This window comes from Pseudomonas sp. 1 R 17 (assembly GCF_900067035.1).
Taxonomy (GTDB): Bacteria; Pseudomonadota; Gammaproteobacteria; order Pseudomonadales; family Pseudomonadaceae; genus Aquipseudomonas; species Aquipseudomonas marginalis.
The window spans coordinates 283654-327125 of sequence record NZ_FKLB01000053.1 but is presented as its reverse complement, the minus strand read 5'-3'; the positions used below and the strand labels follow the sequence as shown (position 1 = coordinate 327125).

The 43472-nt window shown below is 55.9% G+C and carries 36 protein-coding genes, 1 tRNA gene and 2 rRNA genes; 27 read left to right on the top strand and 12 right to left on the bottom strand.

Annotated elements, in window-relative coordinates:
- Positions 1–28: 28 nt before the first annotated feature.
- Positions 29–2920, top strand: a 23S ribosomal RNA gene (locus BFP99_RS19565).
- Between the two features lie 152 nt (positions 2921–3072).
- Positions 3073–3188 (top strand): 5S ribosomal RNA (rrf, locus tag BFP99_RS19560).
- A gap of 475 nt (positions 3189–3663) precedes the next feature.
- On the opposite strand, the gene BFP99_RS19555 is transcribed toward rrf, so the two are convergent.
- The gene (locus BFP99_RS19555) at positions 3664–4629 is read right to left on the bottom strand and encodes a type I restriction enzyme HsdR N-terminal domain-containing protein (protein ID WP_065947938.1); all 966 of its coding nucleotides are present in this window, start codon (positions 4627–4629) and stop codon (positions 3664–3666) included.
- A gap of 1007 nt (positions 4630–5636) precedes the next feature.
- Here BFP99_RS19555 and BFP99_RS32280 point away from each other — a divergent pair.
- Positions 5637–12059, top strand: a complete 6423-nt coding sequence (locus tag BFP99_RS32280) for a hypothetical protein (protein WP_083221221.1) — start codon at positions 5637–5639, stop codon at positions 12057–12059.
- 326 nt (positions 12060–12385) lie between these two features.
- On the opposite strand, the gene BFP99_RS19540 is transcribed toward BFP99_RS32280, so the two are convergent.
- The 10 genes from BFP99_RS19540 to BFP99_RS19500 all read right to left on the bottom strand — a co-directional run bounded on the left by BFP99_RS19540 (position 12386) and on the right by BFP99_RS19500 (position 20892).
- The gene (locus BFP99_RS19540) at positions 12386–12595 is read right to left on the bottom strand and encodes a hypothetical protein (RefSeq protein ID WP_065947935.1); all 210 of its coding nucleotides are present in this window, start codon (positions 12593–12595) and stop codon (positions 12386–12388) included.
- A gap of 63 nt (positions 12596–12658) precedes the next feature.
- Complete coding sequence (locus tag BFP99_RS19535; protein ID WP_065947934.1) at positions 12659–13501, bottom strand: chromosome segregation protein SMC; 843 nt, start codon at positions 13499–13501, stop codon at positions 12659–12661.
- A gap of 97 nt (positions 13502–13598) precedes the next feature.
- Complete coding sequence (locus BFP99_RS19530; RefSeq protein ID WP_065947933.1) at positions 13599–16487, bottom strand: DUF927 domain-containing protein; 2889 nt, start codon at positions 16485–16487, stop codon at positions 13599–13601.
- The gene (locus BFP99_RS19525) at positions 16484–16756 is read right to left on the bottom strand and encodes a DUF3077 domain-containing protein (protein ID WP_065947932.1); all 273 of its coding nucleotides are present in this window, start codon (positions 16754–16756) and stop codon (positions 16484–16486) included. The genes BFP99_RS19530 and BFP99_RS19525 overlap by 4 nt, the downstream gene beginning before the upstream one ends.
- Positions 16753–17037: a hypothetical protein gene (locus BFP99_RS19520; RefSeq protein ID WP_003175982.1), complete on the bottom strand. Its 285-nt coding sequence runs from the start codon at positions 17035–17037 to the stop codon at positions 16753–16755. Before BFP99_RS19520 ends, BFP99_RS19525 begins: the two co-directional genes overlap by 4 nt.
- Before the next feature lie 533 nt (positions 17038–17570).
- Positions 17571–17876, bottom strand: coding sequence for a hypothetical protein (locus BFP99_RS19515; RefSeq protein ID WP_065947931.1), 306 nt, complete (start codon positions 17874–17876; stop codon positions 17571–17573).
- The gene (locus BFP99_RS32275; protein ID WP_026078127.1) at positions 17873–18127 is read right to left on the bottom strand and encodes a helix-turn-helix transcriptional regulator; all 255 of its coding nucleotides are present in this window, start codon (positions 18125–18127) and stop codon (positions 17873–17875) included. The genes BFP99_RS19515 and BFP99_RS32275 overlap by 4 nt, the downstream gene beginning before the upstream one ends.
- Positions 18128–18209: 82 nt before the next feature.
- Positions 18210–19154, bottom strand: a complete 945-nt coding sequence (locus tag BFP99_RS19510) for a hypothetical protein (RefSeq protein WP_065947930.1) — start codon at positions 19152–19154, stop codon at positions 18210–18212.
- A 246-nt stretch (positions 19155–19400) separates the two neighbouring features.
- Positions 19401–20642, bottom strand: a complete 1242-nt coding sequence (locus BFP99_RS19505; RefSeq protein ID WP_065947929.1) for a tyrosine-type recombinase/integrase — start codon at positions 20640–20642, stop codon at positions 19401–19403.
- 165 nt (positions 20643–20807) lie between these two features.
- Positions 20808–20892: transfer RNA gene (locus BFP99_RS19500), tRNA-Leu, on the bottom strand.
- Between the two features lie 108 nt (positions 20893–21000).
- Here BFP99_RS19500 and queA point away from each other — a divergent pair.
- The 6 genes from queA to BFP99_RS19470 all read left to right on the top strand — a co-directional run bounded on the left by queA (position 21001) and on the right by BFP99_RS19470 (position 27075).
- Positions 21001–22050 carry a tRNA preQ1(34) S-adenosylmethionine ribosyltransferase-isomerase QueA gene (gene queA, locus BFP99_RS19495; protein ID WP_065924873.1) on the top strand — a complete coding sequence of 350 codons (1050 nt, stop codon included), beginning with the start codon at positions 21001–21003 and terminating at the stop codon, positions 22048–22050.
- A 5-nt stretch (positions 22051–22055) separates the two neighbouring features.
- Positions 22056–23171 (top strand): tRNA guanosine(34) transglycosylase Tgt, encoded by a 1116-nt coding sequence (gene tgt / locus BFP99_RS19490; protein WP_161985738.1) that lies wholly within the window; start codon positions 22056–22058, stop codon positions 23169–23171.
- A gap of 43 nt (positions 23172–23214) precedes the next feature.
- Positions 23215–23553 carry a preprotein translocase subunit YajC gene (gene yajC, locus BFP99_RS19485; RefSeq protein WP_003175975.1) on the top strand — a complete coding sequence of 113 codons (339 nt, stop codon included), beginning with the start codon at positions 23215–23217 and terminating at the stop codon, positions 23551–23553.
- Between the two features lie 62 nt (positions 23554–23615).
- Positions 23616–25484 (top strand): protein translocase subunit SecD, encoded by a 1869-nt coding sequence (gene secD, locus BFP99_RS19480; RefSeq protein ID WP_027605408.1) that lies wholly within the window; start codon positions 23616–23618, stop codon positions 25482–25484.
- Positions 25485–25493: 9 nt separating this feature from the next.
- Positions 25494–26408: a protein translocase subunit SecF gene (gene secF / locus BFP99_RS19475; protein WP_065924872.1), complete on the top strand. Its 915-nt coding sequence runs from the start codon at positions 25494–25496 to the stop codon at positions 26406–26408.
- A 124-nt stretch (positions 26409–26532) separates the two neighbouring features.
- Complete coding sequence (locus BFP99_RS19470; protein ID WP_015885750.1) at positions 26533–27075, top strand: glycine zipper 2TM domain-containing protein; 543 nt, start codon at positions 26533–26535, stop codon at positions 27073–27075.
- A gap of 108 nt (positions 27076–27183) precedes the next feature.
- Here the strand turns inward: BFP99_RS19470 and suhB are convergent, their stop codons facing one another.
- The gene (suhB, locus tag BFP99_RS19465; RefSeq protein WP_003175971.1) at positions 27184–27999 is read right to left on the bottom strand and encodes a type III secretion system regulator SuhB; all 816 of its coding nucleotides are present in this window, start codon (positions 27997–27999) and stop codon (positions 27184–27186) included.
- Between the two features lie 145 nt (positions 28000–28144).
- On the opposite strand from suhB, the gene trmJ reads away from it, so the two are divergent.
- From trmJ to bamB, 18 genes are all read left to right on the top strand, one after another.
- Positions 28145–28915 carry a tRNA (cytosine(32)/uridine(32)-2'-O)-methyltransferase TrmJ gene (trmJ, locus tag BFP99_RS19460; protein WP_027605410.1) on the top strand — a complete coding sequence of 257 codons (771 nt, stop codon included), beginning with the start codon at positions 28145–28147 and terminating at the stop codon, positions 28913–28915.
- A 2-nt stretch (positions 28916–28917) separates the two neighbouring features.
- Entirely contained in the window at positions 28918–29700 is a 783-nt protein-coding gene (cysE, locus tag BFP99_RS19455; RefSeq protein ID WP_065924871.1) for a serine O-acetyltransferase, read from the top strand.
- Between the two features lie 307 nt (positions 29701–30007).
- On the top strand, positions 30008–30499 hold the full coding sequence (iscR, locus tag BFP99_RS19450) for a Fe-S cluster assembly transcriptional regulator IscR (RefSeq protein WP_003194020.1): 492 nt from the start codon (positions 30008–30010) through the stop codon (positions 30497–30499).
- A gap of 50 nt (positions 30500–30549) precedes the next feature.
- A complete protein-coding gene (locus BFP99_RS19445) occupies positions 30550–31764 on the top strand; it encodes an IscS subfamily cysteine desulfurase (protein ID WP_017530022.1) in 1215 nt (404 codons plus the stop codon).
- A gap of 99 nt (positions 31765–31863) precedes the next feature.
- The gene (iscU, locus tag BFP99_RS19440) at positions 31864–32250 is read left to right on the top strand and encodes a Fe-S cluster assembly scaffold IscU (RefSeq protein WP_028617851.1); all 387 of its coding nucleotides are present in this window, start codon (positions 31864–31866) and stop codon (positions 32248–32250) included.
- Between the two features lie 28 nt (positions 32251–32278).
- On the top strand, positions 32279–32602 hold the full coding sequence (gene iscA / locus BFP99_RS19435; RefSeq protein ID WP_024077295.1) for an iron-sulfur cluster assembly protein IscA: 324 nt from the start codon (positions 32279–32281) through the stop codon (positions 32600–32602).
- Between the two features lie 8 nt (positions 32603–32610).
- Positions 32611–33132, top strand: coding sequence for a co-chaperone HscB (gene hscB, locus BFP99_RS19430; RefSeq protein ID WP_027605413.1), 522 nt, complete (start codon positions 32611–32613; stop codon positions 33130–33132).
- 53 nt (positions 33133–33185) lie between these two features.
- Positions 33186–35048 carry a Fe-S protein assembly chaperone HscA gene (hscA, locus tag BFP99_RS19425; protein ID WP_065947927.1) on the top strand — a complete coding sequence of 621 codons (1863 nt, stop codon included), beginning with the start codon at positions 33186–33188 and terminating at the stop codon, positions 35046–35048.
- Positions 35049–35051: 3 nt separating this feature from the next.
- Complete coding sequence (gene fdx, locus BFP99_RS19420; RefSeq protein ID WP_065924869.1) at positions 35052–35393, top strand: ISC system 2Fe-2S type ferredoxin; 342 nt, start codon at positions 35052–35054, stop codon at positions 35391–35393.
- A gap of 14 nt (positions 35394–35407) precedes the next feature.
- A complete protein-coding gene (iscX, locus tag BFP99_RS19415) occupies positions 35408–35608 on the top strand; it encodes a Fe-S cluster assembly protein IscX (protein ID WP_065924868.1) in 201 nt (66 codons plus the stop codon).
- A 91-nt stretch (positions 35609–35699) separates the two neighbouring features.
- Positions 35700–36125, top strand: a complete 426-nt coding sequence (gene ndk, locus BFP99_RS19410; protein WP_017846179.1) for a nucleoside-diphosphate kinase — start codon at positions 35700–35702, stop codon at positions 36123–36125.
- A gap of 29 nt (positions 36126–36154) precedes the next feature.
- The gene (gene rlmN / locus BFP99_RS19405) at positions 36155–37303 is read left to right on the top strand and encodes a 23S rRNA (adenine(2503)-C(2))-methyltransferase RlmN (RefSeq protein WP_027605416.1); all 1149 of its coding nucleotides are present in this window, start codon (positions 36155–36157) and stop codon (positions 37301–37303) included.
- 12 nt (positions 37304–37315) lie between these two features.
- A complete protein-coding gene (gene pilW / locus BFP99_RS19400; RefSeq protein WP_065947926.1) occupies positions 37316–38074 on the top strand; it encodes a type IV pilus biogenesis/stability protein PilW in 759 nt (252 codons plus the stop codon).
- On the top strand, positions 38074–39075 hold the full coding sequence (locus BFP99_RS19395) for a RodZ domain-containing protein (protein WP_065924866.1): 1002 nt from the start codon (positions 38074–38076) through the stop codon (positions 39073–39075). The genes pilW and BFP99_RS19395 overlap by 1 nt, the downstream gene beginning before the upstream one ends.
- Before the next feature lie 2 nt (positions 39076–39077).
- Positions 39078–40187, top strand: coding sequence for a flavodoxin-dependent (E)-4-hydroxy-3-methylbut-2-enyl-diphosphate synthase (ispG, locus tag BFP99_RS19390; RefSeq protein WP_003175952.1), 1110 nt, complete (start codon positions 39078–39080; stop codon positions 40185–40187).
- Between the two features lie 23 nt (positions 40188–40210).
- Positions 40211–41500, top strand: a complete 1290-nt coding sequence (hisS, locus tag BFP99_RS19385; RefSeq protein ID WP_065924865.1) for a histidine--tRNA ligase — start codon at positions 40211–40213, stop codon at positions 41498–41500.
- Positions 41501–41541: 41 nt separating this feature from the next.
- On the top strand, positions 41542–42183 hold the full coding sequence (locus BFP99_RS19380; protein WP_027605420.1) for a YfgM family protein: 642 nt from the start codon (positions 41542–41544) through the stop codon (positions 42181–42183).
- On the top strand, positions 42176–43327 hold the full coding sequence (gene bamB, locus BFP99_RS19375) for an outer membrane protein assembly factor BamB (RefSeq protein WP_065924864.1): 1152 nt from the start codon (positions 42176–42178) through the stop codon (positions 43325–43327). Before BFP99_RS19380 ends, bamB begins: the two co-directional genes overlap by 8 nt.
- Positions 43328–43472: the final 145 nt, after the last annotated feature.

The following is a 43472-nucleotide window of genomic DNA, read 5'->3' as shown; positions in this document are numbered from 1 at the left end:
AGTATAACCAGATTGCTTGGGGTTATATGGTCAAGTGAAGAAGCGCATACGGTGGATGCCTTGGCAGTCAGAGGCGATGAAAGACGTGGTAGCCTGCGAAAAGCTTCGGGGAGTCGGCAAACAGACTTTGATCCGGAGATGTCTGAATGGGGGAACCCAGCCATCATAAGATGGTTATCTTGTACTGAATACATAGGTGCAAGAGGCGAACCAGGGGAACTGAAACATCTAAGTACCCTGAGGAAAAGAAATCAACCGAGATTCCCTTAGTAGTGGCGAGCGAACGGGGACTAGCCCTTAAGTGGCTTTGAGATTAGCGGAACGCTCTGGAAAGTGCGGCCATAGTGGGTGATAGCCCTGTACGCGAAAATCTCTTAGTCATGAAATCGAGTAGGACGGAGCACGAGAAACTTTGTCTGAATATGGGGGGACCATCCTCCAAGGCTAAATACTACTGACTGACCGATAGTGAACTAGTACCGTGAGGGAAAGGCGAAAAGAACCCCGGAGAGGGGAGTGAAATAGATCCTGAAACCGTATGCGTACAAGCAGTGGGAGCCCACTTTGTTGGGTGACTGCGTACCTTTTGTATAATGGGTCAGCGACTTATTTTCAGTGGCGAGCTTAACCGAATAGGGGAGGCGTAGCGAAAGCGAGTCTTAATAGGGCGTCTAGTCGCTGGGAATAGACCCGAAACCGGGCGATCTATCCATGGGCAGGTTGAAGGTTGGGTAACACTAACTGGAGGACCGAACCGACTACCGTTGAAAAGTTAGCGGATGACCTGTGGATCGGAGTGAAAGGCTAATCAAGCTCGGAGATAGCTGGTTCTCCTCGAAAGCTATTTAGGTAGCGCCTCATGTATCACTGTAGGGGGTAGAGCACTGTTTCGGCTAGGGGGTCATCCCGACTTACCAAACCGATGCAAACTCCGAATACCTACAAGTGCCGAGCATGGGAGACACACGGCGGGTGCTAACGTCCGTCGTGAAAAGGGAAACAACCCAGACCGTCAGCTAAGGTCCCAAAGTTATGGTTAAGTGGGAAACGATGTGGGAAGGCTTAGACAGCTAGGAGGTTGGCTTAGAAGCAGCCACCCTTTAAAGAAAGCGTAATAGCTCACTAGTCGAGTCGGCCTGCGCGGAAGATGTAACGGGGCTCAAACCATACACCGAAGCTACGGGTATCACGTAAGTGATGCGGTAGAGGAGCGTTCTGTAAGCCTGTGAAGGTGAGTTGAGAAGCTTGCTGGAGGTATCAGAAGTGCGAATGCTGACATGAGTAACGATAATGGGTGTGAAAAACACCCACGCCGAAAGACCAAGGTTTCCTGCGCAACGTTAATCGACGCAGGGTTAGTCGGTCCCTAAGGCGAGGCTGAAAAGCGTAGTCGATGGAAAACAGGTTAATATTCCTGTACTTCTGGTTATTGCGATGGAGGGACGGAGAAGGCTAGGCCAGCTTGGCGTTGGTTGTCCAAGTTTAAGGTGGTAGGCTGGAATCTTAGGTAAATCCGGGATTCTAAGGCCGAGAGCTGATGACGAGTTAACTTTTAGTTAACGAAGTGGTTGATGCCATGCTTCCAAGAAAAGCTTCTAAGCTTCAGGTAACCAGGAACCGTACCCCAAACCGACACAGGTGGTTGGGTAGAGAATACCAAGGCGCTTGAGAGAACTCGGGTGAAGGAACTAGGCAAAATGGCACCGTAACTTCGGGAGAAGGTGCGCCGGTGAGGGTGAAGGACTTGCTCCGTAAGCTCATGCCGGTCGAAGATACCAGGCCGCTGCGACTGTTTATTAAAAACACAGCACTCTGCAAACACGAAAGTGGACGTATAGGGTGTGACGCCTGCCCGGTGCCGGAAGGTTAATTGATGGGGTTAGCTAACGCGAAGCTCTTGATCGAAGCCCCGGTAAACGGCGGCCGTAACTATAACGGTCCTAAGGTAGCGAAATTCCTTGTCGGGTAAGTTCCGACCTGCACGAATGGCGTAACGATGGCGGCGCTGTCTCCACCCGAGACTCAGTGAAATTGAAATCGCTGTGAAGATGCAGTGTATCCGCGGCTAGACGGAAAGACCCCGTGAACCTTTACTATAGCTTTGCACTGGACTTTGAATTTGCTTGTGTAGGATAGGTGGGAGGCTTTGAAGCGTGGACGCCAGTCTGCGTGGAGCCAACCTTGAAATACCACCCTGGCAACTTTGAGGTTCTAACTCAGGTCCGTTATCCGGATCGAGGACAGTGTATGGTGGGTAGTTTGACTGGGGCGGTCTCCTCCTAAAGAGTAACGGAGGAGTACGAAGGTGCGCTCAGACCGGTCGGAAATCGGTCGTAGAGTATAAAGGCAAAAGCGCGCTTGACTGCGAGACAGACACGTCGAGCAGGTACGAAAGTAGGTCTTAGTGATCCGGTGGTTCTGTATGGAAGGGCCATCGCTCAACGGATAAAAGGTACTCCGGGGATAACAGGCTGATACCGCCCAAGAGTTCATATCGACGGCGGTGTTTGGCACCTCGATGTCGGCTCATCACATCCTGGGGCTGAAGCCGGTCCCAAGGGTATGGCTGTTCGCCATTTAAAGTGGTACGCGAGCTGGGTTTAGAACGTCGTGAGACAGTTCGGTCCCTATCTGCCGTGGACGTTTGAGATTTGAGAGGGGCTGCTCCTAGTACGAGAGGACCGGAGTGGACGAACCTCTGGTGTTCCGGTTGTCACGCCAGTGGCATTGCCGGGTAGCTATGTTCGGAATAGATAACCGCTGAAAGCATCTAAGCGGGAAACTAGCCTCAAGATGAGATCTCACTGGGACCTTGAGTCCCCTGAAGGGCCGTCGAAGACTACGACGTTGATAGGTTGGGTGTGTAAGCGCTGTGAGGCGTTGAGCTAACCAATACTAATTGCCCGTGAGGCTTGACCATATAACACCCAAGCAATTTGCGTCGAAAGGCCAGATTGCGGTGTGTGAAGACGCAATGAACCGAAAGTTCGAGATTTCACAAAACACCGACAGCTGTCACATACCCAATTTGCTGAAGCGAGGCCAGCCGGCCACGACTCAGTACCCGAATTTCTTGACGACCATAGAGCATTGGAACCACCTGATCCCATCCCGAACTCAGCAGTGAAACGATGCATCGCCGATGGTAGTGTGGGGTTTCCCCATGTGAGAGTAGGTCATCGTCAAGATTAAATTCCGAAACCCCATTTGCGAAAGCAGGTGGGGTTTTGTTTTGGGCGGTCGGAAAGTGCGAAGAGGCGCCTCGGGAGGGGCTTCAGTGCTAAAGTCCATGCCCATTAAAGGAAACAGGATCTCCGCTCGAAGCGCTAGCAGTACTTTGGGTGGGTCCAGGGAACCAAGGGTCGTTTTAGCGTCCTCGCAAAGGCCTGTGAGTGGGCCTGCTGGACTTTATGATGATATGAAGGGGAGTCGCGCTATCTCGCTCTCTGGGAGCTGTCGCGGCCTCAGGGCGCTTTTCTGCAGACGAAAAAAAAAGACCTTGAAATTCAAGGTCTTTCTTTAAGATGGTGCCCGAGGGAGACTAGAGGGTTCCATATAACACTTGGCTTGCAGGCGAATTATCCAGCTGGGGATACACGCTGGGATACACGGTCATAGCTGTTAGCTACATCCAGATGCTTCAACCTCGCGCCTGACGTAATCTCATGCAGGGTCTTGATCGGTCGTGCCGATTTTGATGACTTTACTTAATCGAAAGATGTAAGGCGGGATATCCGTGGCTGCCGATTTCGGAGGAGTCGGATTGAAGCGAGCGCCAAGAACATCGTCGATTATGAGAGGAACGAACGTTTCATTTTCCACTTCAATCGGGTCACCCAGGTGTGTCCTAAGATCTACCTCAACGCAAAGGTCAGCTCCGGCTTTAAATGGGGCATGAGACAGAGCCGTCAAGAACTGGTCTCGGAGGCCGCCCGGAAGACCTGCAACCAAGTGTGTTAATAGCTCGGGTTTAAAGTCGAAGCTAACGCAATGATTTATACCAGCAAACTCAGTGTTTACTGTCACGGTATAGAGGTCTGCAGATTGCTTAGCGAACATCCCGAGACGGACGCCGATCATGATGAGTTCCGAGTTTGCCGCCAGCCCCAGGCGAGAAACCGCAAAACCAAAGTCAGGTGCAAAATTTCGTAGTTCCGGCCGCAAAAGGTATTTGGGGGCAAGATGTTTTTCAATGTCTTCCCAGCGTGATTCAAAATCCTCGAAGGGAATATCAAGGATTGGCTTAGGACTTTCTACGGTGTAAACCGCAAGCCTTTTCCCGTTACAGAGTGCAAAGTGGTTGACTCGGACCTCTGGATGGATGGCGTAACTGTAGGCTTGCTGTATGTGAGCGGTCGACGTGACATTTTCAGTAGGGCTTTTCGCATCAAGTACTAAGATTGGTCGTTCTTGATGGTAGAGGGTGTAGTCCGGGATGATTGTCACCGAATGCTTTCGAGTTCCCACATAGATAAAAGGCTGAGTTAAGGTCTTACTTCTTACGACCGTTTGGGTACCGATTGGGTGGTAGCCCAATCGAGAAAGCATCGGCGCGATGATCACCTCGCGAACAGAGTCTTCCTTGAAATTTGGATCTGAAAAGAGTTTTGGATCGAAATGATTAAACATAGGCTTCCTATCCTTCTTACGCGCTACGACAGTTCGCAGACATTGATCCCACGCTAAGGCCTAGGAGTCTACCTGTCCAGTGACAGTACTGGATGCTGGCTACGATCGATCACTTCGGTATCGCTTCTCAGGCTGAAAGACCGGGGGCCCCTGGCAATAAGCATCCAACACGGGGCATGAAACCCGCGGGATCGAGTTAGTGGGAGGCGTTGGAAGTTACTGAAATTTCAATCGTTGAAATTGAAAGGATCTTGAAGAAAAAGGGCCATCGTTACAGCTTCTGTAAAGGTGGCGGTATCTGTTGCTGATAGTGAACACCTGCATGGCGTCAACCACGTCAACCTGTCAACCGACGTAGGAAAGACTGCCGCTCGCACGATCCTGCGGGTTTCCTACCCCGTGCCAAACCCATACGTGCAGGGGTTCCGATGCCTCTTAAAACCCGAAGCTTTATCGATCAGCCCCTCGCTGGTGGACGATTCACAAACGGGGTTCGGGGTATCCCCTTAAAAACTGTGTTACGCCTGTTACGTGCGTTACGCTACCTCATAAGTATATGATTTTAATTGGTTTATAGGGTGTTACACATCGGCTCGCAATTCGTCGATAGCCGTGTTACATGAAAAAAGGTGTTACATCAATAACTGCTTGCAAGGAGCCGTTTAAGATAATTAAGAAGACCGCCATCGGACCAGAGCTCTCGCTTGGATGGTCCGCTGATGCAGAAGCAGTGGATTAGTCTTGGCATCACTGAAAGGCGGACGTTGAGTTTTGTCTGTACAACCAGCAGGGACTTGGGTGTTGAATGCGATCCCACCTATGCTGGCTCTGCAGTTGAAAATGCACCTGGTAGACCTTAGTGATTGAAGCGCCTTCTTTATCAGTGTTGAATGGCTAAAAATAGGCAGAGCACGAGCCTTGCTGCTTTACTCCGACGCCAAGTTCGCCCTTGGTTTCTGGGAAATCAAAGAACTCAATGCTGTTGGGAAAAGGACGAAACAACCCCAATGTCGAATATCGCAACAGAGGTCGATTCAGTCCGCGCTTCCCGCGCGGGTCACACCTTTCATGAGCGTTGGGCTGCGAGGAAAGCTCTCCAATTGGTCTTTCCCGATGATTGTTTGTTTGCGATCGCCGTGGAAGGCATTTCTTCTACGGAGACCGCGAGCCCAGGAGCAAAAGCGGAAGAGGTAGCTGATCTCGTTTTATATTACGGTGGTGGAGATAACTTTAGAACATGTGATCGGCTGGAGACGGTTCAATTTAAATACAAATTGCGAGCGGAAGCTGTTACAGCAGTTTATCTTCGCAAAACAATCGAGAAATTCAGCGATACGATTCTAGGTTATGATAAAGAGTTTCCAACAACTAAAGTCGACAAAAAGCTATCTTTCATCTTCGTGACAAATTCAGACTTTACGGAGACTCTTTGGCAAGCAATTATCTCCCTAGTTAACGGATCTAAACCTAAGTCCGCAGGGGCATCCACCCAGGCTAAAAACCTCAGGCTATGGTGCGCCAATCGTGGCTTATCTGACGTAAGTCGTCTTTTTTCTAGAATAGTTTTTCGAGCGGGGGAAAAAAGTCTTGCGGGTCAAGAGAACTTACTCAAAAGAACACTCACTGACTGGTCACCAGGCTCAGATACAGAAGCTCGTCTTCGGCTCTACGACCTGCAGGATTTAGTTTTAAAGAAAGCCGGGCCAACTGGTCAAGGTAAGAATTTGATTCGACGGGAGGATGTACTGGATGCGATGGATTGCGAACCAGAGGATCTTTTTCCGGCGGAATCTCGTTTTATCGACGTCGGAGCAGTTGTAGAGAGAGCAGAGCTTACTATAACAAGCAATTTGATAAAGACTTCAAATTTACCTGTCTTTGCCCACGCAGAGGGCGGGGTGGGCAAAACCGTCTTTGTCCAGAGCCTTGCTGAGAAAATGGCTCCAGAGTTTGAGGTTGTTATTTTTGATTGCTTCGGCGGTGGGGCTTATCGATCAGAAAATCAAGCGCGACATTTACCTAAAATTGGACTAGTACAAATCGTCAACGAGCTGGCTTCGCGAGCACTATGTGATCCTATGCTTCCGGGTGGGGATGATAGTCGAAAAATAATTAAGGCAGCGTGCAGACGTTTTGCACAAGCAGCAGTGGCAATCCGAACCCAATCAAAAAAGCTTGGTTTGCTTATTATAATAGATGCTTCGGACAATGCTCAATTAGAGGCCGAATTTCGTCACGAGGAGTCTTTTCCCAAACGTCTATTGTCGGCAATAGATGAAGATCCTATCGACGGTGTAAAAATTTTATACACGGCACGCACCCACCGTAAAAACTCCGTGATTGGACGAGCGCAAGTAAATGAAGTGGAGCTCGGCCCCTTTAATGATTTGGAGGCTAGAGAGTTTCTAGCCGCTCGTAAGCCAAATGCCACCAGCGTGGAAATATCTACCGCTCTAGCGAGGTCTGGGCGGAACGCACGGGTTCTCGACTATCTCGTACAAACGTGGGGTAAGAATGTTGTCGCTGATGTTACGGCAGATCCAATTTCCGTACCCGAAATCATTGCTCAGCGCTGCGCTAAGATTGTTTCTGACCTCCATATAGCCGGTTGGTGTGTTACAGATATAACTGAATTTTTCGTCGCACTATCACTTCTCCCTCCACCAATTCCACTCGAAGAACTGGCAGATGCGCTCGGATGGTCTGTGACTCAAGTAAATACGGCTGCTTCTGATCTGGCTCCGATGCTAGAGATTTCATCGCACGGCGCAATCTTTAGGGATGAGCCAACGGAGACATTCGTAAGGGAGAGTTACTCAGAACAAACGAAAGCTCAAACAGTTATTGCAGATCGGCTCCTTTCTTCACAATCCACATCGAGCTACGCGGCTGAAGCACTGCCACACTTTCTAGTCGTTATAAATGACAGCGACAGAGCATTTGCCCTTGCTGAATCGAACAGCTTTCCGACAGCTGTGCAGTCTGAATTCGGACGCCGAAGACTTTCACTCGAGAGACTGCGTGCAGCTTTCAGACTGGCGGTCGCACAAGATGACCTGGATCGAGTGCTCGGCTTAAGCATGAGGCTTGGACAAGTTGAAACGGCCAACATGAGGGGTGATGGTTTTATTCTTAAATCGCCAGCACTTGCGATAGTGCTTGGCGACTCCGACTCCTACCGCCGACTTTTTGCAAATCGCTCAGGCTGGCGTGGAGCGAGAAGTGCTCGATTAACGATTGCGCACCGATTTGCGGGTAACCCCGATGAGGCGCAGATACAATGTGAAAGTACAGTCCGCTGGATAAATTGGTATATGGAGCAGCGACGCGACGAGAAAAATCGAGACCTAGAAGCTCCAAATTTGGATGATTATGTAGCCGTATTATTTCAGCATAGCGTCGAAGGAGCGTTTTCTAGAATTGATCGTAATTTGTCTAGTTGGTCCTCTCATTTATCGCTGGATGTAAGTGAAAGACTTCTGCAGTTGTTGGAATTATTCGATCAAGTAAATGACACGAAAATATTTGCTTCTTTTTCTTCGTTTGCGGCTTCAGATGTTAGTAAGTCTCGAGAACTCAAATTGTCATTTCTATCGAGGCCTTACTTATTAAATGGGTCGCAATTAAAGGAGTTGATAAAAAAAGTTGCTGTCCTCGAAATTCCTAAGGTCGACAGGGTTGAGCGTTTTTCTAACAAAGACGAATCAAGTTATTTTGAAACTAATGCCGCCTTAATCGCATTGCTCTACAGTTCCCGAAAATTTGCAAAAGCTATCATAAGTAGCGCTTCTATTTCTCGCCCGTTAAGTTACGATTACGGTGAGCGTTTTGGTCACTCCAACATCTGGCCTTCTATTTTCCGAGCATGCATTCGCGTATGGTCCTCAGGGAAACGGGTGGCATTCCATGATCTGCTTCCGCAAAACGTCAAGATAACTAAGCTTGCTAAGGCTGCGACCAATCGAACTGATTTGCGGGGATTTTTGCAGGGGCTTCGAGAACCAGTAGCCAACGTTGGTAGTGACAGGCGTGATCGCAAGAATAAAGCAAAATTTAGTGATCGTGAGTGTGAGGATATTAGCCAAGGTATATTCCTTGCACATGAGTTGATTGCTCCGATCGAAAACGCGATCTTCGAGCACAAAAGCCTATCAGGTAATGCCTTCACCGATTTCCTGAGTGTATGGAGTAAAAATACTAGGTCAGGCATCAACTTTCGATCTGAAACAGCCGCCGACGCACTTGTCCGCGCGGTTGGATTTGGCTGCGTAAGTATATTGTTGCAACATTCCTCCGCCCCATCGGTTGAAGACGTTAAAACACTGCTCGGCCTAGTCTCCACAACAGGATTTACGATTCAGCAGAAAATGAGTTTGCTGCGTCAGATCACTCAATGGGCACCCCTCCATAATCTCGCAGGTGCTTTTGCTCAGCATATTGCAGCACAATTACGCCAGGATGATGATATAGGGCGGCGTGGAGAAACATATGTCGATCTCGCTGCTTCAATATTGTCGATAAGCATTGACGAAGCGCGTAGTTATTATCGCCAGGGTCTGTCTGAATTAGATCAAATAGGAGGGGAGAGTTATGAGCAAATATACTCACTACTTAACTTTGCGAGTGAGCAACAAGGTGGATTTTTAAAGCCCGAACTAGCCCAGCGGCTTATGAACTTGTGCCAGAATATTATAAACAATGAACCTAAGAAATTCGGTTGGAAATTGTTTGCACGAGCAGCTGCAAAGACTATTGGGTTCCCTGCTCTAGCTAAGTTAGTACGTTGGCACGACCAAGATGTCGCCGGTTTTTCCTATGGATTACCACAGCTTGCTTGTTATTTTGCAATGCACGGGCATTTAGATCCGCGAAGAGCCGCTTTTATTCTCGCTATTTGTGAGGATCATGGCTGGTGGGATTGGCGAACTGGAGAAGGTATCGCTGACCTCCTAGAAAAAGCTGAAATATCAGATCATAGGAAAATTTTCCATACGATTATCTGTAAGTTGCGTGAGGATAATCCTTTTGGTGGGTGGGCTTCGCTTTGGAAGAGTTTGCTTGAGGCTGGTAAGAAATACCCAAATGCAATCACAAGCGAAGAGTTCAACGAGATTGACCAACTCTGGAAGGAAGCAAAGCTAAAGCAGGATGAATTCAATAGCCGCAATAGCTCTTCACCAAACGTTGTACACGCTAAAATTGACACTCCTAGTGAAAACTATATTGAGAATTTCATCACAGCTCTCATTGCAGAATGCGATTCTTCCTCCTCTACTGCAATTGACAAAGCTCTCAAGGCTATTTCGGCTGACGGAGAACTTTCCTATGATGTTCGTCAGCGCTTTATAGTTAAGTTGCGTCTAGCATGCCCTTATTCCAAGCGTTTGGGTTTTTTGTTTGCAGTTTGTGATGCTGCTGAGCTTCGATTTGATCAGTCGATAGAGATATTAAACGAGAGTTTGTCATTTTGGAGTGGTTCATCTTCGCATCTTGCCTTGGAAGCCAAGAGGCTTGTCGAAAGACTTTTTACGGCCAGGAGTACTGAGCTTTTTGAAGATCAATTTCCTAATGTTTCCCGCGATATACACAAGCTCACCAGCCTGTGCGGAGATAAACGATTTGTAATCCAGCTCGTTCTACGGAAGATTACAGCAGATGGAGTTGATCTCGATGGGGACCATTGGTTGCAGCTGGCCACCTCGCTATGCGAGGTTACAACCGGAAAAACCGCTTTAGATGCGCTGGAACATTTATTGTCTGGTCCTACAGCTCGCATGGCTGACGAAATTGGAGAGGGCGCATTTTGCCCTGAGGAGGCAACTTTTGGTACCGAGGAAGAGGTGATTTCTGGTCTCATTTGGCACCTCTTAGGTAACGACGATGGTTACATTCGCTGGAAAGTTGCGCGACATTTAAACTCCCTTCATGAGCTTGGGCTGACTCATGATCTCAGTCTACTGCTTGATCGCTTCGATCATAGATCAGTAGCGGCAATGGCAACGGCTGAGAAAAATCTATCGTTCCAAAATTCTCAGCAATGGTTGCTAATGGGATTGGCGCGTACAACCTCGCGCCATGGGCAATCATTACAGTTGTTAAGGCCAAAGCTGACTGCTTTAGCAAAGCGATCTGATATGCACGTTATACATAAGCTTCATATTGCGAGATGCTTAACTCATATAATTGGTCCAGATAAGCAAGACTCATTTGTAGGTGAGTTGTTTAATGAAATAAACAACCCTAAGCACGGTATCGTTGTTTCCGATAGCTATCCCGTCGCAGCAAAGCCTGCATCAGACTTTAGCTTTGATTATGAATTTAAAAAGCATGAGATCAGATCACTTGCAGAACTGTTCGGTGTGGCGGAGGCAGTTGTTGAGGATGCTCTTTCTTCCGAAATCAAACGTCTGTGGCCGGAAGCTACTTCTATGGATTATTTTCCCGGCCCTGAGCGATACGATTTGGCCCAAAATGATAGATTTCAGTTTTTTAGAGAACATATTCAAAAGCATGCGCTCTTAACTGTCGCCACTAATTTTTCTAATTTTTTGCCCGTGGTGGTCCGTAGTTATGAGGTTGAAGAAGAGTCTCCTTGGCTAAGGTGGCGCAGATCCTACGATGTAACGTTCGACGATGGCTCGTGGTTGTCTGATCACAAGGATCCACTCCCGCAGCAAGCCAAAGAAGATTTATTAGGTAATCAAATCAGTCGACAAGAAGCGTTATTAGATCAAGAGACGTTGTTGCAGAAATTAGGTCTCGTATCTGGTTCTAGCGCAGAAATGTTTCCAGTGTACGGTCGTTGGTCATCGCCTGATGGAGTATCTGTAACGATCTCAACTGCGCTAGTCGAGCAAAAGGGTGCATCGCCCAAATGCGCTGCTTTCTCGAAAAGAGCCAGTCATGACATTTGGCTGCCACAGTTTTGGGATGACGGATACTATGACGGTCGATCTCGGCGTAAGAATCCATTTGATCCATTTGTGTGGGCACCCGACATGCAAAATCTCGGTATTGATGAGGGCGAGGAAATTGCTGCTACGGGCCCGGGAGGACGGCCACGTCTTGGGATAGAGCTTACGAGATATTTGGGGTTGATGAATGAGCCACTAAGTGGAGAATGGCGCGTAGGGGATGGAAGCATCGCGTTGAGAAGCCAAGTTTGGGGCCGCTGGGCGCCTGATCCTGATCATCGACAATTGCATCACCATGAAGATGGTGAGATTTTATGGGCTTCAAATGATTGGCTTGATGGAGCTTTGGCCCGCCTAAACAAACAACTTATTTTTGTCGTGACACTTCATAAATATAAGTCTTCAAGAAGTTATAACCCCTCTAAAGGTGCCAAGTCTGTTCTTGTCGGCCTCAGGCTGAATGACCGGTCGCTGAGACTGTGGCCAGCAAAAAAGGCTTCTAAGGTAGATTATTAGTCATTAAAAAATCGGTACGATCTTTGCCGGAAGCAATATAGTGAAAGATCAGCTGTTGGTGATCTTTCATTAGGTTCATCGGGCTTCTTATTTTTTTTGTAATGACAATCTTAAGTCTCTTATTGCTTGAGTTGTTTGACCGTATGTTTATTGAAGTTGCGGGCTGTAGACATAAGTGACGCGGCTCACTGATGCGAAGCACCGCCTTCGGAGCATAGTGCTCATAAGTCTAGGCCGCTGTAGACCGCGAACCGAAAAGGTGTGAGTCCTTATTTGCAAGGGGTGGATCTAGCGAGACGGAGGTTTTTCAGGCTTCCACTTCGTCATTATCCGCCCCTTCTTTTGAGCTGAAGGTCGATGAAATTGAGCTCTGTTTTGATTGCATCAATCGTGAGCATTTCGACTTTACTGGCGGTGTTTGCTCTTGAATTGAGCTTTTTTGTATTGGCCATGGTGAGAATAATCCCGTTCAAATGGAGCTTTCGGGCCTTTAGATAATCAGGCGTTTGTACGCTGTTCTGTGGTGGTTTGTTCATGTTTGGACCGATGGTAGGCCCGAAACAGCCGACCCTTGCCGGTTGCTTCGGGGAGGATTCAGGTTAGGCCGCCAGTAGGTCAATAAGGCTGTGTTGGCGCGAGCGATCTATGAGTTCTCGCCAAGTCCAGCTTCCAAAGTGCTCCCCCTGTTCAGGGATATCCAGTTTCATCAGTGCAACAGGGTCACGGCTTATCAGGTTGCGTGCTGCCCACAGCTTGCCGCCGGTTTCCAGCAGCGCTTTCGCAGCCTCGTTCCACTTTTCTTCTAGTACTGTGTTCGCCAGATGTGCCGCTTGGTTCTCGATCTTGGCGCGTTCTTTTTTTGCCTCTGTGATATGCAGATCAATCGTCACCAGCTCCTGCTCCAGGGCGGTGATGAGCAGTTGTTGGCGGCGGTGATGCTCAGCCGCAGCCGTGAGGTTTTTTGCGGCCTTTTGAGCTTCTGCGTTAGCCGATTTCTCGCCCTCTACATCGCCCCAGGCGACAGCCTGCGCATAAGCGGTGGCGGCGTCCGTTTCAGCTTGTCGAGCTTTTGCCATGTCTTCCTGATCGCTTTGGCGGACCTGCTGCAACCGGGTCTCGATGCTGGTGCGCTTCTCGTTGAGTTCCTTCTCGTCGGCTTTCCAGTTCGCCATATCGCTGAGATATCCCGCAGCCAAGCTCTCATGGTTTGCCAATCTCTCAAGGCGAAGAATCTTTTGATTCAGGTTGCTGATCTCCAGATTTCGCGAGTCGATACGTCTTTTGTGATCGTTGATTTCATCCTGCACGACTCGTTGACGCCCCTGCTGGATAACCTCCGGGCTTTCCAGCGCCTCTTCGAAGGGAGCCAGGTCCCCCTGAATGCTCTCCACTTCGAGGGTCAGTTGGTCGCGGCGGTCTTTCAATTCTTGGATAGTGTTCATCTGTATTGTCTCTGGGTACTGCGGTTAATAGGGATGGTGTCGAATGGCTGGCGAGGCCGGTAATGAGCCGGCGCTACCTCAATCAGCAGGCTCGCCGTCAGGCGGCCTTGGCCTCGCCTTCGTCCGTTCCTGGAACGGTCTTCACCACGTAGCAGCGCTGGGGCCCTAACCCTGGCAGACGGATCAAGCTGTAGGCCTTGCCGTCACTACCCGGCTCAAGCACGCCCCGTTGCAGCAGCTCCTTGTTCACCGCACTGATGTTCATGCCCTTGAAGATTTCGGCCCTCCAGGCTTCAGGCAGCACGTAGTAGGTGTTGGTGGTGTGCAGAGCATCGCCCATGCCGTGTTCCATCGTCTTGCGAAAGCCCAGCCGATCAATCGTACGTGGGCCGTGTTCATCGATCTTGGCGGCGGCAGATTCCCAGCGGGTAAAACGGCTTTCTCCAAAGCGCTCGATGACCTGTCTCAGCCGCGCCAAAATCGCATCGCCCTCGAAGTTTCCGGCGCCGCCACGCTCAGCCAGCCATGCATGCAGGCAAACCCGTGCAGCAGTCGTGGCCGTACCGTCAGGCCAACCGGTGACGCCAAAGGCGGTGGCCAACTCTCCGGCCGCTGCTGCGAGGCCAAAGCGAAGGGCTGCACGTTGGGCTTGCCCACTGGCCGATGCAGGTAGGTTTTGGGTGATGAACTGCTCCACCGTGCGGCGAATGATCACCGTCCATCTGAGCATTTCTGCTGGCGCGCACAGTGCGTGCAGGAAGGCGGTGAGGGGCGTGCCGTAGTATTTGGCTACACGGGCCTTGAGCGCATCGGAGAGGGCGGCTGCGTCTTCAAAACCATTCAGCACATCGAACATGCCGAGGCCTTTGCTGGCATCCGCGGGCACCGCAAGCATGCGCACCTCCATGCCGGCTTTCAGCTCCTTGTTTGCATCCGCCATGTGCTGCGCCAATGTCTTTTCTCCGGTCGAGAGAAACAGTAAGCGCCACTCCTGCACCTGTCGGCCCGCTTGTCCTCGATCATTCGCCCGGGCCTTGCCGGTGCCATTGCCGAGCATGTACACCGTTTCGCCAATGATGCGTGGGTCACACATCCCGATTTCATCCAGCACCAGGAGGCCGTCTGAGTGTGCGGCGGCGATGGACTCCAGGGCGTTATCCGTGGAGCGCCACGAACGCACCAGCCGTGGCCCGCCATAGACCGAGGCAGCGACCTGCAAGTGGGTGGTCTTGCCGCCGGAGCTGTCGCCGTAGAGGTGGAAGCCGCCCGACTCATGCCCAAGCAGGTTCAGGAGAGGCCCCGCAAAGGCCACAGAGACGACAAACGCCAAGCGGTGATTACCAACGCACAGCGCGCCGATTTGCTGCTGCCATTGCTCCAGAGAACCCGCCTCGCTGATCGGTGGCAGCTGGGCACCGGCTTCATAAAAATGCAGATGTTCGGCATGCGAGCCGATCTGTTGTTCGGGCAGAAGGAAGGCGTTGTCGTGCCAGCCCAGGCGCGTCACCAATCTTGCGCGCTGGGCGCTGTCGAAGCCGCCGAGATAACTCTGCAGGTCATTGCGTGCGTTGCGTCCTGATCGGCTCCCGGCAAGGCGCAGACCCATGTCTACCAGCGGGCCAAGCACATCCTTGCCGAAGTCGCCGGTCATGGTTCGGGCTGGAATGTTCCAGCGTTTTTTGGCGCCGTCCGGGTCGTCGAATTCGACCAACAAACCCCAGTTGTGGCCCTTGTCGTCGCGAGTGCGAGCGATGATTTCGAGAGGCGAACACACGGGACGCGCCTCGCCATCATCGCCGGAATAAAACACCCCCTCAGGCGTCAGGCGAAAGCCGCCCGGCAACAGGTCATTTTTTGATTTCGCAGGACGTTTGGCGGGCGCCTTGCCCTTCGGTTGTTGAGGCTCAGTGGGCTCAGCAACATTGCCGAAAAACTCGCCGCTGCGCACCAGCTCGGCGACGTGGTCAGCGGTCCAGCCTTTGGATAACGCATCCGCTGCATCGTCGCCGTCTGCCCATTTTCCACCTTTGACGAGTGTCGGCTGGCCGCCTTTGCTGCTGGGCTTGAGCTTGAACACGTCGAGCGAGATTCGTGGTACTGACGCCGCGCCCAGCTCAACCAGCTTGAGCTCGATGGCGTCCATGCAGCTCTTGCCGCTGGCATCGTTATCCGGCCACAGCACCACCGTGCGCCCTTTGAGTGGCGTCAGGTCGGCTTTATGCCAAGAATTAGAGCCGTTCGACCAGCAGGTGGCGACGTAGTCGGGCATCAGTTCAGCGGCAGCGTCAGCGGCCTTTTCACCCTCACACAACACCACAGGCGCGTCGGCGCGCTGTGCGAGCTCATCCAGGCGCAGCAAGGGCCGAGGTTCCGGCAACCCTTGCCAGCGCCATTGTGTGGTTTGCCCATCAGAGCGTTTGCACCAGGTCAACGGCGCAAAGACCTTTCGCGGTTTGCCGTCTTCATCTGGGCCCAAGTCGAAGCGATACAGCGCCATGACCGGTTGGCTATGTGCATCGCGATAGATCCACACCTTGGACGGAACACCGTGTTGCCGGTGCTTGGCAGGACACTTGTTCATGGCCTCGGCCGGGATCGGCTGAATCGCGATCCACTCCGGCGTTGCGTTCTTGGTTGGTGCGCTTTTGGTTGTCGCTGCACCTGCGGAAACGCTGAGCAGATCCGCCAGCTTTTTGCAGGCTTCCACATCGGTGCCGCCGTCGATGTAGCGCACCAGGTCAATCAGGTCGCCGCCCTTATCGCCGGTGGCAAAATCCGCCCAGGTGCCTTTGCTAAAATTGACCTTGAGTGAGCCTGCGCGTTTGTCCGTACGCGTCGGGTTCGGTGCGGTGTATTCCTTGCCGCCATCGACGCGTTTGCCGTTTGGCAGCCAGTGGGCAAGCACGCGGTCGATGTTCTTCAGGGCAGCGCTTTTCACATCGGCAAAGCTGGGACGTTTTGAGTTGTTGCCGGTGCGCTGAGTCATGGGGCTGTCCTCGTTGCATACAGCGCATCGTTGACGTCATCGATCAGTGCTTTTGCCATCTCGCCCAGGTAGAACGCCGGCCAACTGAAACGCTCGCCCTCGTTACTCATGGCAGCATCGAGGGTCAGTTGATTGGCGTAGTGCTGAAACAGTGAAATTGCTTCAAGCGCATCCTCAAGCGGCACGCCTGCATTCACGCGAAATAGTTTCTGGTGGGTGTCGTTGGCACACGAGAACTCGACACGCCCGAGAGTAGTGGCAGTGTTCACAAGGCACCGCCTTTCTGGCCCATTGGCACAGAGGAGGCATCACCGTACAAGGCGAGTGTTTTGATCAAGCCCAGGGTGCCGCGAACGTCCCAAATGACGGATGACAGCACGCGGTTGGAGAGCACGGGTTTATCGCCGTCTAAATGATCCTCCAGCAGCATCAGGACTGAATCGGCGCGGTCCAGGGCGCAGGTGATGGCGTCGATGGGAATACCGGCTTCAGCATCCTGGCTGACGCAGAGCAGATCCTCGGGAAGTGAGAAGCCTGGGAGCATGCTCATTGGGCACCCCCTGCGGCTTCCAGGGCGCGAGCCTTTGACATATGGGCGTTGTAACGGGAGAGGCGTGTAGCGAGGCTGGAGTTGGCGTGTAAAGCGGCGAGAGCCATTGCTCGATGAGCGGCGGCGCGAATTTTGGACGGATTGAGGGCGTGTTTCATTTGTGAAAGCTCCTTTTGCTGAGGAGCTGCCACCGCTTGCGGCCAAGCAAGTAGGGGTGACAGCTGTACGCGGGTTGGCCGACCGGGGCAAAAGGGACCCGGCACACCCGAAGGTGTCCCACGCACAGCCGCCATAACACGATACGACGGGCACAAAAAAAGCGCCTGCTATCGGATGGAGGGCGCTTGTGCGCCTTTTGCAATTCGGACGGCCAAGTCCGGTCACTGATTTTGCAGCGACAGTCAGAGAGTAACGTCCGTTTTTTGAAAGCGCAACTGTGCGGATCACTTGCAGATTTTTTCGATGCGGCATAAATTGATCAGACATGAAGATTTACCTCAACGCCTCCGGTTGCCGCCGGGGGCGTTTTCGTTTCAGGCATGGATATCCCAGCGCAGGGAGACAAAGGGCAAGAAGTCGCCTTCGAGGCAGGCGCGCGCGTCCTCGTAGGCGTCGATTTGTTGGCCTTCGTCGACGATGATTGCTTGCGGGGCTTGGCAGGGAACTGATAGTGCGCACCAGATGCCATCTCTCCATCGCATCACCATCACGTCCCGGTTCAGGCGTTTTTGCTCTGTGCGGTAACGTTCAAAACGCTGCATACCGCGTGATGAGAATCCGACTGTTCTGAGTACAGAAAAGGGCTGCAAAATGGCCTTGTTGGCGACACGATTTTTCATGCTGCCACCTGATCACGGGCAGCGATGCGTGCGCGTGTCCATGCCTGAACTTCCCCCAATACCCACGCAACCGGAGCGCTTCGAGCATTGCTGTTACTCAGCTTTACCGGCAACGGGAATCCGCTTTCAGGTTGACGCATCAGCTTGTAGATAGTCGGGCGTGCGAGCCCTACGATTGAAATGACCTCTGGCATGCGGATGAGGGTCATTGAGGGATCATGCGAGGGAATTGCTTTTAATACGGTAGTCATAGCGAGCTAACCCTTTGTTAATTGAGACAACGGGTCATACGCTACGCAGGGGGACGGGAGTGGACTGTGTCCGCTCCCTTTTTTATTTCAGAGGTCGAAGCTTCAAAGCTTCCAAATGGCGTCGGATGGTCTTTTCCGTACCGTGAACCTTTTGGTTGAAAAGAATATTGGTGAGTTCAGAGTCGGACAGACTTCGCATTTCAATTTTTCGGCCGTTAATGATTTGCTCGGCAGCAACCTTGATTTTTGCTCGTCTATCCATTGTGTCGGTCTGTATTTTTGAGTTGGGATCTCGGTTCCCCTTGCCGGCTTCCTGACCCCTTCTCGTCGCCTTTGTAGACAAGGCGTCGTCGAGAATTCGATGCATCAAGCTTGATGTGTTGAAGCCTTTTTTAAACACATCCATTTGCTCCACCTGGCGATAAAGACTCGCCATCAGCAGCGCCTGATTCGCCTCGCCTAGCAACGTCGCGAATTCTTCTCGTGCCCTGATCTCGTTTCCACTGCTGCGGTCCCGCTCTTTTTCGATCAGGGCAAGGTACTGGCGGGGAGAGTCGTGTTTCAGCTGCTCTATCAGGTCTGCATCAATGTCGTAAGTGGTGAGCTCAAGGTCGAACAGCCAATTTGCAAGCGTCTCCACAGCCTGCGTTCCCATGACCAGGGCAAAGGTAGCCGTAAGCTGTGAATCTGCTGCGGAATGACTCACCCCAAGAAACCGTCGAATGACACTGGGCAATGAGCCTGCCTCTGCATAACTGGCATGCTCGCTAATGGGATCGCGAAGTCGATAAAGGGTTTTTGTTACCGACTCTGCACACGGAGCGTATGAGCCCCCCTCAAGCCAGAACGAGGTGGCTGTGTTGATCAGATCGAAGGCGTCTTTGAAGTGTTCGTTGAACTGCGGAAACAGCACAAGACTGCGAACGGCTGCCTCGACGTCGTCCTGATCCCACATCAGGCACGTTATATCGAAGCCTGCGATTTCGAGTTCAAGCTCTTCTGCATTGATGCCCCGTTCAAAGTCCATTTAGATCTCCCCGCTGCCCCGAAGCCGATAGGCTGTTACAGCGATTTGCAGCTGAAAGCGTCAATGCCAGCAGGGTTGAGGGCGTGACCTTTCTGTAACACGACTGCTCGATGTAACACGTGGTGCTCAGAAGCTTTGCAACGCGTGTAACGCTCAATATATTCAATAAAAACAATGACTTGAAGGTAGGCGTAACACGCGTAACACCCGTAACACCATTTTTTAAAGGGACGGGGGTTAACGACTTCACACAGCCTTCCCAAATTGACCTTGCACTACATTTCCGGCCTCTAGGGAATCAAGGTGATCGGCGTACCATTGCATCATTTTTACGCGTTGCTCAAAGTATTGGGCCTTGTTGTATACCCCCGAGATGCCTTCCTCTTTGTGAGCCAACTGCGCTTCAACATGTTCCTTCGGCCAGCCATGTTCTCGAAGTAACGTGCTCGCGGTGTGTCGAGTACCGTGTCCTACTAGACGCCCTTTGTAGCCGATGGTAGCGAAGACTTTGTTGATTGTATTTTCGCTGATGGTTGGGTTCTTTGCTCCTACGCCGGGGAAAAGCCAGCGACTCCGTCCCGTTAAACAGTGCAGATCCCTCAGTGCTGTAACGGCTTGGTGGGGAAGGGGGCATACAAAATCCCGGCGCATCTTCATCTTGGCAGCAGGTGTCGTCCAAATGGCCTTCTCAAGGTCGAACTCTTTCCATTCAGCTAAGCGGACCATGCCTGGGCGGGACGCCGTCCAGATACAAAGCCATGCGGCGGTGCGTGCCGTCAGTCTGCTCGGAGTGTTATTGAGTGCTTGGAGGAATTCAGCCAGTTCAGGCTCCAGCAAGTGTGGATGCTGCTGAGTCTTGGGTGCCTGGGCAGCAATGTCGCGAAGGCGGCTGCCCGGATCGTTTTCGGTGAGCCCTAAACCAATTGCTCGACCGAAGATTTGGTTGATCCAGGTGCGGCACTTTTCCGCCACGTTGTGAGCGTCTCTAGCTTCTAGGGATGCCTGGAGATCTGCACAGTCGGTGCGGGTGATTTCGTCGAGGGGCTTATCTCCCAATGCCGGGAGTATGTCCTTGTCGAGGTAGGTGCGGATTTTGTGAAGGGTAGAGGGTGCGAGGCCCTTTTCTTCTTTTGCCTTGAGCCAAGCTTCAGCGGCAGCTCGAAACGTTCGGGCCTTGGCCGCATCGATTGCAGCTTTAGCGGATCGTTTCTGCTCAAGAGGATCGGCGCCGCTACTCACTACTTTGCGTAGATTGGCAGCTTTGTCTCTTGCCAGCGCACCACTGACCTCTGGGTAACCCCCGAGCCCCATCCAAGCCCAATTACCCGCCGGACGTTTGTAGCGTAGCTGCCAGGATTTACCACCATCAGGTTTGACCCTGAAGTAGAGGCCGTTTCCGTCTAGCTCCCGGTATTCCTTTGACTCCGGCTCCAGCCCTGCAAGCGTTGTGTCTGCGAGAGGGCGGCGCTTGATATCTGCGCGCTTCATCCTTGTATCCCAAAGTTCGGTATTTTTCTCAGGATACAAGCAGGGATACAGGGATACAACGGATAAGGGGATACAGAGGTAGATAGCCAGATACAAAAAAACCGGCTCAAGTGGCCGGTTTCTTTGGTGCTGAGAGTCTGGTAGAGACTTTCAGATACTGCTATATGGTGCCCCGAGGGAGACTCGAACTCCCACTCCTTTCGAAAACGGATTTTGAATCCGCCGCGTCTACCAATTCCGCCATCAGGGCTCAATGGCGGCGAAGTATAGAGATGAGATTACCGTTGGTCAATCACGTTTCATGGTCTATTTTCACTATTTCCGCTAGACTTCCCGGCCCTGCTAGACGAACCCCATCATGCGCGTTGCTGACTTTACTTTTGAACTCCCGGATTCGCTGATTGCTCGCCACCCTTTGGCCGAGCGTCGCGCCAGTCGACTGCTGACCCTGGACGGGGCCAGCGGCACCCTCGCACACCGTCAATTCACTGATTTGCTTGAGCATTTGCGTCCGGGCGATCTGATGGTGTTCAACAATACCCGGGTCATCCCGGCACGGCTGTTTGGCCAGAAAGCATCCGGCGGCAAGTTGGAAATTCTGGTGGAACGGGTGTTGGACAGCCATCGTGTGCTGGCCCATGTACGCTCCAGCAAGTCGCCGAAACCGGGTTCGAGCATCCTCGTCGAGGGTGGCGGTGAAGCCGAGATGGTAGCGCGTCATGATGCGCTGTTCGAACTCCGGTTCGCCGAAGAGGTTTTGCCGTTGCTGGAGCGCGTCGGTCATATGCCATTGCCTCCTTATATCGACCGCCCCGACGAAGACTCGGACCGTGAGCGCTATCAAACGGTCTATTCCCAGCGCCTCGGTGCCGTGGCCGCGCCGACTGCCGGGCTGCATTTTGACCAACTGCTGCTGGATGCGATTGCCGCCAAGGGCGTCGAGACCGCCTATGTGACCCTGCACGTGGGGGCCGGCACGTTTCAGCCGGTGCGTGTGGATAACATCGAAGACCACCATATGCATAGCGAATGGCTGGAAGTCAGCCAGGACGTCGTGGACGCAGTTAGCGCCTGCAAGGCGCGCGGCGGGCGGGTGGTTGCGGTGGGCACCACCAGCGTGCGCTCCCTTGAGAGCGCGGCGCGTGATGGCGTGCTCAAACCGTTCAGTGGCGACACCGATATCTTTATTTACCCAGGCCGGCCGTTCCATGTGGTCGACTGCCTGGTGACCAACTTCCATTTGCCGGAATCCACGCTATTGATGCTGGTGTCGGCCTTCGCGGGTTATCCCGAAACAATGGCGGCGTACAAAGCAGCCATCGACAATGGATACCGTTTTTTCAGCTACGGTGATGCGATGTTTATCACCCGTAATCCGGCGCCGCGCGGCCCAGAGGAACAACTATGAGTCGTATGTCGTTTGAATTGCTCGCCACCGACGGCAAAGCCCGTCGCGGTCGCCTGACGTTTCCGCGCGGTACGGTAGAGACCCCGGCATTCATGCCCGTGGGCACCTACGGCACCGTTAAAGGCATGCTGCCGCGTGACATCGTCGCCACCGGCGCCGAGATCATCCTCGGCAACACCTTCCACCTGTGGCTGCGTCCAGGCACTGAAGTGATCAAGAAGCATGGCGACCTGCATGACTTCATGAAGTGGCATGGCCCGATCCTCACGGACTCGGGTGGTTTCCAGGTGTTCAGCCTGGGCGCCATGCGCAAGATCAAGGAGGAGGGCGTGACCTTCGCCTCGCCGGTGGACGGTTCCAAGGTATTCATGGGCCCGGAAGAGTCCATGCAGGTGCAACGCGACCTGGGCTCGGACATCGTGATGATTTTCGACGAGTGCACACCGTACCCGGCTGATGAGGACGTCGCGCGGATTTCCATGGAGCTGTCCCTGCGTTGGGCCCAGCGTTCGAAGAATGCCCATGGCGACAACACCGCGGCGCTGTTTGGCATTGTCCAGGGCGGCATGCATGAAAGCCTGCGCAAACGCTCGCTGGAAGGCCTCGACAAGATCGGTTTTGACGGCCTGGCCATCGGCGGTTTGTCGGTGGGCGAACCCAAGCACGAGATGATCAAGGTACTGGACTACCTGCCAGGCCTGATGCCCGCTGACAAACCTCGTTACCTTATGGGCGTTGGCAAACCCGAAGATCTCGTAGAGGGTGTGCGCCGCGGTGTGGACATGTTCGATTGCGTGATGCCAACCCGTAATGCCCGCAATGGGCATCTGTTCATCGATACAGGCGTGCTCAAGATCCGTAACGCGTTCCATCGCCATGATGATTCGCCGCTGGATCCCACCTGTGATTGCTACACCTGCCAGAACTTCTCCCGTGCTTATCTGCACCATCTGGACAAATGCGGGGAAATGCTGGGTAGCATGTTGAATACCATCCACAATTTGCGTCACTACCAAGTCCTGATGGCTGGTTTGCGCGAGGCTATTCAACAGGGTACATTGGCCGCCTTCGTCGATGCCTTCTATGCCAAGCGCGGGCTCCCTGTGCCGCCCTTGGACTGAGTTTTCCGACCCTAAGATTCACTATTTGCAACTGGAGTGCTAAATGAGCTTTTTTATCTCTAACGCCATGGCTGACGCCGCTGCGCCTGCTGCTGCCGGCCCTATGGGCGGTGGTTTCGAGTGGATTTTCCTGGTCGGCTTCCTGGTCATCTTCTACCTGATGATCTGGCGTCCACAGGCCAAGCGTGCCAAAGAGCAGAAGAACCTGCTGGGCAGCCTGCAGAAAGGCGACGAAGTCGTGACCACCGGCGGCATCGCGGGCAAGATCACCAAGGTTTCCGATGCTTTCGTGGTTCTGGAAGTGTCCGACACCGTGGAAATGAAGTTCCAGAAGGGCGCCATCGCCGCCACGCTGCCAAAAGGCACGCTCAAAGCGATCTAAGTTCCAACCTTTACCAATCGACGGGGCGCGCAAGGCGCCCCGCGTTATAAGCGGGCGGCGTGATGCTGAACAAATACCCTCTGTGGAAATACGTACTGATCCTGGCGGTGCTGGCGATCGGTTTTATTTATTCCGCTCCCAATCTTTACCCTGATGACCCGGCGATCCAGATCACTGGCGCCAGCACTTCGCTGCAGGTCAACCAGGCTGACCTGGAGCGCGCGAGCAAGGCGCTGGCCGACGCGGGTATCCAGGTTAAAGCGGCAACATTGGCAGCTGGTGCGAAGGGCGGGTTGTTGCGCCTGACCAAGCAAGAAGACCAATTGCCGGCAAAAGATGTCGTACGCAAGGCCATGGGTGACGATTACGTTGTTGCCCTGAACCTGGCACAGACCACGCCACAGTGGTTGCGCAGCATTGGCGCGCACCCGATGAAGCTGGGTCTGGACTTGTCCGGTGGTGTGCACTTCCTGCTGGAAGTCGACATGGACAAAGCCCTCGACGCACGCCTGAAGGTCTATGAAGGCGACGTGAAGAGCCTGCTGCGTAAAGAGAAGCTGCGTTATCGCAGCCTGCCGCAGCTCAACGGTGCCATCCAGCTGGGCTTCTCTGACGAGGCCTCCCGTGAACAGGCCCGTGCGCTGATCCGCAAGAACTTCAACGATTTCGACATCGTACCGGCCGACCTGAATGGTCAGGCGGTACTGCGTCTGGCGATGAGCCCGGCCAAAATCGCGGAAATCCGCGAATACTCCATCAAGCAGAACTTGACCACGGTACGTAACCGCGTCAACGAGCTGGGTGTGGCCGAGCCGATTGTTCAGCGTCAGGGCGCCAACCGCATCGTGGTTGAGCTGCCGGGCGTGCAGGACACCGCTGAAGCCAAGCGTATCCTGGGTAAAACCGCCAACCTGGAGTTCCGTCTTGCGGCTGAGCCGGGTGCTTCCCGTGCAACTTCCGAAGAGTTCGAGTTCCGTGAAGGCAACCGTCCTCCGGCGCTGATCGAGCGTGGCTTGATCATCACCGGTGACCAGGTGACCGACGCCAAGGCCGGTTTCGGCGAGCACGGTACCCCTGAAGTGAACATCCGCCTGGATGGCCACGGCGGCGAACTGATGAGCCGCGCCACGCGCAGCAACGTTGGTCGCAGCATGGCGGTGATCTTCATCGAGCAGCGCCCGGTGACCACCTACACCAAGCAAATGGTCAACGGCGTCGAGAAAGACGTACCGGTGCAGACCTTCAAGGAAGAGAAGAAGATCATCAGCCTGGCGACCATCCAGTCGCCGCTGGGTGCTCAATTCCGCATCACCGGCCTGAACGGCCAGGGCGAATCCTCGGAGCTGGCCCTGTTGCTGCGTGCCGGTGGCCTGGCTGCGCCGATGTACTTCGCTGAAGAGCGTACCATCGGCCCGAGCCTGGGTGCCGACAACATCACCAAGGGTATCGACGCGGCCTTGTGGGGCATGCTGTTCGTGTCGCTGTTCATCATCGCCATCTATCGCTTCTTCGGCATCATTGCCACCGTGGCCCTGGCGGGCAACATGGTGATGCTGCTGGCCCTGATGTCGCTGCTGGGCGCTACGCTGACCTTGCCAGGTATCGCCGGTATCGTACTCACCATGGGTATGGCGGTAGACGCCAACGTGCTGATCTTCTCGCGGATTCGTGAAGAGATCGCCGCCGGCATGACCGTACAGCGTGCAATCAACGAAGGCTTCGGCCGGGCATTTACCGCGATTCTCGACTCCAACCTGACCACATTGCTGGTTGGCGGGATTCTCTTTGCCATGGGCACCGGCCCGGTCAAAGGTTTTGCGGTAACCATGTCCCTCGGTATCTTTACCTCGATGTTCACGGCCATCATGGTGACCCGCGCAATGGTCAACCTGATCTTTGGCGGGCGTGACTTCAAGAAGTTGTGGATTTAAGGGGCTGCCATGTTACGTACAATCAACTTCATGGGCGTTCGCAACATTGCGTTCGGCGTCACCTTGCTCCTTACCGTTCTGGCGTTGTTCAGCTGGTTCCATAAGGGCCTGAACTACGGTCTGGACTTCACCGGCGGTACGCTCATCGAGCTGACCTACGAGAAGCCTGCCGACGTCACCCTGGTACGCAGTGAACTGGTCAAGGCCGGCTATCACGAAGCCATCGTGCAGAGCTTCGGTGCGACCACCGACCTGCTGGTGCGCATGCCTGGCGAAGACCCGCAACTGGGTCACCAGGTAGCCGAAGCCTTGCAGAAGGTGGGTGGTGACAACCCTGCGTCGGTCAAGCGCGTCGAGTTCGTGGGCCCGCAAGTGGGTGAAGAGCTGCGCGACCAGGGCGGCCTCGGCATGCTGATGGCGCTGGTCGGTATCATGATCTACCTGGCTTTCCGCTTTCAGTGGAAGTTCGGTGTCGGCGCCATTGTGTCGCTGATCCACGACGTGATCGTGACCGTGGGTATCCTGGCGTACTTCCAGATCACCTTCGACCTGACCGTGCTGGCGGCCGTGCTGGCGATCATTGGTTACTCCCTCAATGACACCATCGTGGTATTCGACCGGGTTCGCGAGAACTTCCGCGTACTGCGCAAGGCGTCGCTGATCGAGAACATCAACATCTCCACCACCCAGACCCTGCTGCGGACCATGGCGACGTCGATCTCCACCTTGCTGGCGATCGCGGCGCTGATGATCTTCGGTGGCGACAACCTGTGGGGCTTCTCCCTGGCGCTGTTCATCGGCGTCCTGGCAGGCACCTACTCGTCGATCTACATCGCCAACGTGGTGCTGATCTGGCTGAACCTCAACAGCGAAGACCTGATCCCTCCTGCCGCCACTGGCAAGGAGGTCGACGACCGTCCTTGAGGGGCGCTTGTTGATCTGCTGTTACAAAAAAGGCACGAGTATTGAACTCGTGCCTTTTTTTTTGCTCCAAGGCTGGGTATAGCGCGGATCTTTCGGTCCGTTTGTGATGGTCAGGAGGTTCAACGTGAACAAGTCGTTACTGGTTGGTGCGGTATTGGGTGCTGTCGGTGTAACTGCCGGGGGTGCTGTTGCCACCTACAGCCTGGTAAAAAGCGGCCCTGAGTATGCGCAAGTGCTGGCGGTGCAGCCGGTGAAAACCCAGATTAAAACACCTCGCGAAGTCTGCAAGGACGTCGCAGTGACCCGGCAGAAGCCGGTGCAGGATCAACATCAGATCGTCGGTACGGTGGTTGGTGCGCTGGCCGGTGGCCTGTTGGGTAACCAGGTCGGTGGCGGTAACGGCAAGAAGCTGGCCACTGTGGCCGGTGCGGTCGGTGGTGGTTACGCCGGTAACAAGGTTCAGGAAGGTATGCAGAACCGCGATACCTATACCACCACCCAGACTCGCTGTAACACCGTCAACGACATCAGTGACAAGGTCGTTGGCTATGACGTGCGTTACACCTTGGATGGCAAGGAAGGTTCGGTGCGCATGGATCGTGATCCGGGCGGCCAGATTCCAGTCGACAAGGAAGGGCGTCTCGTCCTGGGCCAGAACCAGCAGTAAGTCTTCTCTTGTATTTGATTTGTGGTGGTGTTGGTATTTAAGCTCACACCAAGCAAATCCCAGGCATAAAAAAAGCACCCCGCAGGGTGCTTTTTTTTGCTCGCTCGCTTAGCGCTTCAGCGAAGCCGGCAGGTGCGGCTGGATCGCCGTCAGTACTGCCTTGAAGCATTTGGTGTTGCCGGCAACGACGTGGCCTTTTTCCAGGAAGTCATGACCGCCGGTGAAGTCGCTCACCAGGCCGCCGGCCTCTTGGATCAGCAGGGCGCCTGCAGCCATGTCCCACTCGGACAGGCCCGACTCCCAGAACGCATCAAAACGACCGGCAGCCACATAGGCCAGGTCCAGGCTGGCCGCGCCAGCACGACGGATGCCGGCAGTCTGGCCAACCAGGGCGCGGAACATGCCCAGGTAGTTCTCCAGGTTGTCCATCTGGTCGTCACGGAACGGGAAGCCGGTACCCAGCAGGGCGCCGTCCAGGCTGGTGCGACCGCTGACGCGCAGGCGACGACCGTTCAGCTGGGCACCACGGCCACGGCTGGCGGTGAATTCTTCCTGGCGAACAGGATCGAGTACTACAGCGTGTTCCAGGCGGCCACGGTATTTGCAGGCAATGCTGACGGCAAAGTGCGGGATGCCGCGCAGGAAGTTGGTGGTGCCATCCAGTGGGTCGATGATCCACAGGTAGTCTTCGCCTTCGCCGCTGCCTTTGTGCAGGCCGGTTTCCTCGCCGAGGATGCCGTGGGTAGGGTAGGCCTTGCGCAGCGCGTCGATGATCTTCTGTTCAGCGGCGCGATCCACCTCGGACACATAATCCTTGGCGTCTTTTTCGTCGACCTTGATGGTATCCAGGCGCTCGATGGAGCGGAAGATCAATTCACTGGCGCTGCGGGCGGCGCGCAGCGCGATATTCAGCATGGGCTGCATGGATGTGTCACCTAAGGTTGTTAAAGAAAGCCGAGCATTCTAGCAGAAACTTTCTTCAGGTGAAGGACGACGTTAGCTTTCATGGCATAACCTTAGGCTGTTCTGTAAGATTTGCTCCCCTTTCCCGTGTCCGAGAGCGCCTACCTTGCTGCAAAACATTCGTGTCGTCTTGGTCAATACCAGTCATCCCGGCAATATCGGCGGGGTGGCGCGAGCCATGAAAAACATGGGGCTGACGCGCCTGGTGCTGGTCGAACCGCGCGTGTTCCCGCACCACGAGGCCGATGCCCGCGCATCCGGCGCCAATGACATCCTGGAAAAAGCCCAGGTGGTCGCCACTCTGGAAGACGCCTTGGTCGGCTGCAACCTGGTGCTTGGCACCAGCGCCCGTGACCGCCGCATCCCCTGGCCGCTGCTGGATCCGCGTGAGTGCGGTACCAAGGTAGTGGAAGAGGCGGCCGGCGGTGCTGAAATCGCCCTGGTATTCGGCCGTGAAGACTCCGGCCTCACCAATGAAGAGCTGCAACGATGTCATTATCACGTGCACATTCCATCAGACCCTGGGTTCAGTTCGCTGAACCTCGGGGCAGCGGTGCAGGTGTTGAGTTACGAAGTGCGCATGGCCTGGCTGGCCGCTGAAGGGCAGCCGAGCAAGGTAGAGAAGGATGAAGTGGCGTCGACCAAGAGTGGCGAACTGGCCACCATGGACGAGCTGGAGCGGTTCTATGAGCACCTGGAGCAAACCCTGGTGGCCATCGAATTCCTCGATCCGGAAAAACCTCGGCACTTGATGGCGCGCCTGCGCCGCCTGTACGGGCGCAGCTCGGTCAGTCGAGCGGAAATGAATATATTGCGTGGCATCCTCACGGAAACCCAGAAAGCGGCCCGTGGCGAGCTTCTTAAGCGGAAGGATTAAAAATGTTCGAGCGTTTGCGAGAAGATATCCAGAGTGTTTTCCATCGTGACCCGGCGGCGCGCAACGCCTTTGAGGTGCTGACCTGCTACCCGGGCATGCACGCGATCTGGATCCATCGCCTGTCCGGCGCCTTGTGGAATATGGGCTGGAAATGGTTGGCGCGGCTGGTGTCGAACTTCGGCCGCTGGTTGACCGGGATCGAGATTCACCCAGGTGCCAAGGTGGGACGTCGCTTCTTTATCGATCACGGTATGGGCATCGTCATTGGCGAGACTGCCGAGATTGGTGACGACGTGACCCTCTACCAGGGCGTGACATTGGGCGGCACCAGCTGGAACAAGGGTAAGCGCCACCCGACGCTGGAGGATGGTGTGGTGGTGGGTGCGGGCGCCAAGGTGCTTGGTCCGTTCACCGTAGGCGCTGGCGCCAAAGTCGGCTCCAACGCCGTGGTGACCAAGGCCGTGCCGGCCGGCGCCACTGTAGTGGGGATTCCGGGGCGGATCATCGTCAAGCCGGAAGTGGGCGATGAGCAGGAAGCCAAGCGCAAGGCCATGGCCGAAAAAATCGGTTTCGATGCCTACGGTGTCAGCGAAGACATGCCCGACCCTGTCGCGCGCGCCATCGGCCAGTTGCTTGACCACCTGCAAGCGGTGGACGGCAAGCTGGACGGTATGTGCGGCGCGCTGAAGGAATTGGGCAGCAGCTACTGTGCGAAAGACCTGCCTGAGCTGCGCGAAGAGGACTTCGCCGAGATCAAGAGTGAGCCCGCCACCAAAGCTGGCTGAGATCTCACATTTGCTGCTAGGCCCAGGTGGGAGGCTTGCCCCCCCCCCCCGATGGCCATCTGTCAGTCACCCAATATATTGACTGATCCACCGCTATCGGGGGGCAAGCCCCCTCCCACATGTGATCTCCATTGGTCTCGATATCGAGCCATCGCCGCGCTGCCGCTGTTCGTCCTCGCCCCGTCCTGCTATGATTCGCGCGCCCTTTTTACGGGTAATCCTGACTAAAGTACTAGGTCTTATAGTTGACTTAAATACTCGGGAATCGCATACTTGCTCCCATTCTGAAACACCTTGGTACTTGTCCATGAGACTGACTACAAAAGGCCGATACGCGGTGACCGCCATGCTTGATTTGGCCTTGCACGCGCAAACTGGGCCGGTGTCCCTGGCCGATATCTCCGAGCGCCAAGGCATTTCCCTGTCCTACCTTGAGCAGCTGTTCGCCAAGTTGCGCCGTAGCAATCTGGTCTCCAGTGTGCGTGGGCCGGGCGGCGGCTATCAGCTGTCCCGCGACATGCAGGGCATCCAGGTGGCCCAGGTGATCGACGCGGTCAACGAATCCGTCGACGCGACCAAGTGCCAGGGCCTGGGTGACTGCCACGCCGGCGACACCTGCCTGACGCACCACTTGTGGTGTGACTTGAGCCTGCAGATCCATGAGTTTTTGAGTGGTATCAGCTTGGCTGATCTTGTGACTCGCCGTGAGGTGCAAGAAGTAGCCCAGCGTCAGGACCAGCGCCGTTGCAATACCAAGGCGCCGCGTCTGGACAAGATCGAAGCGTCCGCCGTCGAGTGACAGCCGAAGAGCTAACGGCACGCCAGCCAGCCTGATTTAGGAGAAAGTCCATGAAATTGCCGATTTACCTTGATTACTCAGCGACCACCCCGGTTGATCCGCGTGTCGCGCAAAAGATGAGCGAGTGCCTGCTGGTCGACGGAAACTTCGGCAACCCGGCCTCCCGTTCCCACGTTTTCGGCTGGAAAGCCGAGGAAGCGGTCGAGAACGCTCGTCGCCAGGTTGCCGACCTGGTTGGCGCAGATCCGCGTGAAATCGTCTGGACCTCCGGTGCCACCGAGTCCGACAACCTGGCTATCAAGGGCGCGGCGCATTTCTACGCGACCAAAGGCAAGCACCTGATCACCACCAAGATTGAGCACAAGGCTGTCCTCGACACCATGCGCCAACTGGAGCGTGAAGGTTTCGAGGTCACTTACCTTGAGCCAACCACCGACGGTATCGTCACCCCGGCCATGATCGAAGCCGCGCTGCGTGAAGACACCATCCTGGTTTCCGTGATCCACGTGAATAACGAAATCGGTACCATCAACGACATCGCGGCCATCGGCGAGCTGACTCGCTCCAAAGGCATCCTGCTGCACGTCGACGCTGCTCAGTCCACCGGCAAGGTCGATATCGACCTGTCCAAGCTGAAAGTCGACCTGATGTCGTTCTCGGCCCACAAGACCTATGGCCCCAAAGGCATCGGCGCACTGTACGTGAGCCGCAAGCCACGCGTGCGCATCGAAGCCACCATGCACGGCGGCGGTCACGAGCGCGGCATGCGTTCGGGCACCCTGGCGACCCACCAGATCGTCGGCATGGGCGAAGCCTTCCGCGTAGCCAAGGAAGACATGGCTGCCGAAAACGTACGTATCAAGGCCCTGAGCGATCGCTTCTACAAGCAGGTCGAGAACCTTGAAGAGCTGTACATCAACGGCAGCATGACTGCCCGTGTACCGCACAACCTGAATTTGAGCTTCAATTATGTCGAAGGCGAGTCGCTGATCATGGCGCTCAAGGACCTGGCGGTTTCGTCCGGCTCGGCCTGTACCTCGGCTTCGCTTGAGCCTTCGTACGTACTGCGCGCCCTGGGCCGCAACGACGAACTGGCACACAGCTCGATCCGCTTTACGTTCGGCCGCTTCACCACCGAAGAGCAAGTCGACTACGCCGCGCAGAAGGTTTGCGAAGCCGTCAACAAGCTGCGCGTCCTGTCGCCGCTGTGGGACATGTACAAAGACGGTGTCGATATTTCCAAGATCGAGTGGGCGGCACACTAACTATAGAAGCCGCCACCCAAGCTCTGTAGGAACGTGGCGGTAAACGCAGGCGTTTTTACAGGGTTCCAGAGCGGCCCTGATGAGTGAGGATTCAGTACCATGGCTTACAGCGAAAAGGTCATCGACCACTACGAAAACCCGCGCAACGTCGGCAAGATGGACGCGGAAGACCCTGATGTCGGCACCGGCATGGTCGGCGCTCCGGCGTGCGGCGATGTGATGCGCCTGCAGATCAAGGTCAACGACGCTGGCGTTATCGAAGACGCCAAGTTCAAGACTTACGGTTGCGGTTCGGCCATCGCCTCCAGCTCCCTGGCGACCGAATGGATGAAAGGCAAGACCCTGGATGAGGCTGTGACTATCAGCAATACCCAGCTGGCCGAAGAACTGGCCCTGCCGCCAGTGAAAATCCACTGCTCCGTGCTCGCAGAAGACGCCATCAAGGCGGCCGTTCGCGACTACAAGCAGAAGAAAGGCTTGATCTAAGCATTTGGCGACGAGTAAGGAGTCAACGATGGCTATCAGCATGACAGAAGCGGCTGCGCGGCACGTGCGACGCTCCCTGGATGGGCGCGGTAAAGGTGAGGGGATTCGTCTGGGTGTTCGCACCACGGGCTGCTCCGGCCTTGCCTATGTGCTGGAGTTCGTCGACGAGGTGGTTGATGAGGACCAGGTGTTCGAAAGTCACGGCGAGAAAGTGATCATCGACCCTAAAAGCCTGACTTACCTGGACGGCACCGAACTCGATTTCGTCAAGGAAGGGTTGAACGAAGGCTTCAAGTTCAACAACCCCAACGTACGCGGTGAATGTGGCTGCGGCGAAAGCTTCAACATCTGAGGCTATTCGTGGGTACTCCTTGTCATTTCGCTTTATTCGAGCTGCAGCCGAGTTTTCGGCTGGACCTCGAGCAGCTTGCCACGCGCTACCGAGAATTGGCGCGTGGGGTGCATCCGGACCGCTTCGCTGACGCTTCCGAGCGTGAGCAGCGCTTGGCGCTGGAGCAATCGGCCAGCCTCAACGAAGCCTATCAGACGCTCAAAAGCCCACCGAAGCGCGCGCGTTACCTGCTCGCGATGAACGGTGGCGAGTTGCCCCTGGAAGTGACCGTGCACGACCCGGACTTCCTGATGCAGCAGATGCAGTGGCGTGAAGAGCTCGAAGACCTGCAGGACGAAGCCGATGTGGCGGGTGTCGCGGTCTTCAAGCGTCGTCTGAAAGTTGCCCAGGATGAGCTCAACGAAAGCTTCGCAGCCTGTTGGGACGATGCAGCGCAACGTGAACAGGCCGAGCGCCTGATGCGGCGCATGCAGTTCCTCGACAAGCTCACCTACGAAGTGCGCCAGCTGGAAGAGCGCCTCGACGATTAACCCAGTGTGCTGCCCGTGATGCGCGCCTGATAGACAGATAAGACCTGATTACCATGGCTCTACTGCAAATCGCCGAACCCGGCCAAAGCCCTCAACCGCACCAGCGTCGCCTGGCGGTGGGGATTGACCTGGGTACCACCAATTCCCTGGTTGCTGCCTTGCGCAGCGGCCTGTCCGAGCCGCTGCCCGACGCTGACGGCCAGGTGATCCTGCCGTCCGCCGTGCGCTATCACGCTGATCGCACCGAAGTCGGTGAGTCGGCCAAGTTGGCGGCGTCTACCGATCCTTTGAACACCGTGCTGTCGGTCAAGCGCTTGATGGGTCGTGGCCTGTCCGACGTCAAGCAATTGGGCGACCAGCTGCCGTACCGCTTTGTCGGTGGTGAATCCCATATGCCGTTCATCGACACGGTCCAGGGCCCGAAAAGCCCGGTGGAAGTGTCGGCGGATATCCTCAAGGTGCTGCGCCAGCGCGCGGAAACCACGCTGGGTGGCGAACTGGTCGGTGCGGTGATCACCGTCCCGGCGTATTTCGATGATGCCCAGCGCCAGGCCACAAAGGACGCGGCGAAACTCGCCGGCCTGAACGTGTTGCGCCTGCTCAACGAGCCGACTGCTGCGGCCGTGGCCTATGGCCTGGACCAGCATGCCGAAGGCCTGGTCGCTATTTACGACCTGGGTGGTGGCACTTTTGATATTTCGATCCTGCGCCTGACTGGCGGCGTGTTCGAAGTACTGGCTACCGGTGGCGATACAGCGCTGGGTGGCGATGACTTCGACCACGCCATCGCGGGTTGGATCATCAGCAGCGCCGGCTTGTCCGCTGACCTGGATCCGGGCGAGCAGCGTAACTTGCTGCAAACGGCCTGTGCCGCCAAGGAGGCGCTGACTGACGCTGCTTCTATTGACGTTTCCTACGGCAGTTGGTGCGCCAAGCTGACTCGCGAAGCCTTTGATTCGCTGATCGAACCGATGATCGCCCGCAGCCTGAAAGCCTGCCGTCGTGCCGTGCGTGACTCCGGTATCGAGTTGGAAGACGTCGGTGCCGTGGTCATGGTCGGCGGTTCAACCCGTGTGCCAAGGGTTCGCGAAGCCGTGGCCGAAGCCTTTGGTCGCCAGCCGCTGACGGAAATCGACCCGGACCAGGTGGTCGCCATCGGCGCCGCCATCCAGGCCGATACCCTGGCCGGCAATAAGCGCGATGGCGGCGAACTGCTGCTGCTTGACGTGATCCCGCTGTCCCTGGGGCTGGAGACCATGGGCGGGCTGATGGAGAAGGTGATTCCACGGAACACCACCATCCCCGTCGCTCGCGCCCAGGACTTCACGACCTATAAAGATGGTCAGACGGCGATGATGATTCATGTGCTGCAAGGCGAGCGCGAGCTGATCAGTGACTGCCGCTCCCTGGCGCGCTTTGAATTGCGCGGCATCCCGGCCATGGTCGCGGGTGCGGCGAAGATTCGCGTGACCTTCCAGGTCGACGCCGACGGCCTGCTCAGCGTCGCCGCGCGCGAGCTGGCGTCCGGCGTGGAGGCCAGCATCCAGGTCAAGCCGTCCTACGGCCTGACTGACGGTGAAATCGCCAAGATGCTCAAGGATTCGTTCCAATACGCCGGTGACGACAAGGTCGCGCGTGTACTGCGCGAGCAACAAGTGGATGCCCAGCGCCTGCTTGAAGCGGTGCAGGGCGCCCTGGATGCCGACGGCGAGCGTTTGCTGGATGCCGAAGAGCGCATGGTCATCGACCTGCAGATGCAGGAGCTGGCCGAACTGATGAAAGGCAACGATGGTTACGCCATCGAGCAGCAGACCAAGCGCTTGTCGCAGGTCACTGACGCCTTTGCTGCCCGCCGCATGGATCAGACGGTAAAAGCCGCACTGGCCGGGCGCAACCTGAATGAAATCGAGGAATAATTAATGCCGCAGGTCATTTTTCTGCCACACGCCGAGCATTGCCCGGACGGTATGGTTGTTGAGGCTGAGACCGGCAAGTCCATCCTCGAAGTTGCCCATGACAACCACATCGAGATCGAAAGTGCCTGTGGTGGTGTGTGCGCCTGCACCACCTGCCACTGCATCATTCGCGAAGGCTTCAGTAGCCTGGAAGAGGCCGATGAGCTGGAAGAGGATTTTCTTGATCGCGCCTGGGGCCTGGAAGCCACTTCTCGCCTAAGCTGTCAGGCAAAGGTCGGGACTGAAGACATCACCGTCGAAATTCCGAAATATTCGCTCAACCATGCGGCCGAAGCGCCGCACTGATTCAAGGAAGTGTCATGAGTCTTAAATGGGTTGATGTGCAAGAGATCGCTATCCTGTTGGCCGACGGCAACCCGGATACGGATCCCTATTCCCTGAATTTTGTTGCTTTGCGTGACATGGTCATGGCCTTGCCAGGCTTTGATGATGAGCGCGATCGCGGTGGCGAAAAGGTCCTGGAAGCTATCCAGACTGCCTGGAAAGAAGAGCAGGACTGACGCCTCCCTTACGCAGTTAGGCAATACCCAAGAACCCGCGTATAATTCGCGGGTTTAATTTTTCGTAAATTACCGTTTCTGGAGTTACACCATGGCTGTTCAACGTACTTTCTCCATCATCAAGCCTGACGCTGTTGCAAAAAACGTCATCGGCGAGATCACCACTCGTTTCGAAAAAGCCGGCCTGAAGGTTGTAGCTTCGAAACTCAAGCAACTGTCCAAGGCTGAAGCTGAAGGCTTCTACGCTGAGCACAGCGCTCGTGGCTTCTTCGGCGACCTGGTTGCCTTCATGATCTCCGGTCCTGTTGTTGTTCAGGTTCTGGAAGGCGAAAACGCCATCGCTCTGAACCGTGAGCTGATGGGCGCTACCAACCCTAAAGAAGCCGCTGCCGGCACCATTCGTGCTGACTTCGCTGACTCCATCGACGCCAACGCTGTTCACGGTTCGGACTCCGAAGCCGCTGCTGCTCGCGAAATCTCGTACTTCTTCGCAGCTACCGAAGTAACCACTCGCTAAGCATCGGCTTAAAGAGTGAGGGTGAATCCATGACGACATCGACTGTAAAAACCAACCTGCTGGGTCTGACTCAACAGGAAATGGAAAAATTCTTCGACTCAATCGGGGAGAAGCGTTTCCGTGCCGGTCAGGTAATGAAATGGATTCACCACTTTGGCGTCGACGATTTCGACGCCATGACGAACGTCAGCAAGGCCCTGCGCGACAAGCTCAAGGCTATTGCTGAAGTACGTGGCCCCGAAGTGGTCAGCGAGGACATCTCCAGCGACGGCACCCGTAAGTGGGTGGTGCGCGTAGCGTCCGGCAGCTGCGTCGAGACCGTGTACATTCCCCAGGGCAAGCGCGGTACCTTGTGCGTTTCGTCCCAGGCAGGCTGTGCCCTGGACTGCAGTTTCTGCTCCACCGGCAAGCAAGGCTTCAATAGCAACCTCACTGCCGCCGAAGTGATCGGCCAGGTGTGGATTGCCAACAAATCCTTTGGCAGCGTCCCGGCGACCGTCGACCGTGCCATCACCAACGTGGTGATGATGGGCATGGGTGAGCCGCTGCTGAACTTCGACAACGTCATCGCAGCCATGCACCTGATGATGGACGACCTGGGCTACGGCATCTCCAAGCGCCGTGTGACCCTGTCGACCTCCGGCGTGGTCCCGATGATCGATGAGCTGGCCAAGCACATCGACGTCTCCCTGGCGTTGTCGCTGCACGCACCCAATGACGCATTGCGTAACCAATTGGTGCCGATCAACAAGAAGTATCCGCTTAAGATGCTGCTCGAATCCTGCCAGCGTTATATGGCGACCTTGGGCGAAAAACGTGTGCTGACCATTGAGTACACCATGCTCAAGGATGTTAACGACAAGGTCGAACACGCGGTCGAGATGATTGAACTGCTCAAGAACACCCCGTGCAAGATCAACCTGATTCCGTTTAACCCGTTTCCACATTCTGGTTACGAGCGGCCAAGCAACAACGCCATTCGCCGTTTCCAGGATCAACTGCACCAGGCCGGCTACAACGTCACCGTGCGCACCACCCGTGGTGAAGACATCGACGCCGCCTGTGGTCAATTGGTCGGGCAGGTGATGGACCGCACCCGCCGCAGCGAGCGCTATATCGCCGTGCGTGAATTGAACGCCGCCGACGATCTGCCGCAAATTGCTGTGAATCGAATCTGAGAGAGGATCTCTATGCCCTTGCGCCTTGCGCTGCTTTTGCTTGTTACCGGCCTCGCCGCCGGTTGTGTTTCATCGGGCCATGACAGCCCTTTGCAAACCGGCAAGGGCCGTGACGAGGCGCGGGTTGCCTATGTGCAACTGGGGTTGGGTTACCTGCGCCAAGGCATGAGCGAGCAGGCCAAGGTGCCGTTGAAAAAAGCCCTTGAACTGGACAGCGACGATGCCGACGCCAATGCTGCGCTGGCCCTGGTGTTCCAGGCCCAGGCCGAGCCTGAACTGGCTGACCGGTATTTCAACAAAGCCCTGGCCGCACGGCCTGCCGATCCGAAATTGCTGAACAATTACGGCAGTTTCCTGTTCAAGCAAAAGCGTTTTGGCCAGGCCGCCCTTTATTTCCAGCAAGCCAGTACCGATACCCTCTATCCTGAGCGCGCGCGGGTGTTCGAGAACCTTGGGGTGACCTCGATGCGCCTCGGCCAGCGCGACAGCGCACGCCAGCAGCTGGAAAAAGCCCTGCACTTGAATGGCCATCAGCCACGAGCGCTGCTCGAAATGGCTGAGTTGTCCTACGAAGACAGGCATTATGTGCCGGCACGTGACTATTACGAGCGTTTTAGCCTGCTCAGCGGGCAAAATGCACGTAGTCTATTGCTCGGCGTGCGCCTGGCGACGGTTCATGAAGAACACGACACGGCCGCACGTTTTGGCCAGCAACTCGAACGACTCTATCCCGGTACGCCGGAATATCAGCAATACCTGTCGGAGCAATGATGAAAGCGGCGCACCCGGAAGTTGTAGCAGCTAATCGCGTAAACCCAGGCGACACCTTGCGTCAGGCCCGCGAAAGCAATGGTTGGTCGCTGGCGGAAGTGGCCCTCAAGCTCAATTTGACCACCACCTCCCTGGGCAACCTTGAGGCCGGCGCATTCGACAAGCTGCCTGGGCATACCTTCGCCCGTGGTTATATCCGCGCCTACGCCAAGTTGCTGGGCATCGACCAGGCCGTGTTGGTCCAGGAATTCGACCAGTTCACCGGCACCGACTCCCAGGGCAGCAATGTGCATGGCCTGGGTCGCATTGAAGAGCCGGTGCGGGTTTCCCACACAATCCTGCGGATTGTCAGCCTGTTGTTGCTGATCGCCGTGATCGGCGGCGGTTTCGTCTGGTGGCAAGACCAGACGTCCCAGCGCAGTAAAGACCTGACCAGCAACGCCATGGAGCACGTCGAAGTCGAGAGCGCCGACGGCACCACCCAGATTCATCCGCTGGATGAGCCGGAAGACCAGGCCGTTGCCCAAGGCCAGGCTGCCCCCGAAACCCCGGCCACCGCTGAGCCGTCCGAACCGGAAAGTGCCCCGACCGCTGCCGTACCGGCCCCAGTGACACCGGCCACGCCAGCCCATACCCCCGCGGCTCCGGTTGCCCAGGCTCATACACCGGCTGCTCCGGTCCCGGCGCCAGCGACTACGGCGCCAACCGCTCCGGCAGCCCCTGCGATTTCACCACCCACCACCCCTGCGTTGATCGCCGGTGACGGGCGTGTACAAATTACCTTCGTCGCTGACTGCTGGACGCAAGTCACCGATGGCAACGGCAAAGTGCTGGTCAGTGGTCTCAAGCGTAAGGGCGATACGCTCGACCTGGGCGGCAAGCCTCCTTTGACGCTGCGTCTGGGCTTCGCCCGTGGCGCGCAAGTGGCCTACAACGGCCAACCTGTAGACGTAGCGCCGTTCACCACTGGCGAGACCGCTCGCCTGAAGTTGGGACAATAGTCATGCACGGCGAATCTCCAATCAAACGTCGCGTATCGCGCAAGATCTGGGTCGGCTCGGTGCCGGTGGGTGGCGACGCCCCCATCGCGGTACAGAGCATGACCAACAGCGACACCAATGACGTTGCCGCTACCGTTGCCCAGATCAATCGCCTGGAAGCGGCCGGTGTAGACATCGTTCGGGTATCCGTCCCGGACATGGACGCTGCCGAGGCTTTCGGTCGCATCAAGCAGCTAGTCAAGGTGCCGCTGGTTGCCGACATTCACTTCGACTACAAGATCGCCTTGCGTGTGGCCGAGTTGGGTGTCGATTGCCTGCGCATCAACCCGGGCAACATCGGTCGTGAAGACCGTGTGCGCGCTGTGGTGGACGCTGCCCGTGATCGCGGGATCCCGATCCGCATCGGCGTCAACGCCGGTTCCCTGGAAAAAGACCTGCAAAAGAAGTACGGCGAGCCGACCCCGGCAGCGCTGGTCGAGTCTGCACTGCGTCATGTTGAACACCTCGAACGCCTGAACTTCCAGGACTTCAAGGTCAGCGTAAAGGCCTCCGACGTGTTCATGGCGGTGGAAGCCTACCGCCTGCTGGCCAAGGAAATCGTGCAGCCGCTGCACTTGGGCATCACCGAAGCCGGCGGTTTGCGCTCAGGCACAGTGAAATCTGCGGTGGGTCTCGGTATGCTGCTCGCCGAAGGGATTGGCGATACTATCCGCATCTCGTTGGCGGCAGACCCGGTAGAGGAAGTGAAAGTCGGCTACGACATTCTCAAATCCCTGCGTTTGCGTTCACGCGGCATCAACTTCATTGCCTGCCCGAGTTGCTCGCGGCAGAACTTCGACGTGGTGAAAACCATGAACGACCTGGAGTTGCGCCTCGAAGACCTGCTGGTGCCGCTGGATGTTGCAGTGATCGGTTGTGTGGTCAACGGCCCGGGTGAAGCCAAGGAAGCCCATGTGGGCTTGACCGGCGGTACACCGAACCTGATTTACATCGACGGTAAGCCGTCGCAGAAGTTAACGAATGACAATCTGGTGGATGAGCTGGAAAAGCTGATCCGCGAGAAAGCGGCCGAAAAGGTCGCGGCTGACGCAGCGCTGATCGCTCGCGGCTGATTGAACGAATTTAAGGATTTGATGTGAGCAAGTCTCTGCAAGCCATTCGTGGCATGAACGACATCCTGCCGGAGCAAACGCCGTTGTGGCGCTACCTCGAGGGTACTGTCGCGCGCCTGCTGGATAACTACGGTTACAAGCAGATCCGCATGCCGATCGTCGAGTTCACCGAGCTGTTCAAACGCTCCATCGGTGAAGTGACCGACATCGTCGAAAAAGAGATGTACACCTTTGAAGACCGTAACGGCGACTCCCTGACCTTGCGTCCGGAAGGTACTGCCGCGTGCGTGCGCGCCGTGCTTGAGCATGGCCTCACCGGTGCTGGCCAGCCGCAGAAACTGTGGTACATCGGCCCGATGTTCCGTCACGAACGTCCACAGAAAGGCCGTTATCGCCAGTTTCATCAGATCGGCCTGGAAGTATTCAACATCGACGGCCCGGACATCGACGCGGAGCTGATCGTGCTGACGTGGCGCCTATGGGGCCTGCTGGGCATCCGCGACGCGGTCAAGCTTGAGCTCAACAGCCTGGGCACCAGTGAATCCCGCGGCCGCTATAAAGTGGCCCTGGTCGAGTACCTGTCCGCCCACCTGGACAAGTTGGATGAAGACAGCCAGCGTCGTCTGAAGACCAACCCGTTGCGCGTCCTCGATACCAAGAACGCCGACACCCAGGCCGTGCTGGTCAATGCGCCGAAAATGGCCGATTACCTGGACGACGAATCCCGCATTCACTTCGAAGGCCTCAAGGCTCGTCTGGACGCGGCCGGCATTCCGTTCGTGATCAATACCAAGCTGGTGCGTGGCCTCGATTACTACAGCAAGACCGTGTTCGAGTGGGTCACCGACAAGCTCGGCGCCCAGGGCACCGTGTGTGCGGGTGGCCGTTACGACGGGCTGGTCGAGCAGATGGGCGGCAAGCCGACCACCGGCGTGGGCTTCGCCATGGGGATCGAGCGGCTGATCCTGCTGCTGGAAACCCTGGAGAAGGTTCCGGAAGAAATCTCCCGTCAGGTGGACGTGTACCTGTGTGCCTTTGGCGAGGCCGCCGAACTGGCCGCCCTGGCCCTGAGCGAAAAAGTACGTGACCAGTTGCCAAACCTGCGCCTTCAGGTCAATGCCGGCGCAGGCAGCTTCAAGAGCCAGTTCAAGAAGGCCGACAAGAGCGGTGCACTGTACGCACTGATCCTGGGCGATGACGAGCTGGCCCAGCAAGTGATAGGTTTCAAACCCCTGCGTGGCCAGGGCGAGCAACAGAACATTGCCTTTGATGCGCTCGCTGCGCACTTGGCCACCTGCGTCGTGCAGGGTTGAAGCTGTCGAACAGCCGAATTTAGCGATTAAGGAGTATTGGGGTGTCGAGTACTGATGATGAGCAGTTGGCCGAGTTCAAGGACTGGTGGCAGCGTAACGGCAAGCCCCTGGTTACTGGCGGTCTGCTGGCTTTAGTGGTGGTGTTCGGCTGGCAAGCCTGGACAAAGTATCAGGCCAACCAGTCCCAGGGCGCCTCGATCGTTTATCAGCAATTGCTGGAAACTACACTGACCCCGGACGGCAAGCCCGACCCCGCGCAGGTTGCAGACCTGGCCGGCAAGCTGAAGAACGAATTCGGCGGCAGCACCTACGCCCAATACGGCAGCCTGTTCGTCGCGAAAGTCGCGGTCGATACCGGCAAGCTGGATGACGCCGCCGCAGAACTCAAGGCCATCGCCGACAAGCCGACCAACCCGACCCTGGGTGAAATCGCGCGTCAGCGCCTGGCCCAGGTATTGGCGGCACAGAACAAGGCTGACGAAGCACTCAAACTGCTCGACGGCGATGCGGACAAGGCATTTGTAGCCACTCGCGAAGAGCTCAAGGGCGACCTGTTGGTCCAATTGGGTCGTACCGACGAAGCCAATGCTGCGTACAAGAAAGCCAAGGCGGCGCTGTCTGATGAAGCGGCAGTCGGTGGCTTACAAATCAAGCTGGACGACCTGGCCAAAGGGGATGCATGACGTGATCCGTTGGAAACATGCAGCATTGCTGGCTCTGGCCGTTCTGGCCGCGGGTTGCAGCAGCAACAGTAAAAAAGAACTGCCTCCGGCCGAGCTGACCAGCTTCAAGGAAGAAGTCGTCCTGCAAAAGCAATGGAGCCGCTCCATCGGTGACGGCCAGGGCGAGACCTACAATATGCTGGTGCCGGCAATCGACGGTGACAACATTGTGGCCGCTGACGTAACCGGCGTGGTGATCTCCATGGATCGCATGAACGGCGACGTGAAGTGGAAGAAAGACCTTGAATTGCCGGTGTCCGGCGCCGTAGGCGTGGGTTACGGCATGGTCATGCTCGGCACGCTCAAGGGCGAAGTCGTGGCGCTGGACTCCAGCACCGGTGAAGAGAAATGGCGCGCTCGCGTGACCAGTGAAGTCCTCGCACCGCCTGCCACCAACGGCGATATCGTCGTGGTGCAAACCCAGGATGACCGTGTGATCGGCCTGGACGCCAGCACCGGCGAACAGCGTTGGTTGTACGACAGCACCCCGGCGGTGCTGACCTTGCGCGGTACCAGTGGTCCGGTTGTGACCAACAATCTGGCCGTTGCAGGCCTGTCGACCGGTAAAGTAGTCGCCTTGGACACCAGGAACGGCGTGCCTGCCTGGGAAACCCGTGTGGCCATCCCCCAAGGTCGTTCCGAGCTGGATCGCGTAGTGGACATCGACGGTGGCTTGCTGCTGTCGGGCGAAACCCTCTACGTCGCCACTTACCAAGGCCGCGTTGCCGCGCTGGACCTGCAGAGCGGCCGTGTCAACTGGCAGCGCGATGCTTCCAGTTATGCGGGTGTCGCCCAAGGGTTTGGCAGCGTCTACGTAAGCCTGGCGTCCGGCACCGTTGAAAGTGTCGACGAGCGTTCCACCACTGCACTGTGGAGCAATGACTCCCTGGCCCGTCGTCAACTGTCGGCTCCGGAAGTGTTCTCCAGCTATGTAGCGGTCGGCGACTTCGAAGGCTACCTGCACCTGCTGAGCCAGGTGGATGGTCGTTTTGTAGGTCGTGAGCGTATCGACAGTGACGGCCTGCGTGCTCGTCCGCTGGTGGTGGGCAACATGCTTTATGTGTTTGGCAACAGCGGCAAGCTGGAAGCCCTGACCATCAAGTAAGAACTATGCTTGGGGGTAACCCCTCAAGCAGCTTCACCTGTAGGAGCGAGCTTGCTCGCGAAAATCGTTAACGATAACGCGTGCTGTCTGAATAAACGCGGTGCCATTGCGTTTTTCGCGAGCAAGCTCGCTCCTACAGTCGAGC

Bases quoted from the DNA above. Each gene is read 5' to 3' on its own strand.
- BFP99_RS19555 (WP_065947938.1), bottom strand. From the start codon at position 4,629: ATGTTTAATCATTTCGATCCAAAACTCTTTTCAGATCCAAATTTCAAG.
- BFP99_RS32280 (WP_083221221.1), top strand. From the start codon at position 5,637: ATGTCGAATATCGCAACAGAGGTCGATTCAGTCCGCGCTTCCCGCGCG.
- BFP99_RS19540 (WP_065947935.1), bottom strand. From the start codon at position 12,595: ATGAACAAACCACCACAGAACAGCGTACAAACGCCTGATTATCTAAAG.
- BFP99_RS19535 (WP_065947934.1), bottom strand. From the start codon at position 13,501: ATGAACACTATCCAAGAATTGAAAGACCGCCGCGACCAACTGACCCTC.
- BFP99_RS19530 (WP_065947933.1), bottom strand. From the start codon at position 16,487: ATGACTCAGCGCACCGGCAACAACTCAAAACGTCCCAGCTTTGCCGAT.
- BFP99_RS19520 (WP_003175982.1), bottom strand. From the start codon at position 17,037: ATGAGCATGCTCCCAGGCTTCTCACTTCCCGAGGATCTGCTCTGCGTC.
- BFP99_RS19515 (WP_065947931.1), bottom strand. From the start codon at position 17,876: ATGAAAAATCGTGTCGCCAACAAGGCCATTTTGCAGCCCTTTTCTGTA.
- BFP99_RS32275 (WP_026078127.1), bottom strand. From the start codon at position 18,127: ATGACTACCGTATTAAAAGCAATTCCCTCGCATGATCCCTCAATGACC.
- BFP99_RS19510 (WP_065947930.1), bottom strand. From the start codon at position 19,154: ATGGACTTTGAACGGGGCATCAATGCAGAAGAGCTTGAACTCGAAATC.
- BFP99_RS19505 (WP_065947929.1), bottom strand. From the start codon at position 20,642: ATGAAGCGCGCAGATATCAAGCGCCGCCCTCTCGCAGACACAACGCTT.
- queA (WP_065924873.1), top strand. From the start codon at position 21,001: ATGCGCGTTGCTGACTTTACTTTTGAACTCCCGGATTCGCTGATTGCT.
- tgt (WP_161985738.1), top strand. From the start codon at position 22,056: ATGTCGTTTGAATTGCTCGCCACCGACGGCAAAGCCCGTCGCGGTCGC.
- yajC (WP_003175975.1), top strand. From the start codon at position 23,215: ATGAGCTTTTTTATCTCTAACGCCATGGCTGACGCCGCTGCGCCTGCT.
- secD (WP_027605408.1), top strand. From the start codon at position 23,616: ATGCTGAACAAATACCCTCTGTGGAAATACGTACTGATCCTGGCGGTG.
- secF (WP_065924872.1), top strand. From the start codon at position 25,494: ATGTTACGTACAATCAACTTCATGGGCGTTCGCAACATTGCGTTCGGC.
- suhB (WP_003175971.1), bottom strand. From the start codon at position 27,999: ATGCAGCCCATGCTGAATATCGCGCTGCGCGCCGCCCGCAGCGCCAGT.
- cysE (WP_065924871.1), top strand. From the start codon at position 28,918: ATGTTCGAGCGTTTGCGAGAAGATATCCAGAGTGTTTTCCATCGTGAC.
- iscR (WP_003194020.1), top strand. From the start codon at position 30,008: ATGAGACTGACTACAAAAGGCCGATACGCGGTGACCGCCATGCTTGAT.
- BFP99_RS19445 (WP_017530022.1), top strand. From the start codon at position 30,550: ATGAAATTGCCGATTTACCTTGATTACTCAGCGACCACCCCGGTTGAT.
- iscU (WP_028617851.1), top strand. From the start codon at position 31,864: ATGGCTTACAGCGAAAAGGTCATCGACCACTACGAAAACCCGCGCAAC.
- iscA (WP_024077295.1), top strand. From the start codon at position 32,279: ATGGCTATCAGCATGACAGAAGCGGCTGCGCGGCACGTGCGACGCTCC.
- hscA (WP_065947927.1), top strand. From the start codon at position 33,186: ATGGCTCTACTGCAAATCGCCGAACCCGGCCAAAGCCCTCAACCGCAC.
- fdx (WP_065924869.1), top strand. From the start codon at position 35,052: ATGCCGCAGGTCATTTTTCTGCCACACGCCGAGCATTGCCCGGACGGT.
- iscX (WP_065924868.1), top strand. From the start codon at position 35,408: ATGAGTCTTAAATGGGTTGATGTGCAAGAGATCGCTATCCTGTTGGCC.
- ndk (WP_017846179.1), top strand. From the start codon at position 35,700: ATGGCTGTTCAACGTACTTTCTCCATCATCAAGCCTGACGCTGTTGCA.
- rlmN (WP_027605416.1), top strand. From the start codon at position 36,155: ATGACGACATCGACTGTAAAAACCAACCTGCTGGGTCTGACTCAACAG.
- pilW (WP_065947926.1), top strand. From the start codon at position 37,316: ATGCCCTTGCGCCTTGCGCTGCTTTTGCTTGTTACCGGCCTCGCCGCC.
- BFP99_RS19395 (WP_065924866.1), top strand. From the start codon at position 38,074: ATGAAAGCGGCGCACCCGGAAGTTGTAGCAGCTAATCGCGTAAACCCA.
- ispG (WP_003175952.1), top strand. From the start codon at position 39,078: ATGCACGGCGAATCTCCAATCAAACGTCGCGTATCGCGCAAGATCTGG.
- bamB (WP_065924864.1), top strand. From the start codon at position 42,176: ATGCATGACGTGATCCGTTGGAAACATGCAGCATTGCTGGCTCTGGCC.